At 69.6% G+C, this 56934-nt stretch carries 49 protein-coding genes, 2 tRNA genes and 3 pseudogenes (1 of these 54 cut by a window edge); 22 read left to right on the top strand and 32 right to left on the bottom strand.

Annotated elements, in window-relative coordinates:
* Positions 1–191 carry the 5' portion of a sodium:solute symporter family protein gene (locus ABZ642_RS19925; RefSeq protein WP_360485341.1) on the bottom strand. The gene continues 1384 nt to the left of window position 1, outside the view, so the window shows 191 of its 1575 coding nt (coding positions 1–191); its start codon is at positions 189–191; its stop codon lies off the left edge, out of view.
* A gap of 228 nt (positions 192–419) precedes the next feature.
* Positions 420–1208 (bottom strand): SDR family oxidoreductase, encoded by a 789-nt coding sequence (locus ABZ642_RS19920; RefSeq protein ID WP_360485339.1) that lies wholly within the window; start codon positions 1206–1208, stop codon positions 420–422.
* Between the two features lie 80 nt (positions 1209–1288).
* Here ABZ642_RS19920 and ABZ642_RS19915 point away from each other — a divergent pair, with 80 nt between their 5' ends.
* Complete coding sequence (locus ABZ642_RS19915; protein ID WP_360485336.1) at positions 1289–2149, top strand: hypothetical protein; 861 nt, start codon at positions 1289–1291, stop codon at positions 2147–2149.
* A gap of 91 nt (positions 2150–2240) precedes the next feature.
* On the opposite strand, the gene ABZ642_RS19910 is transcribed toward ABZ642_RS19915, so the two are convergent.
* Positions 2241–4106, bottom strand: coding sequence for an MFS transporter (locus tag ABZ642_RS19910; RefSeq protein WP_360485333.1), 1866 nt, complete (start codon positions 4104–4106; stop codon positions 2241–2243).
* A 197-nt stretch (positions 4107–4303) separates the two neighbouring features.
* Positions 4304–7081, bottom strand: a complete 2778-nt coding sequence (locus ABZ642_RS19905; RefSeq protein WP_360485960.1) for a D-alanyl-D-alanine carboxypeptidase — start codon at positions 7079–7081, stop codon at positions 4304–4306.
* Positions 7082–7273: 192 nt separating this feature from the next.
* On the opposite strand from ABZ642_RS19905, the gene ABZ642_RS19900 reads away from it, so the two are divergent.
* The 3 genes from ABZ642_RS19900 (at position 7274) to ABZ642_RS19890 (ending at position 9737) form a co-directional block, all read left to right on the top strand.
* The gene (locus tag ABZ642_RS19900) at positions 7274–8041 is read left to right on the top strand and encodes a GPP34 family phosphoprotein (RefSeq protein WP_360485330.1); all 768 of its coding nucleotides are present in this window, start codon (positions 7274–7276) and stop codon (positions 8039–8041) included.
* 389 nt (positions 8042–8430) lie between these two features.
* Positions 8431–9288 (top strand): helix-turn-helix transcriptional regulator, encoded by an 858-nt coding sequence (locus ABZ642_RS19895; RefSeq protein ID WP_351711674.1) that lies wholly within the window; start codon positions 8431–8433, stop codon positions 9286–9288.
* A gap of 257 nt (positions 9289–9545) precedes the next feature.
* Positions 9546–9737, top strand: a complete 192-nt coding sequence (locus ABZ642_RS19890; protein ID WP_351737387.1) for a DUF397 domain-containing protein — start codon at positions 9546–9548, stop codon at positions 9735–9737.
* 201 nt (positions 9738–9938) lie between these two features.
* Here the strand turns inward: ABZ642_RS19890 and ABZ642_RS19885 are convergent, their stop codons facing one another.
* The 6 genes from ABZ642_RS19885 to ABZ642_RS19860 all read right to left on the bottom strand — a co-directional run bounded on the left by ABZ642_RS19885 (position 9939) and on the right by ABZ642_RS19860 (position 14683).
* A complete protein-coding gene (locus ABZ642_RS19885) occupies positions 9939–10880 on the bottom strand; it encodes a MerR family transcriptional regulator (protein WP_360485326.1) in 942 nt (313 codons plus the stop codon).
* 169 nt (positions 10881–11049) lie between these two features.
* On the bottom strand, positions 11050–11556 hold the full coding sequence (locus ABZ642_RS19880; RefSeq protein ID WP_360485324.1) for a glutathione peroxidase: 507 nt from the start codon (positions 11554–11556) through the stop codon (positions 11050–11052).
* 143 nt (positions 11557–11699) lie between these two features.
* Positions 11700–12635: a slipin family protein gene (locus ABZ642_RS19875; RefSeq protein WP_360485322.1), complete on the bottom strand. Its 936-nt coding sequence runs from the start codon at positions 12633–12635 to the stop codon at positions 11700–11702.
* 127 nt (positions 12636–12762) lie between these two features.
* Positions 12763–12981 carry a cold shock domain-containing protein gene (locus ABZ642_RS19870; protein WP_360485319.1) on the bottom strand — a complete coding sequence of 73 codons (219 nt, stop codon included), beginning with the start codon at positions 12979–12981 and terminating at the stop codon, positions 12763–12765.
* Positions 12982–13232: 251 nt separating this feature from the next.
* Positions 13233–14423 carry an SPFH domain-containing protein gene (locus ABZ642_RS19865; protein WP_360485317.1) on the bottom strand — a complete coding sequence of 397 codons (1191 nt, stop codon included), beginning with the start codon at positions 14421–14423 and terminating at the stop codon, positions 13233–13235.
* A gap of 11 nt (positions 14424–14434) precedes the next feature.
* Positions 14435–14683, bottom strand: coding sequence for a hypothetical protein (locus ABZ642_RS19860; protein ID WP_360485957.1), 249 nt, complete (start codon positions 14681–14683; stop codon positions 14435–14437).
* 237 nt (positions 14684–14920) lie between these two features.
* Here ABZ642_RS19860 and ABZ642_RS19855 point away from each other — a divergent pair, with 237 nt between their 5' ends.
* Positions 14921–15232 carry a hypothetical protein gene (locus ABZ642_RS19855; protein ID WP_360485315.1) on the top strand — a complete coding sequence of 104 codons (312 nt, stop codon included), beginning with the start codon at positions 14921–14923 and terminating at the stop codon, positions 15230–15232.
* 129 nt (positions 15233–15361) lie between these two features.
* On the opposite strand, the gene ABZ642_RS19850 is transcribed toward ABZ642_RS19855, so the two are convergent.
* Positions 15362–16408, bottom strand: coding sequence for a zinc-dependent alcohol dehydrogenase family protein (locus ABZ642_RS19850; protein WP_360485312.1), 1047 nt, complete (start codon positions 16406–16408; stop codon positions 15362–15364).
* Between the two features lie 99 nt (positions 16409–16507).
* Entirely contained in the window at positions 16508–17071 is a 564-nt protein-coding gene (locus ABZ642_RS19845) for a fasciclin domain-containing protein (protein WP_360485309.1), read from the bottom strand.
* Positions 17072–17772: 701 nt separating this feature from the next.
* Here ABZ642_RS19845 and ABZ642_RS19840 point away from each other — a divergent pair.
* On the top strand, positions 17773–18681 hold the full coding sequence (locus tag ABZ642_RS19840) for a hypothetical protein (RefSeq protein WP_360485306.1): 909 nt from the start codon (positions 17773–17775) through the stop codon (positions 18679–18681).
* A 203-nt stretch (positions 18682–18884) separates the two neighbouring features.
* Positions 18885–20123, top strand: coding sequence for a SpoIIE family protein phosphatase (locus ABZ642_RS19835; protein WP_360485303.1), 1239 nt, complete (start codon positions 18885–18887; stop codon positions 20121–20123).
* 878 nt (positions 20124–21001) lie between these two features.
* Here the strand turns inward: ABZ642_RS19835 and ABZ642_RS19830 are convergent.
* The 7 genes from ABZ642_RS19830 to ABZ642_RS19800 all read right to left on the bottom strand — a co-directional run bounded on the left by ABZ642_RS19830 (position 21002) and on the right by ABZ642_RS19800 (position 30668).
* Positions 21002–22897: a beta-xylosidase gene (locus ABZ642_RS19830; protein ID WP_360485300.1), complete on the bottom strand. Its 1896-nt coding sequence runs from the start codon at positions 22895–22897 to the stop codon at positions 21002–21004.
* Between the two features lie 76 nt (positions 22898–22973).
* Positions 22974–25073 carry a TIM-barrel domain-containing protein gene (locus ABZ642_RS19825; RefSeq protein ID WP_360485297.1) on the bottom strand — a complete coding sequence of 700 codons (2100 nt, stop codon included), beginning with the start codon at positions 25071–25073 and terminating at the stop codon, positions 22974–22976.
* A gap of 110 nt (positions 25074–25183) precedes the next feature.
* Positions 25184–25957, bottom strand: coding sequence for a carbohydrate ABC transporter permease (locus tag ABZ642_RS19820; RefSeq protein WP_360485954.1), 774 nt, complete (start codon positions 25955–25957; stop codon positions 25184–25186).
* 133 nt (positions 25958–26090) lie between these two features.
* The gene (locus ABZ642_RS19815; protein WP_360485294.1) at positions 26091–27059 is read right to left on the bottom strand and encodes a sugar ABC transporter permease; all 969 of its coding nucleotides are present in this window, start codon (positions 27057–27059) and stop codon (positions 26091–26093) included.
* 157 nt (positions 27060–27216) lie between these two features.
* Positions 27217–28458, bottom strand: coding sequence for an ABC transporter substrate-binding protein (locus ABZ642_RS19810; RefSeq protein WP_360485291.1), 1242 nt, complete (start codon positions 28456–28458; stop codon positions 27217–27219).
* A 291-nt stretch (positions 28459–28749) separates the two neighbouring features.
* A complete protein-coding gene (locus ABZ642_RS19805; protein ID WP_360485288.1) occupies positions 28750–29775 on the bottom strand; it encodes a LacI family DNA-binding transcriptional regulator in 1026 nt (341 codons plus the stop codon).
* A 668-nt stretch (positions 29776–30443) separates the two neighbouring features.
* Positions 30444–30668 (bottom strand): cold shock domain-containing protein, encoded by a 225-nt coding sequence (locus tag ABZ642_RS19800; RefSeq protein ID WP_360485286.1) that lies wholly within the window; start codon positions 30666–30668, stop codon positions 30444–30446.
* Between the two features lie 325 nt (positions 30669–30993).
* Here ABZ642_RS19800 and ABZ642_RS19795 point away from each other — a divergent pair, with 325 nt between their 5' ends.
* A complete protein-coding gene (locus ABZ642_RS19795) occupies positions 30994–31791 on the top strand; it encodes a hypothetical protein (protein ID WP_360485283.1) in 798 nt (265 codons plus the stop codon).
* A gap of 347 nt (positions 31792–32138) precedes the next feature.
* On the top strand, positions 32139–32711 hold the full coding sequence (locus tag ABZ642_RS19790) for a S1 RNA-binding domain-containing protein (RefSeq protein ID WP_360485280.1): 573 nt from the start codon (positions 32139–32141) through the stop codon (positions 32709–32711).
* Here ABZ642_RS19790 and ABZ642_RS19785 read toward each other — a convergent pair.
* The 5 genes and pseudogenes from ABZ642_RS19785 to ABZ642_RS19765 form a co-directional block, all read right to left on the bottom strand.
* On the bottom strand, positions 32694–33167 hold the full coding sequence (locus ABZ642_RS19785; RefSeq protein WP_360485277.1) for a hypothetical protein: 474 nt from the start codon (positions 33165–33167) through the stop codon (positions 32694–32696). The genes ABZ642_RS19790 and ABZ642_RS19785 overlap by 18 nt on opposite strands.
* 304 nt (positions 33168–33471) lie before the next feature.
* Positions 33472–33795 carry a hypothetical protein gene (locus ABZ642_RS19780; RefSeq protein ID WP_360485274.1) on the bottom strand — a complete coding sequence of 108 codons (324 nt, stop codon included), beginning with the start codon at positions 33793–33795 and terminating at the stop codon, positions 33472–33474.
* Between the two features lie 350 nt (positions 33796–34145).
* Positions 34146–34270 (bottom strand): annotated as a pseudogene (locus ABZ642_RS19775) (IS5/IS1182 family transposase); the annotation flags it as partial.
* Positions 34271–34608: 338 nt separating this feature from the next.
* A complete protein-coding gene (locus ABZ642_RS19770; protein WP_360485271.1) occupies positions 34609–35175 on the bottom strand; it encodes a Uma2 family endonuclease in 567 nt (188 codons plus the stop codon).
* 917 nt (positions 35176–36092) lie between these two features.
* Positions 36093–36671: a hypothetical protein gene (locus tag ABZ642_RS19765; protein ID WP_360485268.1), complete on the bottom strand. Its 579-nt coding sequence runs from the start codon at positions 36669–36671 to the stop codon at positions 36093–36095.
* Between the two features lie 288 nt (positions 36672–36959).
* Between ABZ642_RS19765 and ABZ642_RS19760 the strand changes: the two genes are divergently transcribed.
* Together ABZ642_RS19760 and ABZ642_RS19755 are read left to right on the top strand one after the other, a co-directional pair.
* Positions 36960–37163, top strand: a complete 204-nt coding sequence (locus ABZ642_RS19760; RefSeq protein WP_360485265.1) for a hypothetical protein — start codon at positions 36960–36962, stop codon at positions 37161–37163.
* A 231-nt stretch (positions 37164–37394) separates the two neighbouring features.
* Entirely contained in the window at positions 37395–37955 is a 561-nt protein-coding gene (locus tag ABZ642_RS19755; protein WP_360485262.1) for a cyclic-phosphate processing receiver domain-containing protein, read from the top strand.
* Here the strand turns inward: ABZ642_RS19755 and ABZ642_RS19750 are convergent.
* Positions 37885–38313 (bottom strand): hypothetical protein, encoded by a 429-nt coding sequence (locus ABZ642_RS19750; RefSeq protein WP_360486006.1) that lies wholly within the window; start codon positions 38311–38313, stop codon positions 37885–37887. The genes ABZ642_RS19755 and ABZ642_RS19750 overlap by 71 nt on opposite strands.
* A gap of 612 nt (positions 38314–38925) precedes the next feature.
* Between ABZ642_RS19750 and ABZ642_RS19745 the strand changes: the two genes are divergently transcribed.
* Both ABZ642_RS19745 and ABZ642_RS19740 read left to right on the top strand, forming a co-directional pair.
* A complete protein-coding gene (locus ABZ642_RS19745) occupies positions 38926–39174 on the top strand; it encodes a hypothetical protein (RefSeq protein ID WP_360485259.1) in 249 nt (82 codons plus the stop codon).
* Positions 39134–39219 (top strand) — tRNA-Ser (locus tag ABZ642_RS19740). Before ABZ642_RS19745 ends, ABZ642_RS19740 begins: the two co-directional genes overlap by 41 nt.
* A gap of 1054 nt (positions 39220–40273) precedes the next feature.
* Here ABZ642_RS19740 and ABZ642_RS19735 read toward each other — a convergent pair.
* Entirely contained in the window at positions 40274–40804 is a 531-nt protein-coding gene (locus ABZ642_RS19735; RefSeq protein WP_360485256.1) for an RICIN domain-containing protein, read from the bottom strand.
* Positions 40805–40918: 114 nt separating this feature from the next.
* Positions 40919–41269 (bottom strand): annotated as a pseudogene (locus ABZ642_RS19730) (UTRA domain-containing protein); the annotation flags it as partial.
* Between the two features lie 13 nt (positions 41270–41282).
* Between ABZ642_RS19730 and ABZ642_RS19725 the strand changes: the two are divergent.
* On the top strand, positions 41283–42290 hold the full coding sequence (locus ABZ642_RS19725) for a site-specific integrase (protein WP_360485253.1): 1008 nt from the start codon (positions 41283–41285) through the stop codon (positions 42288–42290).
* Positions 42291–42294: 4 nt separating this feature from the next.
* Here the strand turns inward: ABZ642_RS19725 and ABZ642_RS19720 are convergent, their stop codons facing one another.
* Together ABZ642_RS19720 and ABZ642_RS19715 are read right to left on the bottom strand one after the other, a co-directional pair.
* The gene (locus tag ABZ642_RS19720) at positions 42295–43218 is read right to left on the bottom strand and encodes a hypothetical protein (RefSeq protein WP_360485250.1); all 924 of its coding nucleotides are present in this window, start codon (positions 43216–43218) and stop codon (positions 42295–42297) included.
* Complete coding sequence (locus tag ABZ642_RS19715; RefSeq protein ID WP_089102130.1) at positions 43215–44630, bottom strand: AMP-binding protein; 1416 nt, start codon at positions 44628–44630, stop codon at positions 43215–43217. The genes ABZ642_RS19720 and ABZ642_RS19715 overlap by 4 nt, the downstream gene beginning before the upstream one ends.
* 465 nt (positions 44631–45095) lie before the next feature.
* Here ABZ642_RS19715 and ABZ642_RS19710 point away from each other — a divergent pair, with 465 nt between their 5' ends.
* Both ABZ642_RS19710 and ABZ642_RS19705 read left to right on the top strand, forming a co-directional pair.
* Positions 45096–45260, top strand: coding sequence for a hypothetical protein (locus ABZ642_RS19710; protein ID WP_360485247.1), 165 nt, complete (start codon positions 45096–45098; stop codon positions 45258–45260).
* A gap of 60 nt (positions 45261–45320) precedes the next feature.
* Positions 45321–45758, top strand: a pseudogene (locus ABZ642_RS19705) (hypothetical protein); the annotation flags it as partial.
* Between the two features lie 7 nt (positions 45759–45765).
* Here the strand turns inward: ABZ642_RS19705 and ABZ642_RS19700 are convergent.
* Positions 45766–45838 (bottom strand) — tRNA-Arg (locus tag ABZ642_RS19700).
* Between the two features lie 441 nt (positions 45839–46279).
* On the opposite strand from ABZ642_RS19700, the gene ABZ642_RS19695 reads away from it, so the two are divergent.
* The gene (locus tag ABZ642_RS19695; RefSeq protein ID WP_360485244.1) at positions 46280–47473 is read left to right on the top strand and encodes a transposase; all 1194 of its coding nucleotides are present in this window, start codon (positions 46280–46282) and stop codon (positions 47471–47473) included.
* A gap of 117 nt (positions 47474–47590) precedes the next feature.
* On the opposite strand, the gene ABZ642_RS19690 is transcribed toward ABZ642_RS19695, so the two are convergent.
* Complete coding sequence (locus tag ABZ642_RS19690) at positions 47591–49576, bottom strand: helix-turn-helix domain-containing protein (protein ID WP_360485241.1); 1986 nt, start codon at positions 49574–49576, stop codon at positions 47591–47593.
* Between the two features lie 284 nt (positions 49577–49860).
* On the opposite strand from ABZ642_RS19690, the gene ABZ642_RS19685 reads away from it, so the two are divergent.
* Positions 49861–50652 (top strand): class I SAM-dependent methyltransferase, encoded by a 792-nt coding sequence (locus tag ABZ642_RS19685; protein ID WP_360485238.1) that lies wholly within the window; start codon positions 49861–49863, stop codon positions 50650–50652.
* Here ABZ642_RS19685 and ABZ642_RS19680 read toward each other — a convergent pair.
* The gene (locus tag ABZ642_RS19680) at positions 50640–51947 is read right to left on the bottom strand and encodes a transaldolase family protein (protein WP_360485235.1); all 1308 of its coding nucleotides are present in this window, start codon (positions 51945–51947) and stop codon (positions 50640–50642) included. The two genes, ABZ642_RS19685 and ABZ642_RS19680, sit on opposite strands and share 13 nt — an antisense overlap.
* 293 nt (positions 51948–52240) lie before the next feature.
* On the opposite strand from ABZ642_RS19680, the gene ABZ642_RS19675 reads away from it, so the two are divergent.
* From ABZ642_RS19675 to ABZ642_RS19660, 4 genes are all read left to right on the top strand, one after another.
* The gene (locus ABZ642_RS19675; RefSeq protein ID WP_360485233.1) at positions 52241–52729 is read left to right on the top strand and encodes a cupin domain-containing protein; all 489 of its coding nucleotides are present in this window, start codon (positions 52241–52243) and stop codon (positions 52727–52729) included.
* Between the two features lie 131 nt (positions 52730–52860).
* On the top strand, positions 52861–54537 hold the full coding sequence (locus ABZ642_RS19670; RefSeq protein ID WP_360485230.1) for an FAD-binding oxidoreductase: 1677 nt from the start codon (positions 52861–52863) through the stop codon (positions 54535–54537).
* 8 nt (positions 54538–54545) lie between these two features.
* Positions 54546–56012: an MFS transporter gene (locus ABZ642_RS19665; RefSeq protein ID WP_360485227.1), complete on the top strand. Its 1467-nt coding sequence runs from the start codon at positions 54546–54548 to the stop codon at positions 56010–56012.
* A gap of 74 nt (positions 56013–56086) precedes the next feature.
* On the top strand, positions 56087–56848 hold the full coding sequence (locus ABZ642_RS19660) for a glucose 1-dehydrogenase (protein ID WP_360485225.1): 762 nt from the start codon (positions 56087–56089) through the stop codon (positions 56846–56848).
* Positions 56849–56934 lie beyond the last annotated feature (86 nt).

The raw sequence follows: 56934 nt of genomic DNA, 5'->3' as shown, positions 1-56934 counted from the left end.
CCCGCGTACCCGGTGAACATCACCGCGCTGTAGCCCGACATGTGGTGCGAGATGCCGGAGAGCCACCAGGGCATCTTTCCGCCGGCCGTGAAGAAGTCGCTGACGTTGTCCACGCGCTTGTGCGACCAGACGCCGATCGCGACCATCACGCCGAAGTAGCCGATGAGCACGGCCCAGTCGAGCCCGTTCATGTGCCCCCCTTCCAGGGTCCGCCTTCTGAACTCCGCTCAGCTGGCTGGCACTTCGCATAAGCGGAGTGGGGACGGGGAAGGCCGCGAAGTGCCCGCTCATCGTGGGTTCGGTTGCGCGGGCACGACAAGCGGGCGTAGGGTCAAGGGACAGTAAAATCGTTCGGCTCACTGACCTTGGTTCATGTTCGTGAACGATTCAAGGCGGCCCGGATGACCGGAATCAGCGCCTCAGCGCATCAGCTCCCCCGCGTTGACCAGCAACGACTGCCCCGTGATGGCCCGCGCCCGGTCCGACGCCAGGAACACCGCCGCGTCCGCCACGTCCCCGTCCGTCGCCAGCTCCGGCAGCGCCATCCGCCCGGTCAGCCGCCCCAGCACCTCGTCCTCCGGCACCCCCTCCGTGTGCGCGGTGAACTGCACGTACGCCTGCACCGGCGGCCCCCACATCCAGCCCGGCAGCACCGTGTTGACCCGGATCCGGTAGGGCCCGAGCTCCCGCGCCAGCGAGTACATCGCGCTGGTCAGCGCCCCCTTCGAGGCGGCGTACGCGGCTTGCCTCACCTGCGAGGGCGCGGCGACGGCCGACTGCGTACCGACGAAGACCACCGAGCCGCCGCCCGCCTCCTTCAGCGCCGGCAGGCAGGCCCGGGTCATCCGCAGCGTGCCCAGCAGGTTCACGTCGACCACCGACGCCCAGGTCGCGAAGTCCGCGTCCTCGACCCCGCCGAAGTAGGAGTCCCACGCGGCCACGTGCACCACCGCGTCGATGCCCCCGAAGCGCTCCCGGGCCAGCGCCGCCAGCGCCTCGCACTGGCTCTCGTCGGTGATGTCGGTGGGGCGGTACGCGGTCCGGCCGCCCTCGGGGTCGATCCCGGCCGCGCTCTTGACGAGGTTCGCCTCGGTCCGCGCACCGAGCACGGCGTTCCCGCCGTCCCGTACGACGGCCGCCGCGACCTGGTGCCCGAGCCCGGCGCCGACCCCCGAGACGACGACCGTCTTGCCCATGAGCAGTGACATCGATGACCTCCCGGCTCTGGCGCTTTATCTGACGGAGCGTCAGAGTATGGGCGAGCGCAGGCGGAAGGAAGGGAAGGCGCATGAGCGAGGACACGCACAGCGACGTGTACGCCGAACTGGCCGCGGTCGGCCCGTACGGCGTCCGCCCCGGCCATGCCCTCATCACCATGGTCGAGCCGCACCCCGGCCACGAGTACGCGTACAACCGCTGGTACGAGGACGACCACTACTACGCCGGCGCCATGGCCATGCCCTGGATGTTCGCGGGCCGCCGCTGGGTCGCCACCCGCGATCTGCAACTCCTGCGCTACCCCGAGAAGTCGGCGATCGCCCAGCCCGTCACCACCGGCTGCTACCTCTCCGTCTACTGGATCACCGACGGCCGCTACGCCGACCACATGAAGTGGACGGTCGCCGTCAACCGGCGGCTGAACCGGGACGCGCGGGTCTACCAGGACCGCACCCACGTCTTCACGGCGTTCCAGGACCACGAGGCCACGGTGTACCGGGACGGGGCGGCCGGGCCCCGCGACTTCCACGCCCTCGACCACCCGTACGCCGGGCTGGTGGTGCAGGTCGTCGACAGCGAGTCGCCGGAGCAGCGGGCGGAACTGCTGGAGTGGCTGCGCGGCCGGCACCTGCCGAAGCGGCTGGCGGGCTCACCGACGGCGATGGTCACGGTGTTCCGCCCGACGCCGCTGCCCGGCGACCGGATGACGTACGTCAAGCAGGTGGAGGGCGTCGACACCCGGCTGACGCTGCTGTGGTTCCTGGAGACGGACCCGAGGGAGTGCTGGGACGCCCGCTTCACCGGCCTGGACGAGGACGTGGCCGGGTCCGGGCTGGGCAGGGTGGAGCTGGTGGCACCGTTCGTGCCGACGGTGCCGGGCACGGACCGCTACGTGGCGGAGCTCAGGACACCCGGCCCGTCCGGCGACTGAGGACGAGGCCGCCCAGGCCGTAGCGGGGATCCGGGGGCGGCGGCCGGTCCCCGGCGGCGCCCGTACCGGCGGGCGCCCGCTCCGGCGGGGGTCACTTCAGCTCGTCGGGACACGGCGTGCCCCGTGGCAGCTGGTACGGGGCCGCCAGCCGGTAGGTGCCCGCCTTCGGTGCCAGCAGCATCGTCCACCTGTCGCCCTTGGCGTCCTCCGCCGTCTCCGTCAGGCAGCCGTTGACGTTGACGTACTTCTTCGGTGTGCCCTCGGCCCGGTGCTTGGAGGCCTGGGTCTCCTGCGGCGGCTTCAGGCTCTTGCCGTCCGCGTCCACGATGCTCAGCCACGGCGAGTACGGGATCCGGATCAGGATCCGCCCGGCGCTGCGCACCTCGATGGTCAGCTCGCCCTGCTCGGCGCTGTCCACCACCGCGTTCGGCTCGGCGAGCGGCACCGGGTCGGTCACCCGGAACAGCTGCCAGTTGGCGTCGCCCCAGACCTGCTTCAGGTACGGCATCCCGCGCTGGACCAGGGCCCGCTCGCGTTCGCCGCCGTCGCCGTCCGGCTCGTCCTTCGGCAGCACCACGAAGTGCACGGCCCAGCGTTGCAGCCACTCGTGGTAGTTCGCTGAGTTGAGGGTGTCGTCGTAGAAGAGCGGGTTGCGTTCCATGTCGGCCTGGCGGTTCCAGCCGCGGGCCAGGTTGACGTACGGCGCGAGCGCGGACGCCTCCCGGTGCGAGCGGGCCGGGATCACCTCGACGCGGCCCTTCTCGGCGCCGACCTGCTGGAGCTGGTGGACGAGCGGGGCGAGTTCGCGGGCCCAGGACGCGGCCGGGGTCGTGTGGACGATGTCGTCGACCGCCTTGAAGCCGATCCAGCCGACGAAGCCGAGGAAGGCGAGGACGGTGACGTAGTACTTGCGTGAGCGCGGCACGGTGTACGGCAGGGCAGCGATCAGGGCCGCGCCCGCGAACAGCATCGGCAGCCGCGAGATGTTCGAGCCGATCTGCGAGCTGACCAGCCACACCAGCACGACCCCGAGGCTGTACACGGCCGCCGTCAGCCGGACCGTCTTCCACTCCTTGGGGACGAGGAAGAGGCAGAGCAGGCCGTACAACAGGGGCATGATCACCGAGCCGATGCCCATCGGCTGGGTGCCGGAGAACGGGAACAGCCAGGCGGAGACGGCGACCACGACCGCGGGTGCCAGACCGAGCGCCCAGGCGCCGGGACGCCGCTTCTGCAGGAACAGCGCGACCGCGACCAGGCCGACGAAGAGCCCGGCGACCGGCGACGACATGGTCGCCAGGGCCGCCAGCGGGGCCGCGACCAGCGCCTTCGCCCACCGTTTGTGGCGCCAGCGGTACGGCCAGCAGAACACCGCCCCCACCGAGGCCAGCGCGAACGCCGTGCCGAGCCCGAAGGTGACCCGTCCGGACACCGCGTTGCAGATCAGCGCGAGCACCCCGGCCAGCGAGGCCCACAGGGGGTTCTTGACCACGCGGCTGCGGATGAGGAGCAGGGTCAGCAGCCCGGCCGAGACCGTGCCGGCGATCATCATCGTCGTACGGACACCGAGCACCGACATCAGGTACGGCGAGACCACGCTGTACGACACCGGGTGCATACCGCCGTACCAGGCGAGGTTGTACGCCGAGTCCGGGTGCCGGCCGACGAACTCGGCCCAGGCGTCCTGTGCCGCGAGATCGCCACCGCTGTTCGCGAACGTGAAGATCCAGATGATGTGCAGGACGCCGGCGAGGGCCGTGACCGCCAGCACCGGGTGGCGCGACGGCCACGCGCGCAGGGGTTCGTCCAGGTCGAGGAGGTGACGGAGTCTGCCGTTACGCTGCGTGCCGGGTCTGTCGGGCGCGCCGTGCGGACCGGTTTCGGGCAGGGCTATTCGCGGGCCGGATACCGGGCCCGGATCGGCGTCGTCGGCGTGTGTCGGCTCCGCTGTGGCCACCTGAAGGCACTCCCCGTGTCCCGTCTTCTGTTCTCGGCCGTGTTCCACGGTGTTACCGGCCGCTTCTCGTCCAGTTCGCGGCCGTGTCCCGGCGGCCGACGACCTGCCCCGATTCGTGACGCTAGCACGCACCCCGCCGCGGGGCCCTGGGGTGGGCCGCCATCGGCGGGGTGCGGGGACGGAATGTGCGTGTTGTGTCAGCCGAGGCGGGTCAGCTTGCTCGTGAACCCGGGCTCGGCCAGATCCTTCTGCAGGGCGACCGGGACCTGGACCGCGGAGCCGGAGCCGTCACCCACGGTGAGGGCGCCGACCCTGGTGCCGGCCTTCGCGGTGTGCGGCACGTCGTCGGCCTGGAAGGTCAGTTTCACCTTCAGGCCCGACCAGCCGACCGCGGTGACGTCCTTGGTCGCCACGACCGGGGTACGGCCGCCGAGACCGTCGTCGACGTACCCGACGACTGCACCCTTCTTGAAGATCGTGGCCGGCTTCAGCGCGCCCTGGGCCGCCCGGATCAGCTTGTCGCCGCCGTTGAGGGCGGCGGTGAGGATGCTGTTGTCCGAGGCGGCGCTGGCCGGCTGCCGGAGCACCGCGCCGATGATCGTGCGGGTCTCGCCGTTCACTTCCTTCTTCGCGGCGAAGACCAGGTTGCCGAGGGCGGAGGTGGTGGTGCCGGTCTTGATGCCGACGACGTCGTTGTGTCCGACCAGCTGGTTCCAGTTGCCGTGGTTGACACCCTTGTAGTCGTCGTACGACATCATCGCGGCGACCTCGCGGAACGACGGCTCGCTCGACATCGCCGCCTTCGCCAGCTTCACCTGGTCCACGGCCGTGGAGACGGTGGAGTCGGTGAGGCCGGAGGGGTCGGTGTACGTCGTGTTCGTCATGCCGAGCTTCTTCGCGGTGGTGTTCATCTTCGCCACGAACGCCTTCTCGGAACCGGCGTCCCAGCGGGCCAGCAGCCGGGCCACGTTGTTGGCGGAGGCGATGAGGATGCTCTCCAGGGCCTCGCGCTGGCTGATCGAGTCGCCGGCCGTGACGTCGACGGTGGACTCCTGGCCGGCGTTCGACTGGTCCTCGGCGGTCTGGTCGACCTTGATCTTGGGGCCGGCGGCGCCGCTCTTCAGGGGGTGGTCGCGCAGGATGATGTACGCGGTCATCACCTTGGCGACGCTCGCGATCGGTACGGGCTTCTGGTCGCCGGAGGAACCGAACGAGCCGATGCCCTGGACGTCGAGCGCCGCCTGGCCGTCGGCGGGCCAGGGGATGTCGGCCTTGCTGCCGTCGAAGGTGTAGCTGTCCTTCGCGGTGAGGTCGAGGGTGGGCTGCGGGAGCGGGCGGAAAGTCTGTACGACCGCAAAGATGATCAGGAGGACTATGACCAGGGGCGTCCAGATCTTGACCCGCCGGACGACGGTCCTGACCGAGGTCTCCGGCGGCGGAGGCGTGTTGGTCAGCTCGGCGAGCAGGTCCAGCGGGGGCTTCGGGGGGAGCGGTACCTGGGTGGTGCGCTCGGGGCCGACCTGGGGGATGACGGTGGTGCGGGTGGTGGAGGCGGTACCGGGCCTGGCGGCCGGCCTGGCGTCGGGTGCGGCATCCGGCTTCGCGTCGGGTTCGGCGTCGGGTTCGGTGTCCGGCTTGGTGGCCGGCTTGAGGTCCGACTTGAGGGCGACGAACTTGCTGGTGCGCTCAGGGTCGGACCCGGGGGATCCGGGAGATCCGGGGGTCCTGGGCTTGGTGTCGCCGAGCTTGAGCGTGGTGGTGGGCTGGTCGACCTGCGGGGGCCGGGGGGCCTTGAGCATGGTGGTGGGCTGATCGACGCCGGCCTCGGCTTCGCCTTCGCCGGTCTTGGTCTTCCCACCCGCACCACCCGTGCGGGAATCGTCGTCGGGTGCGGGTGCCTCCTGAGGGGCGCCCGCACCGCCGGCGTCCGCGACTTCGTCCCGCTCGGCATCCGCCGCTTCGTCGCCGGGCGCGGCGTCCTCGGGCTGGGCGGCAGCCTTCGGAGCGTCCTTGGGCGCGGCGTCTTCGGGTTCGGCGGCAGCCTTCGGAGCGTCCTTGGGCGCGGCGTCTTCGGGTTCGGCGGCAGCCTTCGGAGCGTCCTTGGGCGCGGCGTCCTCGGGTTCGGCGGGTGCCTTGGGCTCGTCTTCGGGCTTGGTGTCTTCGGGTTCGGCGGGTGCCTTGGGCTCGTCTTCGGGCTTGGTGTCTTCGGGTTCGGCGGATGCCTTGGGGGCGTCCTCCGGTGTGGCGTCTTCGAGTTCGGCAGTTGCCTTCGGGACGTCCTTGGGCTTGGCGTCTTCGGGCTCGGCGGCAGCCTCGGGCTCGTCGTCGGGTGTGGCGTCTTCGGGTTCGGCGGCAGCCTTGGGAGCGTCCTTGGGCTTGGCGTCCTCGGGTTCGGCGGCAGCCTTGGGAGCGTCCTCCGGTGCGGTGCCTTCGAGTTCGGCGGCGGCCTTCCGGGCGTGTTCGGGCTCGGCGGCCTCCCGCTCGGTCGCGGTCTTCGGGGGAACGTCCTTGGCGGTGGCCGTCGGGTCGGCGGCCCTGGGGTCTGGCTTCGCCTCGGTCGTTGCCTCAGGCGTTGTGACGGCCCGGTCGGCGCTCTTCGGTGACCCGGGGGCCTCCTGGGGCTCCTCGGGGCCCTCCTCGGGCTCCGTGGCCGCCTCGGGCCGCTCGGGCTCCTCCGGGGCGCCGTGCTCCTCCGCGCCCGCGCCGGAGTCCTCGGCCTCCTCCGCCGGCGGACCCGTGCGTACCCACGCCGCCACCGCCTGGCGGAGCTTCGTGTTGTCGTCGCCGTCCGTCTTCGGGTCCCGTACCGAGAAGATCCGGGTCGCGGTGTCCACGCCGCCGGCCGTCTCCTTCGCGTCCTCGGCGGCCACCGCCAGTCGTGGGTCGCGTGGTTCGGGAACCGTTCCCGCACTCCCCGACGTCGGTTCCGCCGACGACTCGCGCTGCTTCGACCTGTCGGGGGACTCGCCCGCCACCGATGCCTCCTCCACGCTTCGCACGTTTCCGCGCGCTGTCCGAACCATGTACCAGTGTCCTGTGTGCGGGCTTAGCCCCTGTGGTAGACGAGAACGACATACCTTCCGGTTCCCTTACAAACCGGTCACGCACCCTCGACAGACCAATGTGAGAGGGGTCACCCTGTCATTCATCCACGCGGGGAGGCATGGATGGGCAGGAGCCGCAGAACACTTCCGGAGGAGCTTCTGCTGCTGGCACTGGACCCGACCACGGGTACCACTGCACAGCCGCAGTCGCTCGACCTCGGTCTGGCCGGAGCACAGCTAGTGGAGCTGGCGCTGGCCGGACGGATAGCCCCAGACGGGGATCGTATCGCCGTGGTGCAACCACGGCCGACTGGAGATCCGACTTTGGACTGCGCGTTGGAGTTGCTGCGAAGGCGTGGCGCTCCCGTGCGGGCTGTGCACTGGATCGGCGGGCCACGTCTGGGACTTCGCCAGACGTACCTCTCGCATCTGGAGCGGTGCGGCATGGTGCATGCCGTGGCGGGCCAGATGTGCGGGGTGCTGCCGACGACCCGGTACCAGGCGACGGACAACGAGATCTGCCGGGACATCCGTACCCGGCTGGATTCGGCGATCCGTACCGGCGTACCACCGGACCCGCGGACCGCGGCGCTCGCCGCCCTGGCCCACGCGGTCGGTCTCGGAAAGCACCTGTATCCGGGGAACGAGGGACGCTCCTCGCGTTCCCGGCTGCGGGACTTGATCCGGCACGACCCGATGGGTGGGCTCGTGGCCCACGCCGTCATGGACGTGCAGAACGGCGCCGGCGCCCAGCCACGCCGTAACCCGGCCGCTCCGGCCGGGCGCCAGACCGCACCAGCCGCCAGGCCCGGTGCGCCGGAACCCGCCCGCGGTGTTCCGATGCAACCGCGCCGAGGCGCGGGCGCGATGGCGCGAGCCGTGGTGCACTGAGCCGCAGTGCCACGGCAGCGACGGCCGGCAACACGGCACCCCTGAGACCCGGTTCGGGAGCCGCTGGTCCGAGCGGGGCGGTGAGGCGCACGCAGTGCGCGCCCCACCGCCCCGCTCGGCTTTTCCGGCGCACCCGCGCCGGCGTACGCGTGCCGGCGCTCCCGTGGTGGCGTACGCGTGCCGGCGTCTTCGTGTCGTCGTCTTCGTGCCGGCGTCCCCGTCCCACCGACCTCGGCCGACGCCCCGGGTATCCGGAACGTGCCCGAACTGACGCGTACGCGCCGCATATACACGGTTTCCCAGCGGTAGGAACCACCTTGGTGGCAGTCTGCTCAACAGCAGATACGCAAAGTGGTAGTTACAGGCAGGCAGCCGGAGGTGCACGTCCCGTGGCGTCCAATGTCAATCCCACCGTCAGGCGACGCCGGCTGGGCCAGGAGCTGCGCAGGCTCCGCGAGCTCAAGGGCATGACGGCCGAGGAGGTGGCGGAGCGGTTGCTCGTCTCCCAGTCGAAGATCAGCCGACTGGAGAACGGGCGCCGGAGCATCAGCCAACGCGATGTCCGCGACCTGTGCGGGGTCTACGAGGTCGAGGACCAGCGGGTCGTGGAGTCCCTGATGGAGATGGCCAGGGATTCGCGGCAGCAAGGCTGGTGGCATGCGTTCGGAGACATCCCGTACAGCGTCTACATCGGTCTGGAGACGGACGCCGAGTCGCTGAGGGTGTACGAACCCCAGCTGGTCACCGGGTTGTTGCAGACCCGGGCGTACGCCGAGGCCCTGGTGCAGGGCGCGTTGCCGGAGACCTCCGCCGCCGACATCGAGAAGCGCGTCCAGGTGCGGATGCGGCGACAGGAACGTATCACCGCCGAACACAACCCCCTTCGTCTCTGGGTGGTGCTGGACGAGGCCGCGCTGCGCCGGCTCGTCGGCAACCGGCTCGTGATGCGCGAGCAGCTGGAGTACCTGATCGAGATGTCCCAGCAGCCGCACATCACCGTCCAGGTGCTGCCCTTCGAGGTGGGCGCGCATCCCGGCCTCAACGGTCAGTACGCGATCCTGGAGTTCGCCGACGCGGCCGACTCCAGCGTCGTCTACCTGGAGGGCGTCACCAGCGACCTGTACCTGGAGAAGGCCCATGACGTGCAGAAGTACGCCGTGATGTACGAGCACCTGCGGGCCCAGTCGCTGAACGTCGAGCAGTCCCGGCAGTTCATCGCCGACGCGGCGAAGGAGTACGCGCGCTGAACCCTCCCGGGGGCTTCCAAGAAGCCCTCAGGGGGCCGTCGGCGCCTTTCCCGGACGGTGGGCGCCGGATCGTACACCGGCGCCCCGCTCCAGCGGAAGTCTCCTCTGGAATATGCCATCCGGTCGAGTGAACGAGTGCTCCAGGCGAGGGAGTTGGCTAGTAGCGTCGATCACGCCAACCGGTTCAGAAGGTTGGCGTGAATCGCACTACAGCAACACCACAGCAAGCACCACAGCAACTCGCTACAGGAGTGGACATGGCACTGCTTCAGGGCACCACGGAGACGTGGACGAAGTCCTCCTATTCCGCAGGGAACGGGGCGTGCGTCGAGGTCAAGTCGCCGACGACCGCTGGACTCGCCGTACGCGACTCCAAGGTCGAGGAGGGGCCGGTCCTCGCGTTCCCGACCGGCGCGTGGAACGCGTTCGTGGCTTCGGTCAAGGCGTAGGGGCTTCGCTGACCCGTCGGCCACGCTCCCCACGACGACAACCACAACTGCACAAGCGTCACCTCAAGAGCCCTCTCGACTAGCTCGCCGTCCTTGCCGAGGGGGCTCGGCTTGTGCCCGCCCGACGACTTGTCCCACCGGTCGTCGGGCTGCTCGTCCCACCGGCCGTCCGACCACTCGTCCGACCAGTCGTCGGACCGGTCACCGCGTCACCTGGCGGACGGGGAAGGCCACGTCGCACACCGGGTCCTGTGGGCCCGCCGCGTCCCAGTCCGCGAAGTAGACCTCCCGGCAGGGACCGTCGTACTCCAGACCACCCTCTGCGCCGTTCTCCGGGCCGCCCTGTCGGGCCACCCACCCCTCCACCGCCTCGAAGGCCGCCAGGATCTGTGGATGCGCCACCTGCGCCTTGCTGATCCGCGTGTACGCCAGCGTGCGCGCCGGCTCGATGCGCACCTTCGTCTCCCAGGCCCGCCCGTGCCGCTCCACCCAGGCCCGGGCCGCCGCCTCGTCCGCCACCGGGACACAGGCCTCGGCCGGCCCGTCGCTCTCCATGGACACCTCCGCGTAGTACACGACGAACGGCGCCCCGGTCACACCCCCGCACGCGCGGGCCGCCGCCTCCAGCCGGCCCAGCGAGGCGCCGATCCAGGCCGGCAGCTCGTCCGCCAAGGTGTGCCGCGTCTCGGTGATCACCACCTGCGCGGGCACCTCCACCGTCTCCACCGCGAACGTCTCGTACATCTCCGAACTCCTCCCGGACAGTCGTCCACGGAGATATGCGGCAAGGGTCCGCTGCCCGGCGATCCGCCGCTCGACATCCGCCCAGTAGGCGGCCAGCAGCCGGGCGGCCGCGCCGCCGGCCGCCGTGTCGCCGTCGGTCGTGTCGCCGTCCGCCGCCTCGATCACCTCGGCGATCCGCGCCAGGGGCATGTCCAGCCGGCGCAGCAGCGCCACCAGCCGGGCGCGCTCCGTCTGCCCGGCCCGGTAGTACCGGTAGCCGGTCGTCTCGTCGACGTGCGCCGGGGCGAGCAGCCCCAGCCGGTCGTAAAGGCGCAGGGCCTTAGCCGAGAGCCGGGACCGCGCCGCGAACGCGCCGATCGTGAGCAGTGCCTCGTCCTCCACGCCCACATCCTCCGTCACCGGGCACCCGTGGCCCGGCGCGACCGACGCTCACCCCTGCCCCAGGGGGAAGGTCAAACAGCGGAACAGCGGAACAGCGGAACAGCGGAACAGCGGGACAGCGGGACCGGAACGCCGACGGCGGCCACAGGACACCGTGTCCCGTGACCGCCGACGCGAGGCTCGGACCTCAGCCGATGGCCTTCTCCACCGCCGCCACGACCTCCGCCGACTCCGGCTCGGTCTGCGGCCCGAACCGGGCGACGACCTGGCCGTCCCGGCCGATCAGGAACTTCTCGAAGTTCCAGCGGATGTCACCGGTGTGCCCCTCGCCGTCGGCGAAGGGGGTGAGACGGTCGTAGAGGGGGTGCCGGCCCTCCCCGTTGACCTCGACCTTCTCGGTCAGCGGGAAGGTCACGCCGTACGTCGCCGAGCAGAACTCGGCGATCTCCTCGGCGCTGCCCGGCTCCTGCCCCATGAACTGGTTGCAGGGCACCCCGAGCACGGTGAAGCCCTGCGCCGCGTACCGCTCCTGGAGCTGCTCCAGGCCGCTGTACTGCGGGGTCAGACCGCACTTGGAGGCCACGTTGACAATGAGCACCGCCTTGCCGGCGAAGCCCGGCAGGTCGGCGGAACCGCCCTGGAGAGCACCGATCTCGATGTCGAGCACGGACCCGTTGTTCTCTGTAGTCGTCATAAGCGGATGCTAACTCCGCTAAGCGACGGACCGGGTCCCGGCCTCCACCGGCACGTCTCCGCCGCCGTCCGCGAGAACAGCACCGCCCGCCAGTGCGATGACACTGACGGAGCCCGCGTCACTCGCTGTGACCCCGACGTCGGCTACTGCCGGTCGGCAGGAGCGGAAGGGTCCGGCGACGGTTCCCGCGGAGCGGTGACCTCGGCCACCGGCCCGAACCTGTCGGCGACGGCCGCGATCTGCTCGATCCCGGCCTTGAGCGCGGCCTGCCCCTCCGGGGCCTCCAGCTCCCGCTCGTTCTTCTCGACCTCCTGGTCGAGCCGCTTGGTCGCGCGCTCGAAGTAGCGCAGCAACTCGACCGGGAAGGGCATCACCAGCGTGGAGTTCTTCTCGGCGGCCACCTCGACGACCGTCTGCAGCAGCCGCAGCTGCATCGCCTCGGGCGAGTCGGACATGATCCGGGAGGCGTTGGCGAGCTGCTGCGCGGCCTGGAACTCACCGTCCGCGGTGATGACCCGGGCCCGCCGCTCCCGCTCGGCCTCCGCCTGCCGGGACATGGACCGCTTCAGCGACTCCGGCAGCTGTACGTCCTTGATCTCGACCCGGTCGATGTGGATGCCCCACTCGGCGGCCGGGCTGTCGATCATGAGGGCGAGCCCCTCGTGCAGCCGCTCCCGGTCGGTGAGCAGGTCGTCGAGGTCGCTCTTGCCGATGATGGACCGCAGCGACGACTGGGCGACCTGCCCGACGGCGAAGACGTAGTCCTGCACCTCGATGGCGGCGCGGATCGGGTCCGTGACCCGGAAGTAGACGACGGCGTCGACCTTCACGGACACGTTGTCCTTGGTGATGCCCTCCTGGGTGGGCACCGGCATGGTGACCACCTGCACGTTCACCTTGCGCATCCGGTCGGCGAAGGGGATGAGGAACGTGATCCCAGGGTGCCGGTACGTCGGCAGCGCCTTGCCCCACCGGAACACCACCCCGCGGTCGACCTGGTTGACCACGCGCATCCCACTGCGCAGCACGAGCAGGGCCAGTACGAAGGCGACTACGACCCCTACGACGGCGCCGTCCATCGGCACTCACTCCATTCTCCGACGAGATCCCGACAAGGATCCGGTAAGGAAGAGGACACCGGCCGGGCTCCCCGGGATGCGGGGGCAGGCGTCAGGAGTGCGTAAAGAAATCGAACGGGACCCGCGGTCACCTCGGCACGATGTTCACCGCGCGGTAAGGGTAGCCGTCCTGCCTGAACCCGGGATCCTCCCAGTCGAGTTCCACCCGCTGCCCCGCGGTCAGGGTGCGGAACCCCGCCATCTGGATGTGGGAGAAGTGCCCCCAGCACCCACCGGGAGTCTCGGGGGAGTCGAGAACGCCCCACCCCTCCTCGTCGTACCACTCACGAACGGTCGCCGTCACCATGGTCCCGAACCCTACGGGGGCGGACGCCGGAGGAACGTAACACTCGTGCTCCAAGGGGTTCTTGGCGCTGTGGGGGCCGCGACCAGCGCCTCACGGTGATCGACCGATCGAGGGCGGTGACGCAGGAACGCCCGGCCGGGAGAACCCGGCCGGGCGTTCCTGCCCTGCCCTGCGTGATGCCCTGCGTGAACCGCTCGCGTGCTGTCCGAGCGTCTGGCCGAGCGCCTGTCCGAGCGTCTGGCCGAGCGCTCCTAGTCGACGTCCACCTGACCGTCGTCCGACTTCCGCCCCTTGCTGGAAGGCAGCTGGAGCAGGGCGCTGCCGCTGCCCTCGCTCTTTTCGGGGCGGTGGCCGTCGGAGTCCTGGCCGCTCAGGTTCTGCCGGACCGAATCGAGGATCGTCAGGCCCTGGGACACCAGGCCGGCGGCGATCTCGCCGAGGCCGTCCGCGCCGTTGAGGACGTTCACGTTGGCGCCGGCGAGGCCCCCGGCGGCCTCCTTGACGATCTGCGGGAGCTGGTCGATCAGCATCCGGTCGAGCGCGACCCGGTCGTACGACGCCGCCGCCTGGGCCTGGATCGTCATCCGCTCCGCCTCGGCGGCCGCGAGGATCCTGACCCGCTCGGCCTCGGCCTCGGCGGGCTTCACGACCTCGGCGACCAGCTGCTGCTGGCGCAGCTTGGCCTGGCGCAGGGCCAGCTCCGTCTGGGCGGCGAGCACCTCCTGCTGGGCGTGCGCCTGCGCCAGCGGCCCGGCCTGCGCGGCCTGCGCCTGGGCGCGGTCCACCTCGGCCGAGTACTCGGCCCTGACGATCGCGGTCTGCCGGGCGTACTCGGCCTGGTTACGGGCCGCCACCTGCTCCGCCTCGACCGAGGCCTGCGTGGCCTGCGCCTGGGCGATCTGCGCCTGCCGCTGGATGGCCGCCTTGTGCGGGGCCGACATCGCGTCGATGTAGCCGACGTCGCCGTCGTCGATCGACTGGATCTGCAGCGAGTCGACGATCAGGCCGATCTTCGCCATCTCCGTCTTCGACGTGTCCAGGACCTCAGCGGCGAGCTTCTGCCGCTCGGTGACGATCTCCTCGACCGTCATCGAACCGATGATGGCCCGCAGGTGGCCGGCGAAGATCCGGCCGGTGAGCACGGACATCTGCTCCTGGTCGGAGAGGAAACGCTGGCCGGCGTTGATGATGCTTTCGTTGTCGTTGCCGACCTTGAAGGCGATGACCGCGCGCACGTGCAACGCGATGCCCTGCTTGGTCACACAGGTCTCGGTGACCTCGGACTCACACATGGACAGCGTGAGGAACCGGACCTTCCGGAAGACCGGCAGCACGAACTTGCCGTGCCCCGTCACCACTCGGAACGGCGCGCCCCCCAGTCCCCGCCTGCCCCCCGAGATCAACATCGCCTCGTCGGGAGCGGGTACGCGGTATCCGAACATGCTTGTACTCCTCAGCCGGCCTCGGCACTGTTGCCGAGCGCGTCCAATGGATCCACCCACTCGATGACGCCGACTTCGCGGCATCCACGTGATTCGATCACGAGCACCGTGGCGCCCTCCGGCAGGGGATCCTCCGACCAGGCGAGGAAGGTCTCGGAGCCGCCTCGGACCCGTACCAGGACTTCGCCGGGGCCGACGGAACCACGGGTTCCGATGAGTATCAGTCCCGTGCAGCCGATCACGGCGTCGTCCTGCGGCATCACCGGCCCGCCCTCCTCGTCCTGGCCCATGATTCCGACGATAGACCCACCGGGCCCAGCACCCAACGGCCAGGCACTCACCCCCTCGCCAAAAGCCCACCCCGCCTCGGCCGCCCACCGGTCCGGCGCCCCCCCCCGCAGGCCCACCGGTCCGGCACTCCGGCCCCGTATCTCCAGCACTCGACCGGTCGGCTCCTGAACGCTCCTCGATCGGTACGCTTCTGCTCGGAGGCGGGAATGATCAATGCGATGGTCTTCGGCGTCAGTGGTGCCATCTGCCTTGCTCTGGGGGCGTGGTTCGTCCGGCGGCAGCGCCGCAGACACGCCGGCACCCTCGTGGGGTGGGGCGGACTCGCCCTCGGGCTGGGGCAGTTGATACGCGCGGTGGCCTCCTTGGCCGGAGACCGCCAGCCGCTCGGTCTCATCCTCGCCATCTGTTGCGCCGTACTCAGCGTGGTGGGCTACACCCTGGTGGCGCGTGCCCCGGACCCGTTCCGGAACGGTCGCGGCGGCCGGAAGCGCCGGAAGCTGCCGCCGATCCGCCCCTGACGGGCCGCAGCACCAACAGGCCGGACACCGCCCACGGCGCGCTCCGTGTCGCTCGACACCGGTGCCGGTACCTGCACCGATATCTGCACCGATCCCGACGCCAGGCCGGGCCGCGTCTCAACTGTTGTCTCAGCCCTGGCCATCGTCGAAGACGAAGAGCGGTTTCGCGGCGTGTGCGGGTGCTTCGGCGAACTCGATGGCTTCAGCGAAGCGTTCGAGCGGGAAGGGCCGGCCTTGGGGGATGGTCATCACTCCGTCGGTGACCAGACCACGAACCTCGGACAGTGCGCGCAGCGCCTGCGCAGGTGAAGCGGTGCCGAACCAGCGGTTGAGCCAGAAGCCACGGACCACTTTGGTCTCGTAGATGACCGAGCGGGCCTGCAGCGGGATCGTCAGCGCCGCCGGGTCGGTCTGCCGGTGGGTGGAGAGCGCGCCGTAGACCACGACCTCTCCTCCCGGAGCCAGTGCCTGGGACACCTGGGCGCCCACGGGGCCCGCGACGCAGTCGGTGGCCTTGCGTACGCCGGCCGGTCCCGCGATCTCGGCCACCCGCGCCACCAGGTCCTCGTCCTCGGTGCAGATGACCTCGTCACCGCCGAGCGCTTTGATCTCCTCGACGGCAGCGCGCCGCCGCACCACGTTGATCGTGGGAATCCCCAGATGCCTGGCGAGCTGGATGACGAGCCGGCCGACGGTGGAGCCCGCGGCCGTCTGCAACAGCCATTCACCCGGCTGTACGTCGAGTTCGCGGGTGACCAGGAGCAGCGCGGTCAACGGGTTGACGGCGAGCTGACAGGCGCTGGAGTCGCTCAGACTGTCGGGGACCGGCAGGAGCCTGTGCTGGTCGGCGACAAGGTATTCCTGCCAGGTACCGGCCACCGGCGGCCCGGGCACCGCCGGGACGGCGACGGCCACCACGCGCTCGCCGACCTTCAGTCCCTCGGTGCCCGGTCCCAGGGCCTCGATACGGCCCACGCATTCCATGTGCCCCCCGACAGTGGGAAAAGCGGGGGAGAAGCCGTAGCGGCCACGCAGCACGTGCAGGTCGCTGGCGTGAATCGGAGTCGCCGTCACGCGGATCAGCGCCTGACCGGCCTCCGGTGTGGGAACGGGCCGGGATTCCAGCCGCAGGACATCGGCCGGTTCGCCGACCGTTCCGGCTACGAGCGCGCGCATGGATGGCGCCATGGTGACCTCGTCTCTCAACGCCCGACGAACCCGGCGGACGTCCTGGCCAGGAAGAACGCGCCCCGTGCCGGGAACGGGAGCCGTGAGTCAGGACGGGGGCTGGAGGACCGTGTCAATGACGTAGATGGTGGCGTTCGCGGCCCTGATGTTGCCGCAGACGATGTTCGCCTTGCCGTTGACCTTGAAGTCGGTGCCCGAGCCCGACGTGGTCAGTTTGCCGCCTTCCACCGTCGTGAAGGAGCCCTTGGAGAGTTGGTCCGGGGTGATCCGCCGGTCCACGACGTGGTAGGTCAGCACCTTCTTCAGCTGCCCCGGATTGCCGAGCAGTGAGGCGAGCTGCGACACGGACGCCTTTTGGAAGGCCTGGTCGTTGGGAGCGAAGATGGTGATGTCGGGTTTCCCGTCGAGGGCGCCGCTCAGCTTCGCCCTGACCGCGGCGGAGACCAGATGACTGAGCTGCGGATATGCGGCCGCAGCCTCTACGACCTTGTCCTTGGCCGTGTTGGCCTTCTGGGCGAGCGCCGAGCAGCCGGGACCGAACGTCCCCGACGGGCTGGGGGAGGCGTCCTGCGCGTGGCTCTGCGACGCCAGACCTCCCAGCGCGAGCGGGATGGCGACCAGAGCTGTCGCGGTGGCCTTTGCCGTACGCATGCGGATGAACCTCATCGCAACCTTCCTCCCATGGAGGCGTGAGCACTGCAGAGGTTTGACTGCGGAAGCCTTCGTGTCGGGTGGACAGCCTTCGTGTCCGGTGGACAGCCTTCGTATCCGGTGGACGGGGTGGGAGTGGTGGGCGGCCGCGCGCCCGGCCCTGGGCCGATGCCCCCCGATCACTCAGCGAGCGTATCCAGCGGGTACGAGTGAGCGCATCTCGGAACGTGCTGCCCCGCCACCGCGACTGCGACCGCGTACGCCCAGGAGCCGGGACCCGCGGCGCCGGGACCTGGTGCGATCCTGGCCCTCGCCTCGTAAAGCGCCTCGCATCGCGCCACGGGCGCCCCGGACTTACGGTGGCCGTGTTGCTCGCGGGGCGCCCGGTACGGCGCGCGGTAGACGCCCTCATCCGGGTTCCGGCCCCGTTCTCCGGACACGTACCCGCCGGTCCGCACGATGGACAGGCGCCCGCCGGGACGCGTGGTGAGTCCGGCGGCGCTCGTCGCCGATCTGGTGAGGCCGGGGAGGACACCGCCGATCACGGAAGGCCGGGGCGGAACATGATCGACAAAGCCGAGTACGCCTCTGTGGACGGGCCACCGGCCCCGTCGGCCTGCGGACGGCAGGGACGAGGCGGCAAGCCTCCGCCATCGCCGGCCGCGGACCTCCCAGGGCACGGATGACACCGCGGAACGGCCATGACGACAGGTCGGTCCGACCGGCACGAAGAGGGCGTGGGGCCGTTCACCACGCGGCTCACCTGGGCTCTTCCCGGGGGCGGTACGGCGGTCTGGGAGTCGCGGGCCGCGCGTAGGCGCGGCACGTTGACCGTGCGTGCCGAAGGTGCTGCCGAGGGACGCCCGCGCACCGCGGACCCCGTGTCGCTCGCACGGCTGCGCAGGCTGAATTCCGTCGCGGCCGTCTCCTTCTGCATCGGCGGGCTTCTGTTCGCTCTCGGTGCCGGCCTCTCCCAGTTGGGCTCCGGCAGCGCCACGACGAGCGCCTCGGTCTACTTCGCCGGGGGCCTGTTCTTCACCGCCGGCGGCTACGCGTCGCTGTTGCAGGCGATCAACACGCCTCGCCGCGGCGACCACGGCGCTCTGCTGACCTGCGAGTGGAGATGGTGGAGCTACGAACCCCAGCGCATCGACTGGCTGAGCGCCTTCGTCCTGTTCGCCGGAACGCTCGTCTTCGGCGTCAACCTCCTCGACTCCTTCCTGCAAGGGCTCAGCGTCCAGCAGGTCAACCGGCTGATCTGGACCCCGGACCTGATCGGCTGCGCCCTCTTCCTCGTGTCCGGGCACCTCGCCTTCGGCGAGATCTGCCATGGATGGCCATGGCCGTGGCCCTGTCTGCGGGCGCGAAGCCTCGGCTGGTGGATCGTCGCGATCAACCAGTTCGGCTCATGGCTCTTCCTGGTCTCGGCCCTGGCCGCATTCACCCGCCCGGCGACCGGCAGCGAGCTCAACACCGCCATCGCCAACTGGGGGACCCTCGTCGGGGCGCTGTGTTTCACGGCCGGCGGACTCTCCCAGTACTTCGAGCGCCCCGAGCCGGCCGAGCCTGCTGAGCCCACCGAGCCTGCCGAGCTCGCCGAGCCGGAATGACCGTGACCCGTCCTCTTTCCGACCGCGCCGGAGCCTGTCGGCCGTGCGGCCGGGGGCTCCGCCGGGTGGGGCCCACCGCGAGGCGTCGGGCGCTGCCGTGGGAAAAGGCCGGCGGCGCGGTTGCCGGCCTCGGTGCGCAGGCATCCGGCTGGGGCGAGCCGTAGCGTGAGGGGATGAGGGACAGGTCGTAGAGGCGGAGGGCGATGGCGGGGATGGATTACGCTGCGCTGTTCGCGGCCACGCCGAGTCCGTATCTGGTGCTGGGCCCGGACCTGACGATCGTGGAGGTCAACCGGGCCTATCTGGAGGCGACCGGCCGCACCAGGGAGGACCTGCTCGGTCAGCACGTCTTCGACGCCTTCCCGGACAATCCGACCGATCCCGAGGCCGACGGGGTCCGCAACCTGAACGCCTCCCTGCACCGGGTCCTGGTCTCGCGGAAGCCGGACACGATGGCCCTGCAGAAGTACGACATCCCTGTCGCGGGGCGGCCAGGGGCGTTCGAGGAGCGGTGGTGGTCGCCGATCAACACACCGATCCTCGCTCCGGACGGCACGGTGCGGTGGATCATTCACCGGGTGGAGGACGTGACCGCGTTCGTCAAGGCCCGCGCCGCCGGTAAGCGGCCGCCGGCAGCGCAGCTGACCGAGCGGGAGGCGCTGGAGGCCGAGCTGTACGCGCGGGCCCGCGAGCTGCAGCGCCTCAACGAGGAGCTGCGCCAGTCCCACGACCGCGAACGTCAGGTGGCCGTCACCCTCCAGGAGGCGATGCTCCAGTCGCCGGACCTGGGCCACCACCAGGACATCGCGGTGCGTTATCTGCCCGCGACGGGATCGCTGAACGTCTGTGGCGACTGGTACGACGTGGTCGACCTTTCCGACAGTCGTTTCGCGGTGGCGGTCGGTGACGTGGTCGGGCACGGCCTGGAGGCCGCAGCCGTCATGGGCATGCTGCGCAGCGCACTGAGCGCCGCGACCCGGGCGCTGGAGCGGCCGGCCCTGGTGGTGGAGGCGCTGGGGCTGTACGCCCGGTCGGTGGAGGGCGCGCTGAACACGACCGTGATCAAGGCGGTGGTGGATCCCCACAGCCGCCTGATCGTCTACAGCAGTGCGGGTCATCCCCCGGCGATCCTGGTGCACCCGGACGGGGCCTGCGAACTGCTGGACCAGGCCACCGATCCGCCCCTGGGCGCCCGCCCCGAGCACGTCTCCCGCCCCCAGGCGGACTTGTCCTACGCCCCCGGCGACACCCTCGTGCTGTACACCGACGGGCTGATCGAACGCCGCGGCGAGGACATCGAGGCGGGCCTGAAACGCCTCACCGACGCCCTCGGCCGCTGCGCCACCCTCGCCCCGGAGGCCGTGGCCGACGCACTGCTGGCTTGCCTCGGCCTGTCCGGCGGAGCCCCCGACGACATCGCTCTGGTCGTCGTGCGACTCTGACGGATTCCCCGTGCCGAGGAGACCCGCTCCGGCATTCGACGGCCGCTTCGTTGGCGAACCGATTCCAACAGCCGTCGCACAACGCAGCCATGAGATCAATGCGCCCCCGACTGCGTACCGTCGGCCCGACCTCCCCGCAGCGCTGGCACAAGTGCTCGTCACGATCGCCGGTCGCCCCCATGTTTTCGAGTGTGAGCGAGCCTGACCAAATCGCAGTAGGGCGCGATTTGGCCTTATCGAGAGGTCAAATCCACATCAGATCGCTTTGGGCGAGCGCGTATGCGACCGAGGCCGAGCTGGAGGCACGCACGCCTGCTCCCTGGCGGCAGATCGTGGGCAGCAATACGCTACGGCCATGAATCCGTGGGATGCGGGGCGTGGGGTCCTCGCCGTGGGACCCGGTGGCCTGTCGCCTCTCAAGCGTGACACAAGCGCGGGTTGGGTGTCCGGAATCTGGGGCGTGGTCGCGGTCCTGGTCATCCTCGCTCTGGTCGCGCTCCTGGTGTTCTCCGTGCGCCGGGGCTCCTCGTCGGACGACGAAGACTGATTCGTCGCGGTGTTCCGGCCCTTGAGCTGCACTGCGCCCTTGCGCTGACATCGCATGCGGCTGCCTTCGGCATGCCGCGCGCCATGGCGATCACATGGTCGTCCGTGTACACGACGCGGATAGCCGCGGGGTCCCCACCTGCTCGGGCGGTCCTCCCGACGGACGCCGCGCAGGGTTGCGGCCTTGGACGTGGTGTACGGGTTCGAACGTCGGCGAGGCCGTGCCAGGGCTTTCGGGGAGGCTCCGCCGACGCCGACGCCGACGCCGACGCCGACGCCGACGCCGACGCCGGCAGCCGGTCCCGCGCCGGGCCGCGGGACCGGCGGCGCGATCACTTCTGGATCACAGCGCTGTCCAGGGCGATGTTGCGCCCGCTGCTGGCGGGGTTGATGTCGGGTGCGACGGTGACCACGACGGTGTGGGGTCCGGCCGGCAGTTGCGGACTGGTCCACACACTCGACGAAGCCGCCCGCCCGGACGCGTAGTTGTCCACCGTCACGGGGGCCGAGCCGTCGACGCTGACGTACATGCGCCCTTGGTCGGTGTCGCGGACGGCCCGCAGGGTCACCTGCCGGCCCGTGAAGTGCAGCAGCGCCGTCGAGCCGGGCACATAGCTCCAGTTGGCGGTGGCGTCGTACATGTCGCTCACGCCGTTGGTCTGTCCCCAGTTCGTTCCGTACTGGAAGTAGTCCGATCCGCTGCCCGTCACGGCGGCGTCGACGGTCGTGCTGCCCTGGCCGGCGGGGACGACGGTGACGAGGAAGGCATCCTGGGCGGCCGCTCCGGCGAGCGACAGGCGCACGCTGTCGGTTCCGGCCGGAACGGTCTGACTGCTGACGGTGACGGGTTGGTCGAGGGGCGCCTGGTCGGGGATGCGCTGGACGGTGACGGTGACGCCGCTGCCGCCGGACAGTGCCGGGCTGGTCAGGCCGTTGATGGTGAGATCCGCTGACGGGACGCCGGAGGTTCCCGCGGCCAGCACCGAGGCTCTCTTGCGCACGGGATCGACGGTGGCGAGGGCATCGAGCGTGCCCTGCGTACCGACCTGTGCCCGTGAGCCGGTCATGTCGGCGTAGCCCTTGTAGACCCACCACTGGCCGGTCGGCCGCAGCACACCGTTGCTGCGGACCAGGACGCCGTCGAGAGTCCCCGCCGCACAGCAGTCGTCCCAGATGGCGTGGGAGGCGGAATCGACGCCGGACTTCGCCAACTGGGCCAGGTACCAGGCCTGATAGCCGGCATGCTGCTCATCGCCGTGGAGGTATTCGTTCATCGACAGCGGCAGTCCGCCCAGCCCCTTGGAGTCGAGCAGGGAGCGCATGGTCTGGGCGTCGGAGACGGGCGTGCCGCTGAAGTGCCAGTTGATGACGTCGGGAACCGTACCGGCGGCTTTGGTGTGGTCGAGGAAGGGGGAGACGTTGTTGGGGCTGAAGTCCCACAGGGAGGGGCCCACGATCACCGACTGCGGCGCGGCGGCCCGCAGTTCACGTACCGCGGTGTCCCACATCTGGTAGTACTGCGTGGTGTTGAAGCCAGGTGGGAAGAACGCGCCGGTGGGCTCGTTCCAGATGTCGTAGCGGACCTTGACTCCGGAGGCGGCGACATCGGCGGCCAGTCGGCGCAGGAAGGTCCGCCAGTTGCCGCAGTCGCCGCCGGTGCAGGGATAGACGGTGGCGGCGGGCTGGGTGGTGTCGGCACCCCAGATGTCACTGACGAGCAGGTCGTAGGTGCCGGCGTAAGGCGGCGTGGTGAGCCTGCGGGCCTGGGCGAGTGCCGAGTTGAGGCGGCGGGTGTAGCCGCTGCCGGGGCTGTAGTTGTCGCCGACCCATCCGCCGCCGTCGAGACGGGCGCCGCCCCCACGCGCCGAGCGGGGGGCGAGCGGGGCCAGCAGGCTGTCGTCAGGGCCGCTCCCGTCCTCGCTCAGCCCGTACAGAAAGCCGCTCCCGACACCGGTGGCAGCGCCCTGGGTGGTGCCCAGGTCGACGGTGATGGCCTGTCCGTCGGCGTGAGCCGGTGCGGTTGCGGCCAGCTGGCCGCCGGGGACGAGCAGGGCGAGCGAGGCGAGCAGCGCGGCGAGTCCGCCGCGGCGGCGGATGCCGGTGCCGCGGGCCGGGTGCGGTGCGGCCGGGTGCGGTGTGGCCGGGTGCGGTGTGGGCGGGTGCGGTGCGGCCGGGTGCGGTCCGGCCAGGAGCGTTCTGGTTGGTGGCGAATGCAGGGGGTGTGACATGGGGTGTCCCTTCTTTGTCCGCAGCCCGGTGGGCTGGGGCGGCTCCGGGGGACGGCCGCCTGAGCGGCGGCCTGCTTCAGTGGGCGAACGCAGCGGCGATGGGGGAGCCGTCGCGCACGAAGACCGGGATGCGGTCGAGCGGTGCGTCGGCGGTGACCGTCCGGCCGCCCGGGTGGAGGTGGTGGCCGGCCGTGTCGATCCAGTCGGCACCCGCGGGCAGGTAGACCTGGCGGCGGCGCTCGCCCAGCCGGGCGACGGGGGCGACGAGCAGGTCGGGGCCGCACAGGAACTGGTCCTCGACCGTCCAGGCAATGGGGTCGTCGGGGAAGTCGAAGAACAGGGGGCGGATGACAGGGGCGCCGCTGGCGCTGGCCGCGGCCATCTGCTGATGCAGGTAGGGACGCAGATCCTGGCGCAGGCGGAGTTGACCGGTGAGGATCGCGTAGGCCTCCTCGCCGTACGACCACAGTTCGTTGGGGCCGCCGCTGTGACCGGCGGCGAAGCTGTCGCGCGGCTCGCGGTGGCCGTGCATGCGCAGCACAGGGCAGAAGACGGCGAACTGGAACCAGCGGACGACCAGTTCACGGTAGTCGGGGTCGTCCGGGTCGCCGCCGTGGAATCCGCCGATGTCGGTGGTCCACCACGGGATGCCGCTCAGCCCGGCGCTCAGCCCGGCGCGTATCTGCGAGGCAAGGGCCCCGAACGTGGCCGGGATGTCGCCGGACCACAGGGCGGCCCCGTAGGCCTGGCTGCCGGCCCAGGCGGAACGCACCAGACTCACCGGGACTTCTTCACCCGCGGCGCGCGTGTGCTCGTAGAAGCCCCGGACGTGTTCGCGCGGGTAGAGGTTGGCGACCGCGCGGCCGGGGCCCGCCGCGTAGCGCAGGTTGCCGAACTGCTCGGGGAACAGCTCCGGTTCGCACGCGTCCAGCCACCACAGCCGGAAGCCGAGGTCGAAGTAGTTGCGCTTGACCCGGCTCCACACGAAGTCGCGGGCCCGTTCGTCGGTCGGGTCGTAGAAGGTCACCGGCAGGGGCTCGCCGGCGAACTGGCCGTCGGGGAAGACGTGCTGGAACGGCTGGCCCTGCTCGGTGCCGACCAGCAGCCGCTCGTCGCGCATGCGGGCGTAGTTCTCGCTCAGGACACTGACGGACGGCCAGACCGACAGGAGCGGCCGTACCCCCATGCTCTCGAGCTCGGCCACCATGCCGGCCGGGTCGGGCCAGTCGGCCTCGTCGAAGCGCCAGTCGCCCAGGTGCGGCCAGTGGAAGTAGTCGACGGCGATGACCGACAACGGCAGGCCCCGCCGCTGGTAGGCGCGGGCCACCTCCAGCAGTTCGTCCTGGGTGCGGTAGCGCAGCCGGGACTGCCACAGGCCGAGGGCCCATTCCGGCAGCACGGGAGCGTGCCCGGTGGCGTCGGCGTAGTGGTGCATGATGCCGGCCGGTGTGGGGTGAGTGGTGATCCAGTAGTCGATCTGTTCGGCGGCGTCGGCGACCCAGCGCGTCTGGTTGGCGGCCAGTTCCACCCGCCCGACGGCCGGCTGGTTCCACAGCAGGCCGTAGCCGCGGGAGGAGAGGGTGAAGGGGATGGTGACCTCGCCGTTGCGCTGCACGAGATCGATCACCATGTGCTTGTGGTCGAGGCGCCCGTGCGAGTGCTGGCCAAGACCGAAGAAGCGCTCCCCGTCGTAGGAGGCGAACCGCTGGTCGATCCGGCAGCCGTGGTCACCGGCCGGGGTGAACTGGCGCGGGCCGGGCCACGCGAAATGCCCCACGTCCTCGCGCAGCAGCTCCGCCCCGTCCTCGGTGCGCGCGAAACGCAGCCGCCCCTGCGGCGACAGCTCCACCCGCAGGCGTCCGACGGTGAGGATCCTGGTGCCGGACGTGTCCGTGTGCACACGCGCGTCGGCGGCGGCGGGCGAAGCGCCCAGGGCTCCGGGCAGGTCGTCGCGGATCCGGTGACGGGCCGCCCGCACCCGGACGCTGTCGGGGCCCCAGGGCTCCACCCGGACGACGTGCTCGGCGTCACCGAACTCGAGCCGGCAGGCCTCGGCATCGGGAACATCGGGAACATCGGGGGCACCGGGGATATCGGGGACGGGCGCGGGGATGAGGTGGTCGGCTGCCTGGGGGGCCGGCGGGACGGGCGGTGTGGTGGTGTCGGGCAGGGACACACTGCTCCTTTCGACAGAGCGGGGTGGAGCGGAAGACGGCGGTATCGCGTGGCACCCACCGGACGGCGCGGCCAGTCCTTGAGGTCAGTCCTTGAGACCAGTCCTTGAGGTCAGTCCTTGACCGCGCCGCCGACGAGACCGGCTGCCACATGCCGCTGGGCGATGACCAGCAACAGGGCGGCGGGCAGGGAGGAGATGACGGCCGTGGCCATCACCGAGTTCCAGCTGGTGGTGTTGGTGCCGGCGCCGATGTAGTCGTACAGGCCCACCGTGATGGGCTTCCAGGTGGTGGAGTTGAGGTTGAGGGTGGTGGCGAACAGGAAGTCGCCCCAGGCGAAGAGGAACGCGAACAGCCCGGACGTGATCAGCGCGTTGCGGGACATGGGCAGCACGATCCGGCAGAAGGCACCTACGGTGCCCGCGCCGTCCAGCGATGCCGCTTCCAGCACCGAACGTGGAATGCCCGTTGTCATGAAGGCCCGCAGAATCAGCACGGCGAAGGGCACGGCGAGGGTGGCGTCCGCGAGGATCAGGGCCGGCGCCGAGTCGAGGATTCCCGCGGAGGCGAAGATCCGGTACAGGGCGTTGGCCATCACGATGCCCGGCACGAGCTGGACCACGAGCAGCACGCTCAGCAGCGTTCTGCCGCCCGCTGTGCGCAGCAGCGCCAGGGCGTAGGCGGCCGGGGCGGCGACGGCCAGGGTCAGGAGGGTGGCACCGGCCGCGATGACCAAGGAGGCCAGCAGGTGGCCGCCCTGCTGGGACAGCGCGTCCCGGTAGCCGCTGAGGGTGCCGCCCCACGGCAGCCAGTGCGGGGAGCGCCGGGCCAGCTGCTGATTGGTCTGGAAGGAGGCGTTCACCATCCAGTAGAGCGGAAACAACATGACCGCGACGATGGCGACACCGGCCGTGGTCTTGATCCAGGACGGCAGGGACCGGCGCCGGCGCACACGGCGCGCACGGCGTGCGCTGTGGGCGAGGGCCGCGCCGGCCCGGACGGGGGCGTGGACAGTCATGTCAGTGGTTCTCCGCTTCGGCACGTAGCGAGCGCAGATAGAACAGCGCGAAGACGGCGGCCACCACGATGAGCAGGTTTCCCGCCGCCGCACCGAGCCCGAATTCCGCCAGCCCGCCGAAGGACAGCTGGTAGGCGTAGGTGGTGACGGTGTGGGTGGCGTTGGCCGGTCCGCCCTTGGTCATCACCCAGATCACGTCGAAGACCTTGAGCGTGTAGATCAGACCGAGCGTCAGCACGACGCCGATCACCGGCCTGAGCTGCGGCAGCGTGATGTGGCGGAACTGCTGGCGCCGTCCGGCGCCGTCCAGGGCGGCCGCCTCGTACAGCTCCGCCGGGACGGCCTGCAGACCGCCGTAGAGGATGACCATGTTGAACGGCACACCGATCCAGACGTTGCAGATCAGCACGGCGGTCATCGCGGTGCCGGGGTCGTTGAGCCACGGCACCGGATGCTGGACGAGGTGCAGGTTGAGCAGGATCTGGTTGACGACACCGTTGCTGGTGTCGAGCATCCAGCGGAACAGCGTGCCGGAGACCACCAGCGGCAGCAGCCACGGGATCAGCAGCAGCGCGCGCAGCAACTGGCTCAGCGGAAAGGCACGGTGGAAGAACTCCGCGAGCCCCAGACCGATGGTGAACTGGAAGAAGAGCGAACCCGCGACGAACACCAGCGTGTTGACCGCGGCCGTGTGGAAAACCGGATCGCTCAGCAGCTTCGTGTAGTTGTCGAGGCCGTTGAAGGGGGCCTTGCCGCTGTAGAGGGACTTGATGCCGTAGTCCTGGAACGACAGCACGACGTTACGGCCCAGCGGATACAGGTAGAACACCGCGACGAACACGACGACCGGCACGACGAATCCCAGGCCCAGCCGCCGGCTCCGCGCCGACCAGGCGGCAGGCCCGGGCGGCCGCGGCGACGGCCCGCCGCCGGACCCGGCGGGGGCGTCCTTGGAGACTGCCAGCGCCACCGCTACCTCCTCCCTGCCCCGGGCCCGGCCTCTGCCCCGACCCCGGGCCCGACCCCGACCCCGGGCCCGACCCCGGGCCCGACCCCGACCCCGACCCAGGGCCCGACCCCGGGCCCGGGCCCTGCCCCGGGCCGGCATCCGGCCGCGGCCGCGGTCCTCATCGCGTCGCCTCGCGCTGAGCCTCGGCCAGGGCCGCCGCCGGCGACTTGCCGCTCGACAGCGCCGCCTGCACGGCCGTCCACATGGCCTGCGAGTACTTCGGGTAGTCCGCTCCGAGTTCCGCCGTCCGGCCCCTGGCCGTGCCGATGGTCTTCACGAACGTCTTCATCTCCGGTACCGAGGAGGCCAGTTCAGCGGCCGCCGACTCGTCGGACGGCACGTAGTTGGTGAGTTTCGCCCAGGCCAGGCTGTTGTCCTTCGACACCATGCACTTGATGACCTCGGCCGCCTTGCGGGCCTTGTCGCCGTTGTTGCCGGCCGCCCACACCTCGCCGCCCAGGGCGCTCGAGGACGTCCCGCCGGCCGGGGCGGGAACCGGCACGATGCCGAAGTCCTTCATCCCCGCCTTCTGCAACTGGGGCAGCTGCCAAGGGCCGTTGACCATCATGGCCAGAGAACCGTTCGCGAACTGCTCCTCGACGTTCGCCTGCGTCCAGCTGAGCACGTCCTTGGGCGCCGCACCGGAGGCGACCAGGTCCTTGAGCAGTTGCAGCGCCGCCACGGCCTGCGGCGAGTCGAGCTTCTTCAGCGAAGCACCCGAGCCGAAGAAGAAGGACTCGAACTGGAAACTGCCCTCTTCCGTGGCCGGCACCGCGAAACCGACACCGCGCACCTTCTCGCCGTCGGTCAGCTTCTTGGCCGCCGTACGCAACTCGTCCCAAGTACGCGGTGGTTCGACGCCCGCCTTCTTGAACATCGCCGTGTTGTAGTACAGCGCCAACTGGTTCACACCGGGCGCCACCCCATACAGCTTCCCCTGGTACTGACCCGCGGCGACGATGTTCGGGTACAGCCCGTCCGTGCTCAGACCGGCCGCGCCGAGGTCGGCAAGGGCCCCGGTGGCGGCGAGCTGCTGCAGGTCGGGATTGTCGAGCAGGACCAGATCCGGTATCGCCCGGCTGCCGGCCAACTGCATCAGCTTGGTCCGCAGTTCCGGCACCACCTGCCGCTTGACGGTGACCCCGGCCTTGTCGCCGCACTCCTTGAGCTGCTTGGGCAGCGCGCTGTGCAGCGGCTCCGTGTTGTAGTAGTCCATCTCGGTCAGGGTGATCGTCTTTCCCCCCGCCGAGTCGGACGAAGAGCTTCCGCCGCAGGCGGTCAGTACGAGACCGGCTGCGGCGAGCAGCGCCGTCAGGGGGACGAACGAGCGGGGGCGGCGGGATCTGACATGGGTGGGCATGGCGGCTCCAGGAATGAGTGGATGCACGGACGGTGCGGGCGGTGTGCACGGCCGACGCGGGGCAGACGAGGGACCGTACGGTGACGGCGGGGTGCGACCGGCTGGGGAGTGCCGGCCGAAGACGGGGCCGGAACAGGCGGGGACCTGATGCCGGTGTCAGCGCGGTTGAGATGCGCGCGGGGTGTGAACGCTGGCCATGACCGCGGGCCAGGACTGTGAGCCAGGACTGCGGACTGCGGGATATGAGGGCGTGTCCCGAGGCTCGGCGGCTCGGCCTCGGGACACGAGGCTTCAGCGCGGGTGCACGCTGCCGGGGCCGGGCGCGGGCCCCAGGGTGCCGCGTTCGACCAGGTCAGGCCGGAGCAGCACATGATCGAACGACGTGGCCGGGCCGGTCACCGCCTTGTGCAGCGCCTCGACGGCCCGGCGCCCCATCTCGGCGGTGGGAACGTCGGCGGCGGTGACCTGAGGACTGAGACCGCACGCATTGTCCTGAGAGGTGACGGCCACCAGCGAGAAGTCCTCGGGCAGGCGCAGACCGGCCTGCCGAAGGCCCCGCAGGACGCCCGCCAGCGACCGTTCGTTGATCGTCACCAAGGCGGTGAGAGTGGGATCTTCTTCCAGCAGCGCCCGGGCGCACTCCTGTCCGGCGGACTGCTCGTCCTCACAGCACACCGCCCGTCCTTGCAGCCCGAGCTCGACCACGGTCTTCTCGAAGGCATCCAGCGCGCGGTAGGCAGGACCGTACTCACGGTCCAGGAGCGCCTGCGGGCGGTTCACCAGGGCGATCCTGCGATGCCCGAGCTCCGCCAGCCGCTCCACGGCCGTGGTCACCAGCCCGGCATAGTCCAGATCCACCCAACCGTGTTCCGCGTCGCTGCCGGTACGACCGATGGTGACGCACGGCATCGACTGCTCCAGCAGCCGCACCACCCGGGCATCGTGCAGCACGGTCTCCATCACGATCACACCGTCCACCCGGCGCTCGCCGAGCATGCGGTCGAAGGCCTCCTCGCGACCACTGGGCGACAGCAGGACGTCGTAGTCGTGATCGGCCGCGGCCTCGGCGACGGAACCGACGAAGTGCAACTGGTCGATGCTGAGATGGCCTCCCATCGGAGGGATCACCAGACCGAAGGCTCTTGTGGAGCCCTGGGCCAGCGCGCGTGCGGTGGCACTCGGCCGGTATCCCGACTCCTTGATGACCCGCTCGACCCGAGCCCTGACCTCTTCCGACACCGGGCGCTTGCCGCTCAGCACGTACGACACGGTGCTGCGTGACACCCCGGCTCGTTTGGCGATTTCGCCGATGTTCACTGCTCACCTCTCAGACCGACGGGGGCCTGTGGTCCCTTGTCGAACCGGTTCGCGAACCGGTTCGATGGCGATTACAAGCCCGCGGGATCGCCGACGTCAAGGGCTCTGCAGCACATTTGGCAGGCAGCCGACGTCAAGTAGGAGCCAGAACCCGTCAGATGAGGAGAGGCGGGACCGGACACCCGCCCGAGCGCCGGCCGGCCGACGCCGCGGCTGGGCACGGAAGCAGCCGTCGACCGCCACGGGGTCTCACTCGGCGTGATCGGGCTTCGTGGGCGATGTGAGGAGTGGTGGGGGGCGGCGCCGTGGAAGCCCTGGCCTCGCACGGCCCGAGCGGGTCACGGTGCCGTTCGTCTCCGCGCTGTCGGGCGAGCCCCGCCCGCTATCTCAAGCAGGGGCCGGCCGTCCACGGCGACATGATCCGGCCGCCAAGGCACCGCCACCCTCCTCAGGGCGCTCCCCGCGTCAGAAGTAGATGTCAAAGGCTCCGGCCCAAGATCGGTCCGGCGCCTTTTGCCTGGTGCCCCGGGCAGGATTCGAACCTGCGACACCGCTTTAGGAGTTCGATCAACGGGGGGGGGTACTGCATGCTGCGGTAAAGGGTGCGGTGGCGTAGCGGACCGCCGGGGACCGTGGGCGTACGCCGTCGTTGATGTCAGCCGCGGATGTCAGGCAGGCCGAGGGACGATGCTCACCGCTCGGTAGTCGTACCCGTCCTGCTTGAAGCCGGGGGCTTCCCACGCGAGGTCGACCTGCTGTCCGGGTGACAGCGTGCGGAAGCCGGTCGCCTGGATGTCGGCGTAGTGGCCGAAGCAGCCGCCGGGGGTGTCCGGGGAGTCGAGAACGCCCCACCCTTCCTCGTCGTACCACTCGCGGACAGTCGCAGTCACCATGGACGGAACCCTACGGCTTTTACTGCGCCGACGTGCCTGGCACCTCAGCTTGGGAAGCTGCGGGCACTCGAGGCCAGTTCGGGGGCTGACCTGGCGAACGCTCGGTGCGTGCTCCTTCCGGGATCGGCCGCTCTCACGGTACTGGGGCCGTATTCGGCTGTTTGGCCAACTAAAAGAGATGCCGTGCCGGGCGTCGCGACCGTCACAGGTCTTCGGCCTGTGATCATGGAGCGTTCATTAAGAGTGATCGACGAGGAGCTCCAGGTCGCGGGGCCGATGTACCGCCGCCGTGGGGCGCTCGCGGGAACGCGCTGTAGGTGATGTGGTGAACTGGTTGACCTCGCTGCCGGCGGTGGTGCTGGTTGTGGGCGGGCTCTTGCTCGCCTTACTGGTCGCGGCCGTCGCGCGGGTCGGCGTCCGGATGCTCGTGCCGGTCGAGGAACGGGATCGGGTGCCGCAGATCGCCACGCCCCTGATGCCGACACTCGGAGCTGCCTTCGCGATCTTCGCGGCGCTCTCACTGGCCAGCGAGGCCGGCTACCTGCGCGCAGCCGAGGGGCTGGTGAGCGACGAGGCAGCCGCGGCCTCCCGCCTGGCATGGGCGGCGACAAGTCCCCAAGTCCCGTCGGAGCCGATCCATGCGGCACTGCTGGACTACTTGCAGACCACGCGTGCCAGGGAGTGGGCGGGTGCAGCAGCGGCGTCCGGTGACGACCCGGCCACCGCTCGCGCGATCGCACGGCTGGAGCGGAGTGTGCGCACCGAGGCGGCCCGGCCCGAGGTGGGAACCACGACAGGCACGGAGCTGGTGGTTTCCCTCGACGGCGTCACCACTAGTCGTCGCGCCCGCGTCGCGGCCGCCTCGCGCGAAGTTCCCGCGCTCTACGTCGTCACGCTTGTGGTCAGTGGAGTGGCCTTGATCGTGAACTCCGGCGCGCTGGTCTTCCGCAGCAGCCTGCGAACTTCACTGCTGATCGTAGGTGTTGCGAGCGTGGTCGGGCTGAGCCTGGCGTTGCTCTTCGCACTCAGCGCGCCCTGGAGCGGACCGTTCATTGTCAGTGGGCATGCACTCGACGCCACCATCGCGGACCTGAAGTCCGGCTTCTTCGACGGCGGGCCGTAGGCGGCGGGCGCGATCAGGGGCCGACAACTGGTCACCGGCGGCCGTGACCTGCGGCTGCCTGATCGGTCGACGCCCTGCCGCACCCGGCACCGTCTCGATGCGCGTCGCGGCAACCTGACCGGTCGATCGACCACAGTCAGGCATGGATGCCGTACGACACGGTCAGTCCCGTGATCAGCTCAGGGCCGGCCCACGTCCAACCCGGTGCACGGGCACGGAGCACCGCCGCAGACCCAGCGCTCCAAGCAACGGTGGCACCGACTCCGCACATGGCCGCCGCTACCTCAGGACCGCGGCGTGAGCGCACTTCCCACCCAGTGCGCAGTTCCCCGTGGAAGGCTGGGAGCATGATGGGTGGACCGTCTGAGAACCCGGAACTCTGGGCATTCCTGGAATCACTGCACCTCGGTGAGTTCCTTTCCGGCACCGTGACAGCGATCGAACGGTTCGGTGTGTTCGTGGCGCTGGACGACGGACCCGACCACCCGGTCTTCCCAGGCGTCGGGTTCATCTCCTTCGCTGAACTGTCCTGGCGACGTTTCGAGGCAGCCTCCGACGTCGTGCAGGTCGGGCAACGCGTCTCATGCGAGTTCCTCCAGTTCGACACGTGGAACCTGGAGGCCAGACTTTCCTTGAAAGCCACACAGCCGGACCCTTTTCAGGCATTCGCCGACACCATTGCGGTGGGGCAGAAACTGCCTGGCCAGGTCACCAAGCTGATCCCGTTCGGCGTCTTCGTCCAGGTCGCCGACGGAATCGAGGGACTGGTTCACCTGCGAGAGCTCGCCTGGACACCCGTGAAGACTCCATCAGATGTCGTCCAGGTCGGCGACAAGATCACGGTGGTCGTCACCGAGATCGACCGAGAGCGACGCAGGTTGGCCCTCTCCCGACGACAAGGCTCATCCGCCGGCGGGTGATGCGCTGCGTTCCTTCGACAGTTCCCTCGCGCGACTTTTCCCGAACGTCTGCTCAGCCAACGGAAGGCACACTCCCAGGCCGGTGAACCTTTGCGGCCCGCGCCTGGCGGTCAGGGCTGCGACGTCGACTCCCTGCTCGGTGAGCGCCTCATCGATGTAGGCGCACAACTGCCCGCGCTCGTCGGTTTCGAAGGCGCATTCGTCGTGAGCCGCGTTCACGGCCTTCAGGGCCAGGACGACACGCTCCACTGCGGCGAAGATCCGTTCGTCGTCCCCTTCGGCGAGCGTGGACAACTCGGCGTCGAGCACGTCGAGGACAGCATCGGTCTCCAACAGGAGCTCTTCGGGGAACAGCTCGACCATGCACGCGCAGTCGGGATCCAGGGTGCCGGCGGCAAGCTCCGCGGCCTCCTCGGCTATGCACCTGCGCCAGTTCGAAGTCGGTCTCTCGGCCACGGCGCGGACCGTACAGCGCAGGTCTGTCAAAGGCCCCGGACCAAGATCGGTCCGGGGCCTCATGCCTGGTGCCCCGGCAGGATTCGAACCTGCGACACCCGCTTCAAGGAGTTCGATCCACGCCCATTCCTGGGGTCGTCGGCGGCTGGACCGACGGTCGTGCGGGAGTGCTGGTGGATGCCGCCGTCCGGCCTCGTTGATGTCAGCCGCGGATGTCAGAAGCCCTCTGATCCGTAGCTCTCCACGGATCGGTCACTGACGGCGATATCGTCGCGCCGCTTCCCTGGAGGGCCGGCAAGGCGGGCTAGCGGTGGCGGAGGTAGCGGTCCTGATCCCGGTGCCGGTCGCTGTACCAGCCGTGGTGCACGCCCCGGTCCCGGTCGCGGCCCCGGTCCCAGCGCCGGTCGCGGTCGCGGTCCCAGCCCCGGCCATGGTCCCGGTCCCGGTCATGGTCGCGGAAGTGGCCGTCGTGGTCGTGGTCGCTCCTGTGACTGTGCGAGTAACCCCTCCCGTTGTCGCGGTCGTGGCCGGCTCCGGCGGCCAGGGCCGGCATGGCGGCTGCGCCGATGAGTGCGCCCGAAGCCACACAGGTGGCGATCAGACGGATCGTCGTACGAGAAACAGACATGAATCTGTCACCTCACGTTCGTGCACACGGACCCCTGGTTGGGGCCGGGCGTGCAATCCGTAATTCCCGGCTCGGTGCCGATGCCCCACACTGTGGCCCTCCACGGCGACACCAGACCAAGGACACGATTCACATTACTAAATGCGGATATATCCGTAACTCTCCCTTGTATGGGCCATTGATACGGGGGAGGGGCCTGGGCGCCGGCCCTGTCCTAGCTTGGAAGCACGCTGAGAGCGGGGAGAAGCGGCTGACGGTCCGTGACACTCTTGGCTGTCTCACTGCGTCGACTCCTTCGAACGGCCCAATGGCTTCAGTAACGACGGGGGCCTCTGTTCGCGGGACCCGTTGCGGTCCGCGGCGATCCGGTCGATCGGTAGCAGGGTGTCGTCGTGATTCTGGGACGCCTTGGTGGAAGCAGCCTTCGCGGCCTGGAGGCCAGGGTCGGGGCGAGGGACGCCGGTACCTCCACGGCGTTGACGAGGCAGTCAGACCCGGGTCGACATCCGCCAGGCCCCTGGCGCCCGTGTCGTGTCCACCGGGTGAGCCGGTCGGCAGACCTGGACGCAAAAGGGCACCTACGGCCATCCGTAGGTGCCCTTCTCTCTGCGCCCCCGGCAGGATTCGAACCTGCGACACCCGCTTCAGGAGTGGGATCGAATCCTTGCCGGGGGGTGCCTGGCGCTGCCGCGCCGTGCTGTTTCCCCTGGTCGGAACGGCACGGCGAGCCACTTGATCCGGCTCATGCCGCCCTGTACCGGGCCGTCCGCTCACGCATCGCTCACGCGCTGCCGACTGCTGAGCAGGGCGTGGTCAGAGCTGGCCGAGGTCGATCTCCACCGGGAAGGGGGCCGCTACCTTGAGGACGCCGGTGAACACGTCTCCCTCCCGGTAGGTCTTCGTCGCGGGGTCGAGAACGTAGGTGTACACGAGAGGGACGCCTGTCGCGGCCTGCTCAATCCGCCAGTAGAAGCCGATGCCTGCTTTGGCGTACTGGTCGACCTTCACGATCCGGTCGGTGGTCTCCGAGCCTGGCGACACCACCTCCGCGACCAGCAGCACGTGCTCAGGGCGGGTGGGGGTGATGTCGATCGTGTCTGCGCGGTACACGACGACGTCCGGGCGGCGATTGGTGAGCGGGACGTCCTGAAGCCGGACGTCGAAGTCCGTGTCGGCGTTCCACTCCGGGCCCGCGGCGGTATCCAGGGCATTCGCCAGAATCCGGGCCAGCCGGTTGTGCCGCTTGGACGCGCTCGGACTCACGACGACCATCCCGTCCACGATCTCGATGCCGGCGCACTGTTCCTCGGACCAGGACTCGTACTCCTCCGCCGTGATCTGCTCATGCATCCACGCCGGGGCCACCATCTCGGCCGTCATGAAGCACCTCCCGGACGCTGTGCTGCGGGCCCGATCCCGCTGGACTCAGCGTACTGTCCCCCACCCGTCCGGCATGCTGATCTCGCTCACGTCCCCTCCCCGTCGGCCGGCATCCGACCGGCGAGCCCACGACGGGTGAAGGAACCGGCGCGGTGGACTCGTCACCGGGGGATCGGAACAGACGAGCGACACCACTGAGACGGTGCAGGCTGCCCTGGCCGAACGGCGGGGCGCCGCCCTCGCCGGTCTGGCCGGTGAGCGGTACCCGTCACTCACGCAAAGCGGCTCCGGAGGAGGTGTCCGAGGCCGAGTGGAGCGCCTCCCAGGGGGGATTACAAGGTCGCAATGATCTCGTGAGTGTGCAGGTCACGGCGGTGTGTCGATGCCGGGAGGGCGCGACCGGACGCAACGAAGCTCCCGCTTTTGATCCACCGCCCGTGGCCCTCATTTCACCCGTTGCCGACACTTGGCCAATCTGCTCAGAGACAGATGGTCATGCAGGTCCCAGAACCGAGACGCGTCGCAGAGGCCAGCTAAGAAGCCGTATGGCCACGGGCTGCGGGCCGCGAGCCACGGCGCAGGACACTGAGGGGCCCTCGGGGTGGGTTCGATCACGGTCACGCTCGGCTTTCCGCTGTAGCCGTCGGCTCGCCGGCTTCGGTTCCGGGTGCGGGGGCGGCGCAGCTGAAACAGAAGGGCGCCGGCGGGCTGCTGGCAGCGGTGACAATGCCTTGGACCAGGGTCCGCCGTGCGCAGCGGGGGCATTCACTGATCGGTTTCTGCGGGTCCCAATAGCGGTACGCCAGGTACGTGTCGGCCACATGCTCGGGGAGGAAATGCCCAACAGGAAAGCGGCAGAAGTGGCAGCGGTCCAGCACAACGAGGACCAGTTCACCGCACTCGTGGCAGCGGAGTGTTCAGGTCGCCACACCCTTGAGGGTGCCGCGCAGCCGCTTCCCGCGCTCAGTGCGGTAGGCGCGTATGCTCCCCAGCCCCTTATTGATCTTCCGTCGCAAGGTCCAGGGAAACGAACGCATTTCCTCCTCATCCATCTGCGGCAGGAGTTCGTCTCCGAGGAAGCGGTCAAGGAAGTGCAGTGCCTGCCCGGCCCGGGACTCCACGGCGCGGGCATTGTGCGTGAGGCCGTAATGGTGGAGGGCATTGCGGTCTGATCCCAGGCACTTGAGGACGTTCTGATCGTCGACGTCGAGGGTGATCTGGGCGATCTCCCTGAACCGGGTGACGGTGTCGCTGCTAGTGCAACTCGTGAAGTTCCCGGACTCGAAGGACCTGCGGGTGGCCCGGCGCGGATCGTCGAAGACCAGGCTCCAGTGCTCCTGCTGGAGCCGGGCCTTGAACAGGACTTCGGCGGCCGCATGGATGTGGAGCACCGCGTACTCCAGTTCGCGCGGTCCGACGGGGTTGGCGGTGAGGAGATCCACGGCGCTGGCGAGGTAGTCGACACCGTTGAAGACCGGCGGGAAGTCCAGTTCCACCCCCGCGCGTACTCCTCCTCGGCGACGACCACAATGGCAGAGCTTGCCAGAGGCGGTAAACCGCGGTCGGCGGAGCCTCGATGACCGAGTCACGCTCCGGGGGCGCCGTCGCCAGTTGACGACGCCCCGTTCAGTCCTTCCGTCGGACTGTCTCTCGATGCGAACTATGGGCGGGCTGGTCTTTGAAGTGTGCTGGGCTGGCCACTTGGCCATCTGGGACCGATATCAGTTGACTACGGTTGCGGTGGTTGCTGTACTCCGCTGCTGTACAACTGCTTCGGAGGCCCCGTGACTGCATTGCCGGCAAGCGTCGACCGCGACATCCTCGATCGCCGGATCGTGTGCGCGCTCAAGACGATCCGCGACGCGCTGGGCTGCACGATTCACGAAGCCATCGACGTGTTCGCGGCCCGGTATGAGGAACTGCGCCGTGATCGCCCAGACGACTTCACCGTCGCACCTGAGGAATACGGCCGGGGGTTCTACTCCTGATCGGCGGCGCACCGGTAGGACGTGCGGCTGCCGTCGATCACCCCTTTAGGAGCGAGGTGAGGCAATGCTGTTCTGACCTGCGAAGCTCCTACGTCGGTGGACGCGGGAACAGCCACCCGCCGGCCACCGTCGTTCCCCGCTGGAACTGGCACGCTTGTGGCACGAGCCGTGGCCATGATCACGTGAGTTGCCGAGGGGGCACAGCGGTGGCCGTGCGGTGATGATGGTCGAATGAAAGAAGAGTCGCCCGTACCGTCGCCGGTCATCCTTGGCATAGACGATCTCCGGCCACTGCCTTGGACCACGCGGATCGCGCGCAGCAGCGGCGAAGGTGTCAAGCTCCTGCAAGAGCACCGCGACAGCTTGATCGATGAACTGTGGCTCGACCACGACCTCGGCGGCGACGACAGCATCTTGCCAGTGGTGACCCTCCTGGAAGAAGCAGCTTTCAGCGGGCGGCCTTTCCGAATCGGCACGGTCTACGTGCACAGCGCCAACCCCCATTGGCGCCGAGACCGTCGTCCGGTCGCTCACACGCTGGAATTACCAGGTCCGGCGGGCGACGGTCTAGGAATCCGCTTTGAAGTCTGGCCTCATCCTTATCAGGTCGATCACAAGGGGCCGAGGACACCCATCAACCGGCTTCCTGCCTTGAGCGATCGTCCGCTGAGGTCCGGCGCCGATCGCCACTGTTCGCGGTTGTTGGTGTCAGCCGCTGGTGTCAGCCAATCGACTCCCTCCCGAGGAACCGCAAAGCCTCCCCGCGGACGCCAGCGTCCTCGTCGGCTGTGAGTGCTTCGAGTTGCTGCACGAACTGGTCCAGCCGGCCATCGGCGATCATCCAGCTTTGGTGGTTGTACACCTCGCCGTCGAGCTGGTCAGCAGTCTCCCACGCCTCAGCCCGGGACAGCGCCGCAAGAACGGTGCGCAGACCAACAAGATCCCGTCGTTGCAGCAGTGCCTCCGCCGTTTCTTGCGTGACTCCAGTGTCGTGAGGGTCCAAAAGAAGCCGTTCAAGGACCGACTCGACTTCTTCTTGGCCTGCAATCGCCGCAAGCTGCCTGCCTGCGGCAGCTCTGCAAGACCATGACTCCGACTCCGCGTCGCGGAGCGCTGCCATCAATCCGCCTGCCCTTTGCTCCTGACTCACGCAGCAATGTTGCCTTCCCCTGCGCCGCGTGCCTACTTCGTTTCCAAGGCCGACTCTGGTTGGTGCCGGGCCGGCGTCCCCCAACCTGTCGCCGAGTCTGCCGGCCTCCGCGTCATCCGGCTGCACGACGCCCGGCACGGCGTCGACGCATGGGCGGTCAGTTGCGCTGGGAGTCCGCAGCGACAGCCGTGGTGGGCGTGGGCGGTGTAATCATGGCCGTGAGTAAGGGTTGGGGCTTCGCCCTGATCATCTCGGGCGTTCTGGCTCAGGAGCTTGTACGGCGAAGCACCCGACAGAAGTGATGCCCTCTTCATCCTCAACTTAGCTCTTTGAGTCGGCACCTGCGGAGATGCTCGATTTGCCCCGCTGAGCTGAGGGAGAACTGTCGGCAACTGTCGTCTTCTGTCATCGTTGATCGCCGTCGGACGGCCCACAGGCGGCCCGGGCGGCGTGTCGTGGGGTGCCCCTCGATGCGAACTATGGGCGCGACGGTCGCTGTGGTCTGCTCGGCTGGTCAGACGGTCATGCGGGTCTGCTCGCGGTTGGTCCCGGTCGCGATGGTTGCTGTACCTCGCTGCTGTACGAGAGGAAGGCGTGAGGTACAACTACGCCATGACGACTCGACCGACGCAGGCAATGTGGTGGGCCGAAATGGCGATCTTCCTTGCCGTAGCCGCCGCGACTTTCGCCGGGATCAGCGCTCTTCTGGTGGCATCGGCGCCTCAGGGGCGCCACGTCACAGTGGAGGGCGGGGCCTCCGTCGTGTTGATTGCGCTGTCCGCCGGCGTCGGCATCTTCGTGAGTGGCCGGTTCAGGGCATGGGGGCTGCGTCGGCAAGCCGTGTCCTGCACGCAGTCTTGAAAACCGTCGTGGCGCGAGTCACCGTGGGTTCAAATCCCACACCCACCGCAGGTGAACGGCTCCTGACCAGGTAACTCGGTCAGGGGCCGTTCCCGTGAGCCTTGTCCGCCAGCGACCGTGACTCCCCGCGGTTTCCCGACCGAACGGGCACGCAAGGGGCACGTCCGCTGCGGGCGGGGCATGGGCCGTGTGCGGTCTGCTGGGCAATTTGCCAGGAGTGTGCCAAAATCCCGCTCCGAAGTGGAGGCCGATCATGTTTTGGCAATGTGTGGACGTGGTCTTCGCGTCGGTGCTGATCGTCGGGGGAGTCGCCACCCTTGGCCGGGGCTGGATGCCGGCGTGGTACCGAAGCGATGTCCGCCGTCCGGTCGTGTTCGGTTGGGGACAACTGACCCTCGCTGCCGGGATCATCACGTTTCTCGTTAGCGACTCCGTGACCAGCACGCCACACCACAGCTTGGCAGTGAAAGTGTCCGGCGGTGTTGTCGGGTTCTTCGGCGGTTGGTTGCTCGGCCTGGCCAACTGTGAACCGCGGCGCCGCCGACTCACTGCCTAACCCACCACTCGCCCCAGCTTGCATCCCGTCTGCCGTCGGCCCACACACCGTGGAGCGGGCGTGGTTCAGGGCGTCCAGGTGGAGCGCGCCACTGTACGAACGACCTGGACGCCCTGGGCCGCGACTGCTCGGCTCTGCCTGGGTCGATGGCGGACGGGATGGAAGCACCCCGCGCACGCCACACTCGGCTGGCACCCGCGAACGGCGCCCCCTCCATCTCGGAGCCTGAGCGCCCCCGCCGGAGGCACGTTCTGACCGGGCCCACTCCGTGTCCGGGTCTCTACTCATGGGCCGTCGCTTGCTGCGGCCCCAGGGGCCGACCCCGGCGCCGAAGGCGCAGAGGGGTCGAGCCCCAGGGGCCAGCCCGCGCTTGCGCGGGCACTTGATGAGGTAGAGAAACCTGTAACAGCTCGGTGCCCAAAGCTCCCTGGCTCGGTTGCGCGCAATCATGGTGGTTGGCAGGTAAGCCCGACGTTGGCGTTGGCGTTGGCGTTGGCGTCGGCAGGGAAGGGAACTGACTGTTGTGGAAGTGGCGTCGTCCGCTCATCCCGTAGTCGGGTCGCCGCCATGTGGAAGAGCAAATAGCCACTGTTGAGCCCTGGCGAACCGGCGGTCGTCAAACCATGGCTTCCAGCTGGGCTCAAACTCCTCGCCGGCTGTCAGGAGCCGTCGGCTGTGCACTCCCTCGACTTCGAACGCTGCTCCGTCGGGCGATTTGTTCAACCGCCAGCGCTGGTGGGCTTCGGCGTGAGGCTCCCACATCAACAGGTCAGGCTTCTGAGAGTCGCGTGTGGAGTCGAGCGCGAGTCCGTTATCCGCCGAAACAATGAGTACTTCGCCTGGCACCCCACTTGGCCGAAGAAACCACAGTTGTTGTCTCTCTGCATGTGGTGACCACAAGTGGGGTGCTTGCCCTGGTTGGTTACGCCACGCCGTGTCAAGCGCCAGCCCGCAGTCGCGCGAGATGATCAGGAAGGGCCCAGCAGGATCGGTCCTCTTCTTCCGCCACGCTGGGAGAGTGATGTTTTCCACCCCGACGGAGATCCCGGGGAAGCCGATCCGAATGTTCACCATGCGCGGACGCTAGCAGCGCCTGGCGCCCGCTCGACACGTAAAGCCTGAAATGGGCAAACTGCGCTCACCGTGGAAACGACCGGCCGTCTGTTGCCGGGTGCCAACGCTGACCCGTCAGGCGTCGAAGTCATACACCAGGATGTAGGAGGCGGCATCGAGTGTCATTTCGTTGATCTCGACGGGGCGTCCTTCGTCCGCGAACGCGGTTCGGCAGATGGGTAGGACCGGCGTACCGGAGGAGATGCTCAACTGCGTCGCCTTGTGCTTCGTGGACATGCGAGAGCGGATCTCTTCGCGGAAGTGCACTTGCTTGTAGCCGAGTTCGGCGAGGCGGGCATAGATCCCGCCTCCTCCCGAATCCGCCTGCGTGATGGTAGAACCTCCCACCACTGACGTCGGGAGATAGCTGGTAGCCAGCAACACGGGCTTTCCGTCCAGGACGTACCGCGACCGCCGGATCGGCAATAAGGAAGCTCTGGTGATGCTCGGCGTCCCGGATCACCCGCGTCGGCTGATCGAAGCCTGCCTCGACCTCCACGCGCTCTACCCGGACCGAAAGCTTCGGGACTGGGCCCACATGCTCGGCTTCCGCTGCCACTTCTCCCCGAAGTCCCGCCGCTACTCGACCACCCTCGGCGCCCTGCGCCAGGTCCGCGCCGACTACCGCACGCAGCAGCAACGCCGCTCCCTGTGCCTGCCCGACCTGGCCGAAGAGAGCGAGACCACCACGCTCACCCTCGCTCACCGAGGGGGAGCGGTGACCATGGATCGGCTTCTGACCGTTCAGGAGGTCGCGGAAGCGCTCGGGACGGGCGTCCACTTCGGTGAGCGGCCCTTGCCTTCGATCACGACGGCTCGTGTCCGGGCCTGGCGGACGGAGTGCCTGACCCGGACCGGTGAGCCGACAGTGGTGAAGGCGTATCAGATCCTGCGGGCGATCCTGAACACGGCCGTTGACGATGAGCTGATCCGGCGCAACCCGTGCCGCATCAAGGGCGCTGACCAATACGACGTGCCGGAACGTCCCGTCCTCACGGTGGCCGAGGTCTTCGCCGTGGCCGACTCGATCGCCCCGCGCTATCGGCTCCTTGTCCTCCTGGCGGCCATCACGGGCTTGCGGTTCGGGGAGCTGGCATCGCTCCGCCGGCGCGACGTCGACACGGAGAATGCGGCACTCATGGTCCGGCGCTCACAGGCTGAAATGCAAACGGGAGCTCTCTTTGACAAGGCGCCGAAGTCTGATGCCGGTGTCCGGCCGGTGGCCTTCCCGACCGAGCTCCTGCCGGACGTGAAGCGGCATCTCGACGCCTTCGCCGGGCGTGGTCGTGACGGGCACGTCTTTTTCGGTCCTCAGGGCGGTCGGCTGCGGCGGAGCAACTTCCGTGACGACTGGATCAATGCCAGGAAGGGTGCCCGGCGGCAAGCGAGCCGATCGCCACAGCCTGCGCATCAGCCCCAGGCCGGACTCGGCTCCGAAGGTCCTTGACGGCTCACGGGCGATTGCGGGGGCTCGCTGCCCCCGGCTGTCCATGGGCTGTCGCGAGCCGCGCGGGCGGCCGGACATCGGCCATGCGCCGTTCCGGGCCGCGCCGCCGCAGCACGACGTACCCGAAGAAGGCGGCCGGGCCGAAGAAGATCTGCGCCGGCACGACCTCCGGAAGATGTCCGGTGAGCGCCTCGACCGTGATGGGCGTCAGCGTCGGTCCGAGCGCGCCGAACACGGCGACCAGCCCAAGAGCCAAGGCCAGCCCCGAACGTCCGTACGCCTTGTAGGCCACGGTGGTGAAGAGGGCGTACACAAGGAGGTCGCCCATGCCCAGGACGGCACCGAACTCGCCCATGCGCAGCCCGGCCGACGGTGCGAAGGCGTAGCCCTGCACAGCGCCGAAAAGTTTCTGGGTGAGCGGCACGACGGTGGCGAAGAAGAGGTCATACGCGGCGAGCGCCAGCGCGAAGCGGGAGACGTGCCGCAGCTTCAAGCCGCCCTGTGCGTTGAGGTTGGCGGCGCCGACCGCCATCATCATGATGACCACGCTGTTGACCAGCCAATACGGCAGAGCGTGGGTGGGATCGTCCTCGGCGGTGCGCGCGGCGAGCCAGTCGGCGGCCAGCAGAGCGACGATGAGCGACCACCTCACCAGACCCCGCCGGACGACGGGCCCGTAACCGACCGCGAGACCACCGGCCAGCGTCAGCCCCAGCACGGGCGGCAGCAGCCAGCCCGGAAGGGAGAGATAGAGGAAGGGCAGTGCGATGACGAAGCCCATCATGATGACCATGTCATTGCCGTTGAAGGCGCCGACGGCCGGGCGGGGCAGCGTGACCCGCCGGAAGTAGGCGACCGAGGCGAGCGAGACACCCAGGGCGATGGCGAGCGTCACGAAGACGAAGAACACGCTCTGTGCGACGGTCATGAGGCCCGCCCGGCGTAGGCGAAGCTGGTCTCGACCAGATCGCAGCGGTAGCGCCGCAGCTCAGGTCCTTCCACCGGTACGACGTCGACGGTGGCGGCGATGCCCGCCTCGGCGAAATGACGCGCGATGCCGCTCGTCTCCGGCACCGAGGAAGCGGCCACGTCCACATGCAGCCGGCCGTCCACCACGTCGGTGCGGTAGCGCATCGGCCAGCGCGCGCCGGGCAGTGCGTCGAGGACCTCGATGACCTCGCGCGGGGTCACCGGGCCATCCTGGGTGCGCAGCACATGGTCCGCCTTGCCGAGGATGTGCGAGGTCGCCGGCACGTTCGCCATCTCGCAGGTGAGCGGTGTGTCGGGCAGCTGCCGCACCAGGTCCCGGGTGTCGTAGCGGAAGAGCGGCATGCACTCCCGGTAGGGGAAGAAGGGAGTGGCGACGATTGTGCCGAGCGCTTCGGGCGCGGCTTTCCTTCCGGTGTCGAGGTCGCACACCTCCACCAGGCCGATGCCCGCGTCGATGTGGAGGTGCCGCTGCCGGCAGATCGCGCCCGCCACCGGCATCACCTCGGTCATACCGTAGAGGTCGTGGACGGTGGCGCCGAAGGTCTCCTCGGCGGCGGCCGCGAGGGCGGGTGAGAGCACTTCGCTGCCGACATTGATGCTGCGCAGCCGGAAGTCCGCGGGGCCGAGTCCCCGTTCGCGAGCAAGTCGGGTCAGCTGCCCCAGATAGCTGGGGTAGGTGACCATCAGGGTCGGCGCCGATTCGTCGGTGCCCGCCGTGAGGTCCAGCGTCTCCGCGGGCGGTATCAGGCCCACCATCCGGATCGACGCTCCCGTCAAGCGGGCGACCTGCATCTCCGCGTACATCGTGCCGGTCGCACGGGAGCTGACGTTGAACTGGACCAGGTCGGTGGTGCGGACGCCGCCGCGCAGCACCTGGGAGAGGGCGACGAGCGCAGGCCACAGGCGCTCTTCGTAGCGGGAGTACCAGATCTCGGTGGGCCGGCCTGTCGTCCCGGTGGTCCGGGAAGCGAGGAAGGGCTCGCCGCACAGGAAGTCGCGGGACCGCTTGACCAGGTCGGTCTTGGTAGTGACGGGCACTGCGCCGATGTTCTCGGTGGTCAGTGCGGCCGGGTCGACACCCGCTGCCGCGAAGTGGTCGGCGTAGAAAGGCGACTTCGCCGCGAGGCGTTGCGCGGTGCGGCGCAGCGCCTTGTTGGTGAGGTCGGCGCGCATCTGCGGGTCGGCAGCGGCGCCGCGCAGCAACTGTTCGACGTCCTCGCCGGGCGAGCCGAACTCCGCGAGTGTCGCCAGCGCGTCCTCGACGAGCCGTTCGGCGGAGCGCACATTGATCGGACGGCCGAGCACCATGGCCAGCGCCATCCGGAACTGCCGTATCCCTGCGTCGAACATGGATCCTTCCCCCGCCCTCGCCCCCCGGCCCCGTCGACGTGGTGGGGCGGGCGGCCACGGCCGCCCGCCCCACCCTCGCGTCAGCTGATGCAGGCCGTGAAGAGCACCGCCGCCAGAGAACCCATGACGTACTTCGTGTGCTTGAGCGTGGAAACGATCGCGGACATTCGAGAACCCCCTGCTTCGTTCACAACTGAGCCTCTACCGATCAGCAGAAGCACGACGATACTCAATGGCGCAATATTCTCCTGTCAAGGAGGTTTCAGGCGATCGCCCTTCCGTCGGCAAACATGCAATCTGCCCATTTTTACTGCGAGTTCCCGCCATGTGGAGCGCACCCAGCCTCCCCTGTGACCGGCTTGCCCGGGCCGCGGACGGAATTGCCCCCCATCAGGAGCGCTCGGCATCCCGGCCGCACCAGCAGCGCTGCACGCTTTGCGGACGAAACGGCGAGGGTGCTTCCAGATGTGGACCGATACGCATCTGGATGCCGGGCTCCTCACCGTCACCAGGCAACTCGTCGTGGACGGCTGGGAGGTGTACGAGGACGCCCCAAGACCGATGCCGGCACCTGTACCGTCGTCCTGGACTTCCGGCACGGTCGAGATCCTGCGGCAACATCGCGTCTAGCAGGACAAGGGGCGCCAGGATTGGGGGAGCGCCTGGGCGGAGACCGGACGCGTCTTCACGCGGGAGAACGGCAAACTGCTCCATCCCGCCAATGTCACCCGCCGCTTCATCGAGCTGTACGAGGAGATCGGCCTCCCGTCGATCCGGCTCCACCTGCGCAACAGCGCGGCGACCCTCATCCACGCGGCCGGAGTCGAGCTGAAGGACACCCAGGAGATGCTCGGCCACTCCTCGATCACCGTCACGGCCGACACGTATACAAGCCCGCTGGCTGCGCCTCGGGGAGCCCTGGCTCCCGAGACGGATCTCGCCATTGCCGAGGCGGCGGCGCGACTCGTGCCGCGTGCATGCATGCGACGGGATGCCGCCGAACCGACCGCAGCGCCTGCGGGGGGCGAGGCATCCGCAGGCGCACCGCTCACGCAAACGGCCCCGGACGAGGAGTCCGAGGCCGAGTGGAACCCTTCCCGGGGGAGAAATCCCAGGTCAGAGCGGTAATGCGTTGTGCCCCCGGCAGGATTCGAACCTGCGACACCCGCTTTAGGAGAGCGGTGCTCTATCCCCTGAGCTACGAAGGCGGGGCCTTGCGTGAAGCGTGCTGAGTACTCTGAGTGCGTACTCACCTGCGCTCCGGCAAGGATGCGGACCACCGCTGAGGGCGGTCCCTGACAGGTTAGCGGATCAGGCGGGGGTGGTGGGGCCGAGGCTGACGCCTCAGTCCGGTTTCATGATCGTCGGCTCTCTTCGTCCTCGTTGCCGAGGTCCGTGGCTTCCGGCGCCGAAGGCGATCACGTGGCAGCGCCACAGGGAGCGGCCGAACCGGCACACGCGCCTAAGCCACCTCGCGCCCGCGCCCACCCCCGCACCCACCCCCCACCCTCACCCCCGGCGGAAGCCTCCGGCCAGGGGTGGTCCGGTAACCGTCGTCGCGCGTAGGTGTGTGCCCGGTGCACCTCCCGTCGTCGGGGGTGAGCGGCCAATGTTGAGGCACAGCCGAGAAGTTGGCGAATGGGGGAAACGTGAACGCACAAGTCCTTTCCAGCTACCGAATACGGGAACACGCCCGCGACGTCACCGATCCGGGTGACGAGTTCAGCGCCGCGCTCTTCGCGTCGCTGCGCCGCAGCGATCAGCGGCTGCGGGCGCGGCACTATCTGCGTGGCCTGCTGGCGGCGAAGGGACGCAAGTCGATCCGGAACATCGCCACACTTGCCGGCGGGGCCGCGGCCGAGCAGAGCCTGCACCACTTCATCAGTGGTTCCACCTGGGACTGGGCGCCCATACGCGAGGCCCTCGCCGGCCATGTCACGCGGGCGCTGACACCACCGGCCTGGGTCGTACGACCGATGTTCATTCCGAAGACGGGTGAGCACTCGGTGGGGGTGGAGCGGCAGTTCGCCCCGGAGTACGGACAGGTGCTCAACGGTCAGCTGGCCTTCGGAGCCTGGGCCGCGACCGAGGGGATCAGTGTTCCCGTCCACTGGCGGCTGCATCTTCCCGAGCCCTGGCTCGAAGACGCGCGCAGGCGTCGTAAGGCGGAGATTCCCGACAGTGCCCGCGCGGAGACACCGGACGAGTGCGCCACCGCCACGGCACTGGCTCTGCCGCACCGGTGGGAAGCGCCGCGGCGTTCCGTCGTGCTGGACACCCACGTCACGGGTCTCGGCGGGGTCGTCCGGTCCTTCGCCGAGGCTCAGGTTCCCCTGCTCGCCCGGGTGGACGGGGGCACCCGGCTGATCGTGGCGGACCGCGCGATGCCCGGGTACCGGGCGGGAGCGATCCCGGCCCGCCACATCATGGAGTCCGTGCAAGGGCTGCGTCGCCGGCTGGACACCCCCGGGGGCGCGGTGCGGCGCACCACGCTCGCGGCGGCGGTCCGGGTACGGCTCACCCGCCCGGGCTTCGGGGGCGAGCTGTTGCTGATCGGAGAGTGGCACGAACGGGGGGAGGCGCCGACGGCCCTGTGGCTCGCGGCCCCGGCGACGGCACCGGTCGGTGATCTGGTGCGGTTGACGTGGCTCGCGCAGCGGGTCGCCCGGGACGAGAAGCAGATCGGCGAGCGGGTGGGCGTCCGGGACTTCGAGGGGCGCTCGTTCCGGGGCTGGCACCGCCACATGACCCTGGCCTCCGTCGCTCACGCCGCGTCGGTGCTGGCGGCGGGGGCGGGAGAGTCGGACGAGCCGCGTTTCAGCATGCTTCGCCCCTCCGCCTGAGCCCTTCGTCTGACCCCTTCGCCTGACCTCTCCGCCTGTCCCCTTCGTCTGTCCCCTTCGTCCGTCCCCGTCCGTCCTCTCCGTCTGACTCCCTCGCCTGACCTCTCCGTCTGACCCCTATGCGCCCGCGCCTTGGGGAGGCCGGTCGCCGGTGTCCCCCGCCGCCCCGGGGACCGAGTGCCGGTGCTGCAGAGTGCGCCGGGTGTGGTGCAGCCGGAGGGCGAGCTGGATCTCCAGGGCCCGATCGGGATCCTGCCAGTCGGTTCCGAGGAGTTCGGTGATGCGCTCCAGCCGCCTGGACACGGTGTTGGGGTGGACATGCAGGCTCGCGGCCGCGCGCGTCGGGCTCGAAGAGGCGGCGAAATAGGCGTCGAGTGTCCGGGTCAGCTCGGTGAAGCGCTGGGTGTCGTAGTCCAGTACGGTGCCGATCACGGACTCGACGTACTCGCCGATGTCGTGGGTCTCGGAGAGCAGGACACCGAGGAAGCCCATCTGCTGCGGGGTGGCGAGACCACCCAGGTTGCCCAGCTCGGTGAGCGCCTCCAGGCAGCTGAGCGCCTCGCGGTGGGCCTGTGCCACCCGGGCCGGGCCCGAGACCGGCCCGGCCGCCCCGACCGTGACGGGATGGCCGACGAGCGGCGCGAGCTCCTCGGAGACCGCGGTGGCCGCGGCGAGTGGGTCGTCGCCGGGGACCAGCAGCGTCACACAGCCGTCACGGAGTCTCGTGAGTCCGGACACGCGATGGGCGTACGACGACGCCCACGCGCCGGCGCGGCCTTTTGGGCCTCCCTCGGGCCGGGCCACCACCATCACATGCGGTTCGTCGATGGCGATGCCGAGTCGGCGGGCCCTCGGGACCAGCTGGCGCGGCTGTGGCCGGATGTCGCTGAGGAGTTCCTCCAGCAGCTCGTCACGGATCTGGTCGTGGGCCACTGCCGAGGTGCGCTGCAGCAACAGGATGAGGGCGACCGCCCGCGCGGTGAGCTGGAGCAACCGCACTCCGAAGCCGTCCGTGAGGGGTTCGTCGGGGACCAGCACGATGGCGCCGAGATTCTCGCCGCCGGCGGTGACCGGCGCGACCCAGCCGCTCTCGGACATGGGCACCGGGCAGCCGGCGGCGTGGGCGTCGTAGGTCCACCTGAGCAGGTCTTCCTCGGCGAGTTCGGGCGGCGTACCGGTCATGACGACCACGCGGCCGACGCAGTCCCTGACCACCAGTGACCCCGACAGTTCCCTGACCGCCGCTTCGGCGAGGGTCTGCGGATCGCAGCCGCTGAGCACCAGGTCGATCAACCGGATGTAGGCGGCCTCGACGCGGCGCTGCACGTCGAGACTGCTCCGGGCACGGGAGGTGTCCAGTTCCAGCTCGGTCACCTCGGCGCGGGTCTCCTCCAGCAGCCGCGCGCGTTCGATGACGACACCGGCGAGCTGACCGAGCGAGCGCATGAGGCTGATCTCGTCCGGTGTGAAGTGCCGTATCTTCCGGTCGGCGCCGTAGAGGGTGCCGAAGACCGTGGTGCCGTAGCCGAGCGGGACCGCCAGGATGGCGTGCAGGCCTTCGGCCCGTACGACGGCGTCGATGTCGGGGGCGTGTGGAATGTCCCGGTCGGCCAGGTAGTCGGGGCTCCAGGCGGGGGCCCCGCTCCGCTGGACGAGGCCGCCGAGGCCGGAGTCCTCGGAGGTCTTCAGGCCCACGCTGCGCGAGGTGGTCTCGCCCTCTGCCGCGCGGATGAAGGCGGGCCGGCCCTCGTCGCCCGCGTCGCGCAGTCCGACGTAGGCCATGTCGAGGTTCAGCAGCCGGCGTGCCCGGCGGGTGATCTCGCGCAGGAGCGCGTCCATACCGTGCACCAGGGTGAGGTCGTGGGCGGTGTCGACGAGCGCGGCGAGCCCGGCCTCCCGTTGCTGTGCGTGGCCGACCAGGGCCCGGACGCGTGCGGCCAGACGGACGGCCCGGTCGAGCTGCGCGAGCGTGTCCTCGGACGCCTCCTCGCCCCGGGCGGCGCCCAGCAGTTCCTCGAACCGTGCGGCGGGCGCTCCCTCGGCGAGCAGTTCCAGCACGGACATCGCATCCGGCGAGGCGGCCGGCATCAGCCTCCCCGTCATCGGATCCCCCGTCATCATTCCCCCTGTGATCAGGCACGTTGACCCTTTGCGAGCCAAAGGTTGGGGTCCTGCGGCTGCAACCGCCTGCTTCCTACAGTCGTATGAATGTTCCCTCGGGGGGTGGCCGGGCCACCCCTCTCCCCGGTGGGTTGTGTGACCGGATCACCTGTCGCCCGTCCGGGACGGCACGGCAGGATCGACTCTGACCCGTGACCGCGAGGACACGAGCGGTGACGGGGTACGCCGCAGATGGCGTCGACACACAGAGAGGGAATGCCGGGGGGATGTCCGAGATCAAGAGTTATCTACGATCGCTCGAACGCAGCCGCGAGTCCATGCGGCCGGAACACCGGCCCGGGGTCTTCTCGCTGCGCGGAAGGGAGTGGGACCTGCTCGACACGGTCTTCGCCCCGCTGCACGCGGGCACCACCGAGATCGTCCTGGACCTGCTGGGTCTCACGGATCCCGCGGGGTACCCCTGGCGCGGCGCGTTCCTGGAGATCGGCTGCGGCACCGGAGTCGTCGCCGTGACCGCCGCCCTCGCGGGCTGCGAGCGGGTCGTCGCCTCCGACATCCACGCCGACGCGGTGGCGAACGCGGCGCTCAACGCACGGCGGCACGGGGTCTCCGACCGGGTCCGGACCGTGTGCAGCGATCTCTTCGAAGCCCTGCCCGCCGGGCAGCGGTACGACACCATCGTCTGGAGTTCGCCGTACGTCCGCGCGCCGGAGGACTACCGCTTCGCGGCTCCCCTCGAACGCGCCTATGTGGATCCCGGATACGAGACACACCGCAGGTATGTGGACGAGGTGCCGCGCCGGCTGACCAAGGACGGCCGGGCCCTGCTGCACTTCAGCAGCAGAGGGGACATGGAGGGGCTGCGCCGGATCGCCGCGGAGACGGGGCGGCGGCTGCGGGTGCTCCGGAAGCTCACCCTCGTCGACCGGGGAGACGTGGTCGAGCACTTCCTGGTGGAGATCCGTTCCGGCGAGGAGCCGGCGCAGGCGTACGACGGCGCCGGGCACCGGGGTGGGCTGCGCGCCCGGCCCGCCGAAACGGCGGCTCAGCCCGCCTGAACCGCCGTCAGGAGCCTGTCCCACGCGGCACATTCGGAGGCGGTCGCCGCGGCTTCCAGATCGCGCGCGACCGAGTCGAGGACGACACCGACCTCGCCGAGCGCCTCCACCACCCGGCAGGCCGCGCCGTGTTCACCGGAGAGGGTGTCGCCGTGGAACCCCTCGCGGCGGTTCAGTGCCTCGAGCGCCGGCTGGGGCAGGGCGTGCAAGGTCATCCAGGCGATGAGCCGTTCGACCCGGTCCAGCGCGGCCCGAGCGGATTCCGGCGTGTTCTCCGAGGTCCAGAGCAGGCGCTGGGGGCGGGCGCCCTCGGCCACCAGTGAGCGCCAGTGCGGACAGCCGAGGCTCTCCTCGTAGCGGCGGTAGACGAGCCGGGCGGTGGCCACCCCGGCCTGTCCGCGCAGCGTGGCGGCGCCGGGGTCTGCCGAGCCGTCGAGCAGGGCGTCGACGCGGGCGTCGAGGCGGCCGATGTCCAGGGAGACGAGCGAGGCGACGGCGGACGCGGCGTGACCGCCGGCCGCGGCGCGTTCCAGGCCGTGGAAGTAGGCCTCAACCGCCTGGGCGTACCGCTGCACGGAGTACACGGAGGTGACGTGCACTGCGACCCCGTGGGCGAGCACGTCACCGACGGCGGCAAGTCCCCTGCCCGCGACGGGAATCCGGATCAGTACGTTGGGGCGGTCGACCATCTCCGCGAGCCGCCTGGAGTGGTCGACCATCTCCGCGAGGCGCTCGGAGTGATCGATCTGCGCGAGGCGTCCGGAGTGATCGATCTGCGCGAGGCGTCCGGAGTGATCGATCTGCGCGAGGCGCTCGGAGTGGTCGATCTCCGCGAGCCGTCCGGAGTGGTCAATCTCCGTGAGGCGTCCGGAGTGGTCGATCTGGGCGAGGCGCCCGGAGTGGTCGGCCATGGCCTCGGCGTCCGCGGCCGGCCGGGGCGCGATGCCGAGGGAGACCCAACCGTGCATGCCCTTCGTCGCGCGGAACACCGGCTCCAGCGCGGTGCAGGCCGCACGTGCGTCCTCGGCGAGGATCGCGTAGACGCGGTCTTCGGCCGAAGCGACCGTGCCCGAGAGCCGGTTCAGCTGGTCTCCGTAGACGGTGGAGTCCGACATGGCGCGCGCGACGGCCGCGGGCCGGGAGACGACACCGCCCAGCAGGCCGCCGGCCACCAGTCTCTCCAGACCGCCGTCGGCCAGCCGGCCACGGTGGTAGTCGTCCAGCCAGAGACCGACCCCCTCCGCCGTGAGCTGGTTCAGGACGCCACTGCGCTTCGAGCGCGGCCGGGTGATCAATGACTGCCTCCGCTCCAGCAGTCGAACGAGTCGTCAAGGGTGGCCGTAATTCTAGGGCCTGGAATTGAGATTTCGTACATGCGGATATAACGGCTGAGTCACCGCGTGATCACGTCGTGGACACCTGACAAAGTATGCGGCGCGAGGTTGCATATCGGCTCGTCATGTGTTCCGGAAGGTCGTGGGGGGACACCTGACAAACTAAGTCAGTGTGCGTTGCAGCCGGCGACGGCTTTGTGTGAGGCTCCCGGAGAAATGGTGAGCGAGTAAATGCAGCGTTCTCTGGAGGGACCTTGACCGCAGGGCTCGACGGACGGTCGCCGGTGGTTCGCCGGGACGGCGAGGGGATATCCCGGCTCTGGGGGAAGGGGTCGGTGGTCACCACGAAACTCTCCGCCGAGGAGACCGGTGGCGCCTTGGGAATCACGCACTTCAGCGCGGTGCGGGGAGAGCGCGCGCCGCGCCACACCCACACGCTCGAGGACGAGATCTTCATCATCGAGGGTGGGGAGGTCCGCCTCACCGTCGCGGACCGCACCGAAGTCGTCAACGGCGCCGGCGTGCTGTTCCTTCCGCGCGGCATACCGCATTCCTACCTGGTGGAGAGCGAAACCGCCCGTTTCTACGTCGTGACCACACCTGGCGGATTCGAGAGGTTCTTCTCGGAGGCCGGTTATACGGCGCGACCCGGTAATCCGGCACCGGTCGGTGACGCGTGGTCGGTCGACCGCACCGTGGAATTCGCGGAGAACCTCCGGCTCGGCATCACCTGGGGCAAATGACCACTCGTGCGCACCGGAACCATACGGATGTCGAAAATCTCGCACCTCAAAAGCTGGCACCTCAAAAGCTGGCGCCTCACAAACTGGCGCCTCAAAAACTTGCACCGATACAGAGAGAGAACGCGAGTTCCATGAAGAGACGAAGCGTCCTGGCCGGCACGGCCGCCGCAATAGCCGCCACGACCCTGGAGACCGGCCCCGTCGCGACGGCGGCCGCCGCCACCGCAGCCACGGCCACCTCCACCGCCGCCGACTCCGACGCCGTCACCGTCCTTCCGGGCGATCCCCGCTACGCCGATCTCGTCGTCGGCAACAACTCCCGCTGGGTCGCCCGGCCCGATTCCGTCCGGCTGGTGCGGACCACCGAGCAGGTGGTGCGGGCCGTTCAGCAGGCCGTGGACGCGGGCAAGCGGATCTCCGTGCGCAGCGGCGGCCACTGCTACGCGGACTTCGTCTACCACCCCGAGGTCCGAGTGGTCATCGACACCTCCCTCCTCGACACCGTCGCCTACGACGAGAAGCGCAAGGCCTTCGAGGTGGGCGCGGGAGCGACGCTGCTCCAGGTGTACGACTCCCTCTTCAAGGGCTGGGGCGTCACCATCCCCGGTGGCATGTGCTACTCGGTGGGGGCGGGCGGCCACATCAGCGGCGGCGGCTACGGAATGCTGTCCCGGCGGCACGGCCTGACCGTCGACCACCTGTACGCGGTCGAGGTCGTGGTCGTGGACGCGAACGGCAGGGCCCGCAGCGTGGTGGCGACGCGCGAGGCCGCCGACCCTAACCGCGACCTGTGGTGGGCGCACACCGGCGGTGGCGGCGGCAACTTCGGTGTCATCACCCGGTACTGGTTCCGCAGCCCCGGTGCCACCGGCACCGACCCCTCGGCGCTGCTGCCCGCGCCCCCGAAGGAAGTCCTCGTCAGCGCGCTCGCGCTGCCCTGGAGCGAGTTGGACAAGGACGCCTTCACGTCGCTGGTGCAGAAGTTCGGCGCCTGGCACGAGACGAACGGCTCCGCCGACTCCGCCGCGGCCTCGCTGTGCAGCTTCCTGATGATGAACCACCAGGCGAACGGCAGCATCGGCCTGCTCACGCAGATCGACGCCACCGTCCCCGACGCGGAGAAGGTGCTCGCCGACTTCCTCACCGAGGTCACCTCTTCGCTGTCCGACGCGGCCGTACGCCCGATGTCCGAGCCGGTCGGTGAACTGGGCGCCCTGCCCGACCTGTTCACGCCGCAGCGACTTCCGTGGCTGCACTCGGTCAAGCTGCTGGGCACCAGCAACCCGACCCTGACCAATCCGACGCTGCGCGGCCACCACAAGTCCGCCTACCTGCGCAAGAACGTCACCACGGCACAGGCCGCGGCGATGTACCGGCACCTGACGCGCACCGACCAGGAGAATCCCTCCTCCATGGTCGTCCTCCTGTCGTACGGCGGGAAGATCAACACCGTGGGTTCCGGCGAGACCGTGTCGGCGCAGCGGGACTCGATCTTCAAGGGACTGTTCCAGAGCTTCTGGTCGAGTGCCGACGACGACGCCGCGAACATCGGCTGGGTGCGTGACGTGTACGGCGAGGTCTTCTCGGCCACCGGTGGCTATCCGGTGCCCGGCGCGGCGGCGGACGGCTGCTACATCAACTATCCGGACGCCGACATCACCGACACGAAGGTCAACACCACCGGCGTGCCCTGGTACACGCTCTACTACAAGGCCAACTATCCGCGGTTGCAGCGGATCAAGGCCGCGTACGACCCCCGGAACACCTTCCGGCACTCGCAGTCCATCACCCTTCCCGACCACACGTGAGGCGAGCCGTGCAGCAGCGTGACGTCACCGCGGCGGAGCGGACGAAGCCGCCCCGAACGGCTCCCGAAGCGGCCCACGACAGGAGAAGAGGCGCGGCCTTCGCCCTGCTGGCGTCGGTCCAGTTCGTGCTCATCCTCGCCATGAGCGTGCTCAACGTCGTGCTCCCCGACATCCAGCACGAGTTCGGACTCGACCGGGCCGAACTCGCCCTGCTCTCGGCCTCCTACGGCATGTCGTTCAGCGGTCTGCTGCTGCTCGGCGGCCGGTTGTCCGACCTGTACGGAAACCGGCGGGTGTTCCTCCTCGGCACCGGCGTGTTCGGTGTGAGCTCGGTGCTGGCGGGGGTGTCCCCGGGGCTGTGGACGCTGCTGGTGGCGCGCTTCGCCCAGGGGGTGGGTGCCGCACTGGCCGTACCCGCCGCGATGGCGCTGGTGAGCGTCCTGCACCCCGAGCCCGCGCGGCACGCCCGGGCCATGGCGGTCTGGGGCGGGCTCGCGGCCTCCGGCGGGACCGCCGGGATGCTGCTGTCCGGGGTGGTGGCCTCGTCGAACTCCTGGCGCTGGGCGTTCGTCGTGCCCGCCGCGGTGGCGGCGGTGACCCTCGTCGCCGCCCCGCGTCTGATCCCCGAGGGCGCGACCGGCCGGTCCGGCCGGCTGGACGTCCTCGGGGCGGTCCTGGTCACCACCGGGATCGCGCTGCTCAGTTACGGCCTGGTGGAGGCGCCGGAGCGCGGCTGGACCTCCCCGGTGGCGCTCTCCACCCTGACCGCCGGCGGTGTGCTGCTGCTGGGGTTCGTCATCACCGAGGCACGGGTGCCGCAGCCGCTGCTGCCGCTGTCGTTCCCCGCCTCCCCGCGCAGGGCGACGGCGCTGCTGGCGGTCTTCCTGGGCGCCGCCGGGATCACCACGATCTTCTTCATGCTCGCGCTGTACTTCCAGGAGGTCCGGGGCTATTCCGCGCTGGAGACGTCGGCGGCCTTCCTGCCCTTCGGTCTGACCCTGGTCGTCAGCGGCCTGTGCGTGGGCAGGCTGGTGCAGCGATTCGGCGCGCGCGTGGTGCTGGTCGCGGGACTGCTGCTCGCCGGACTGGGGCTCGCGGCACTGGGCCTGATCGGCACGGACACCCCGTACGTGGGCGCCGTCCTGGCCGGGCTGGTGCTCTTTCCCGCCGGGGTGGCTCTGGTCTTCGCCGGATCCACCGTCACCGCGACCACCGACGTCCCGCGGGATCAGGCCGGTCTCGCCGGCGCCGTGGTCAACACCGCCCTGGAGGCCGGGCCGGCCATCGGTCTCGCCGTCCTGGTGACGCTGGCCACCGGACGCACCACGGACCTGGTGCACACGGGGACGGGTACGGCGTCCGCCCTGACCTCCGGCTACGGCTTCGCCTTCACCGTCGCGGCCGTGGCCTTCGCCGCCGCCGCGGTGGGCGCGCTCGTCCTGCTGCGCCCCGGCCCGACCCGGGGCGGCGGCTGACGGCCCCCGGCCCCTGCGCCGCTCGGGCACCCTGAATTCCCATCCATCACGACATGTACCGAGGAGCACCCCCCATGACCGCCCGTTTCAAGGACAAGGTCGTCATCGTCACCGGGGCCGGCTCCGGCATCGGCCGGGCCAGTGCCAGGGCCTTCGCCCGCGAGGGCGCCACCGTGGTGGCCGCCGGGTCGCGGCCGGAACCCATCGAGGAGACCGTGCGACTCGTCGAGGAGGACGGCGGCGTCGCCGACGCCCTCGTCGCCGACGTCACCCGGCCAGAGGACATGGAGCGCCTGGTGCGCACCACGGTGGAGCGTCACGGCGGCCTGCACGTCGCCCACAACAACGCCGGCGTCTTCGGCAAGCCCACCCCGGTCGGCGACCTGGACCTGGCCGTGTGGCAGTCCGTGCTGGACGTCAACCTGAACGGCGTCCTGATCGGCATGCAGCAGGAGATCGCGCACATGCGGGCGAACGGCGGCGGCGTCATCGTCAACACCGCGTCCAACATCGGCTACCACGGGCGCCGCCCCGGCATGGCCGCCTATGCCGCGTCCAAGGCCGCGGTGAGCACCCTCACCCGGGTCGCCGCCCTGGACCACATCAAGGACAACGTGCGCATCAACGCGGTGAGCCCCGGCGCCACGGACACCGGCATGTCGCTGCGCCCCGGGGAGAGCGACGCCGATCGCGCCGCCCGGCTGGCCACGACGGTTCCGATCGCCCGCGTCGCGACCACGGACGAGATCGTGGCCGCCGTGCTGTGGCTGGCGTCCGACGAGTCGAGCTTCGTCGTCGGCCACGACCTCGTCGTCGACGGCGGCGTGACCACCTGATCCGCTCACCTGATCGGCGGAGTCCCGGCCGCGTGGCCACGCGGCCGGGACACACAGGGTTTCGGAACAACCCCGGACACCGCCGA

The organism is Streptomyces sp. NPDC007157, assembly GCF_040634235.1.
GTDB lineage: Bacteria > Actinomycetota > Actinomycetes > Streptomycetales > Streptomycetaceae > Streptomyces.
This window is presented reverse-complemented; position numbering and strand designations above follow the sequence as displayed.

Bases quoted from the DNA above. Each gene is read 5' to 3' on its own strand.
- ABZ642_RS19920 (WP_360485339.1), bottom strand. From the start codon at position 1,208: ATGTCACTGCTCATGGGCAAGACGGTCGTCGTCTCGGGGGTCGGCGCC.
- ABZ642_RS19915 (WP_360485336.1), top strand. From the start codon at position 1,289: ATGAGCGAGGACACGCACAGCGACGTGTACGCCGAACTGGCCGCGGTC.
- ABZ642_RS19900 (WP_360485330.1), top strand. From the start codon at position 7,274: ATGGGCAGGAGCCGCAGAACACTTCCGGAGGAGCTTCTGCTGCTGGCA.
- ABZ642_RS19890 (WP_351737387.1), top strand. From the start codon at position 9,546: ATGGCACTGCTTCAGGGCACCACGGAGACGTGGACGAAGTCCTCCTAT.
- ABZ642_RS19880 (WP_360485324.1), bottom strand. From the start codon at position 11,556: ATGACGACTACAGAGAACAACGGGTCCGTGCTCGACATCGAGATCGGT.
- ABZ642_RS19875 (WP_360485322.1), bottom strand. From the start codon at position 12,635: ATGGACGGCGCCGTCGTAGGGGTCGTAGTCGCCTTCGTACTGGCCCTG.
- ABZ642_RS19870 (WP_360485319.1), bottom strand. From the start codon at position 12,981: ATGGTGACGGCGACCGTTCGTGAGTGGTACGACGAGGAGGGGTGGGGC.
- ABZ642_RS19865 (WP_360485317.1), bottom strand. From the start codon at position 14,423: ATGTTCGGATACCGCGTACCCGCTCCCGACGAGGCGATGTTGATCTCG.
- ABZ642_RS19860 (WP_360485957.1), bottom strand. From the start codon at position 14,683: ATGCCGCAGGACGACGCCGTGATCGGCTGCACGGGACTGATACTCATC.
- ABZ642_RS19855 (WP_360485315.1), top strand. From the start codon at position 14,921: ATGATCAATGCGATGGTCTTCGGCGTCAGTGGTGCCATCTGCCTTGCT.
- ABZ642_RS19850 (WP_360485312.1), bottom strand. From the start codon at position 16,408: ATGCGCGCGCTCGTAGCCGGAACGGTCGGCGAACCGGCCGATGTCCTG.
- ABZ642_RS19845 (WP_360485309.1), bottom strand. From the start codon at position 17,071: ATGCGTACGGCAAAGGCCACCGCGACAGCTCTGGTCGCCATCCCGCTC.
- ABZ642_RS19840 (WP_360485306.1), top strand. From the start codon at position 17,773: ATGACGACAGGTCGGTCCGACCGGCACGAAGAGGGCGTGGGGCCGTTC.
- ABZ642_RS19835 (WP_360485303.1), top strand. From the start codon at position 18,885: ATGGCGGGGATGGATTACGCTGCGCTGTTCGCGGCCACGCCGAGTCCG.
- ABZ642_RS19830 (WP_360485300.1), bottom strand. From the start codon at position 22,897: ATGTCACACCCCCTGCATTCGCCACCAACCAGAACGCTCCTGGCCGGA.
- ABZ642_RS19820 (WP_360485954.1), bottom strand. From the start codon at position 25,957: ATGTTGTTTCCGCTCTACTGGATGGTGAACGCCTCCTTCCAGACCAAT.
- ABZ642_RS19810 (WP_360485291.1), bottom strand. From the start codon at position 28,458: ATGCCCACCCATGTCAGATCCCGCCGCCCCCGCTCGTTCGTCCCCCTG.
- ABZ642_RS19800 (WP_360485286.1), bottom strand. From the start codon at position 30,668: ATGGTGACTGCGACTGTCCGCGAGTGGTACGACGAGGAAGGGTGGGGC.
- ABZ642_RS19790 (WP_360485280.1), top strand. From the start codon at position 32,139: ATGATGGGTGGACCGTCTGAGAACCCGGAACTCTGGGCATTCCTGGAA.
- ABZ642_RS19780 (WP_360485274.1), bottom strand. From the start codon at position 33,795: ATGTCTGTTTCTCGTACGACGATCCGTCTGATCGCCACCTGTGTGGCT.
- ABZ642_RS19770 (WP_360485271.1), bottom strand. From the start codon at position 35,175: ATGACGGCCGAGATGGTGGCCCCGGCGTGGATGCATGAGCAGATCACG.
- ABZ642_RS19755 (WP_360485262.1), top strand. From the start codon at position 37,395: ATGAAAGAAGAGTCGCCCGTACCGTCGCCGGTCATCCTTGGCATAGAC.
- ABZ642_RS19745 (WP_360485259.1), top strand. From the start codon at position 38,926: ATGACGACTCGACCGACGCAGGCAATGTGGTGGGCCGAAATGGCGATC.
- ABZ642_RS19735 (WP_360485256.1), bottom strand. From the start codon at position 40,804: ATGGTGAACATTCGGATCGGCTTCCCCGGGATCTCCGTCGGGGTGGAA.
- ABZ642_RS19720 (WP_360485250.1), bottom strand. From the start codon at position 43,218: ATGACCGTCGCACAGAGCGTGTTCTTCGTCTTCGTGACGCTCGCCATC.
- ABZ642_RS19715 (WP_089102130.1), bottom strand. From the start codon at position 44,630: ATGTTCGACGCAGGGATACGGCAGTTCCGGATGGCGCTGGCCATGGTG.
- ABZ642_RS19710 (WP_360485247.1), top strand. From the start codon at position 45,096: ATGTGGACCGATACGCATCTGGATGCCGGGCTCCTCACCGTCACCAGG.
- ABZ642_RS19690 (WP_360485241.1), bottom strand. From the start codon at position 49,576: ATGACGGGGAGGCTGATGCCGGCCGCCTCGCCGGATGCGATGTCCGTG.
- ABZ642_RS19685 (WP_360485238.1), top strand. From the start codon at position 49,861: ATGTCCGAGATCAAGAGTTATCTACGATCGCTCGAACGCAGCCGCGAG.
- ABZ642_RS19670 (WP_360485230.1), top strand. From the start codon at position 52,861: ATGAAGAGACGAAGCGTCCTGGCCGGCACGGCCGCCGCAATAGCCGCC.
- ABZ642_RS19660 (WP_360485225.1), top strand. From the start codon at position 56,087: ATGACCGCCCGTTTCAAGGACAAGGTCGTCATCGTCACCGGGGCCGGC.